We start from the raw sequence: 50,750 nt of genomic DNA, 5'->3' as shown, positions 1-50,750 counted from the left end.
TACCACGCGTCACATTATGTCCCACACATCACTTCATCCACATGAGACACGCTCTAATGGCCGAGGATCTTGATCCCGACCACGAGAACGCCCACACCGACCAATCCTGTTACGGTGAACAGCTGTTGCCACCAACGTAATTGGGCCATTCGCACGGCGAGTAGAGCAATTACGCCAAGTTCGACGACGAGGATCCACATCGCGATCCACATCGCTGTGGATGTGCTCAGTAGTCCGACGGCGGCTGCGACCAATGCCAGCAGGGGCAAGACCGCGGCCTCCACGATCTGGCCGGAAGCCTGGAGCATCCGCAGCGCTGCCCGTCCGCGCGGAGCACGGTGGTACGCGCCGAGGTGTGCTACCCAGTCGGCCAGCAGGCTCGCTGCCCAGAGCCCGCCGGTTGCCACCGCGACATCGAGGACCCGCGCCCATGGGCTCGTCTCGGGAGCCGTATAGCGGACGAGGACGGCGAGCGTCGCCAAACACGTCATCGCGCCGTACACACGCTCCCGCAGGAGCGCGACGACATGCGCCACGGGAATCTCTTCCCGATTCGTCTCGCTGGCCCCGCCAGTCACTTCAGTCACCACGCGAATCGGTTGGAATCTGTCTTGTCCGAGCAATCGTTGCACCGATCCCATTCCAGCCATTCGTATCCCGTCGACAAACCGTCTGCCCGTAGCGGTCGAGGGCCTCCTCCACTACCGCGTGAAAGAGCTCCTCCTCGGCCCGGAAGTGGTTCGCGCCGTGCGCGGTTCCAGGCGCTTCGGTGGCTCGGGGACCTGCTCGATCATGCCTGCGCGCTCATCTCCTGATCCGCCTGACCTCGCCCCACCCTAGCGCCCGTCATCAATATTGACGAATTCCTCAAATACTCTTGACTGACGATATGGTCGTAAGTGACGATATCGTCATAAATCGAAGGGAGTGGTCAATGAGTGTCCACCATGACCCGCATACCGGTCTGCACAGTGAGCAGGGCGCCCTGGCGGGCGAACACCGGGGGCGGGCCGCCGAGCCGATCATCAAGGTGCATGACCTCGCGTGGCTGGAGTTCGAGAAGCCCGACCTCGAGCGGGCGGAGGCGTTCGCCCATGCCTTCGGTTTTACGACGGCGCTCCGCACCGCACACGAACTGCAGTTGCGCGGTACAGACCCCGGCTCGCCCTGCGTGCTCATCCGCCGAGGCCCGCGGTCGCGGTTCGTCGGTCCAGCCTTCCGGGCAGCCGACTCGACCGACGTGCTGCGATTGGCGGACGCGGTCGGAGGTGCGGTCGTGCCCCTCCCCGAGAGCCTGGGCGGGATCACGGTCGATCTCACAGATCCCAGCGCTTTGGGAGTCCGCGTCGTGTCCGACACGTTCGAGTTGCCGGCGCTGTCCGATCAGGCCCCGCTCCCACTGAATTTCGGACACGACCGCGAGCGGGTGAACGCCCCTCAGCGGCCACCCCGCACGCCGGCCGCCGTGCAACGGCTCGGTCACGTCGTGCTCCAGACGACGACGTACCTCGAAACACTCAACTGGTACCTCGAGCACCTCGGACTGATCGTCAGCGACTTCCTGTACTACCCCGGTCAACGGGCCCGGGGCCCGATCATGAGCTTCATCCGCTGCGACCGGGGCGCCACGCCCACCGACCATCACACGCTCGCGATGGTTCTCGGCCCGGCCAACCGCTATGTGCATTCGGCATATCAGGTCGCCGACCTCGACTGCCTCGCCGCTGGTGGCGAATACCTGCTCGACCGGGGCTACCGCCGGTCCTGGGGCATCGGCCGGCACATTCAGGGCAGCCAAATCTTCGACTACTGGCGAGACCCTGACGGATTCATGGTCGAGCACTTCAGCGACGGCGATCTTTTCGACAGCACACTCGACGCGGGCTGGGCACCGATGACCGCGTCCGGACTGGCCCAGTGGGGGCCGCCCGCCACCAAAGACTTCCTCGGATTGAACCCCGGTCGGGAATCACTCCAGGAATTGCGCGCCATTGTCAACGCGCTGCGCGCCGACAACGAATTCGACCTCCACCGCCTCCGCGGCCTTCTGAAAGTTGCCAGCTCATGACCATCTCCGTCCTCCGCACCGTCGACGCCTGGTGGGTCGTCACACCCACGGGTGCCGCACGGGTAGACACCGAGGCCACCACCACCGCCCAACTGCTCGCCGACCGGCCGGCCGTCGAGGCAGCGGCGTCCAGCGAGGGCACCGTGGCCGTCGAGACTCTCTCGTTGCTCTCCCCGGTCACCGCCCCCTGCCGGGTGGTCGCACAGATGACGAACTTCGCATCGCACGTCGAGGACGCCGGGATGAACCCCGACACCATTCCGTTGACCTTCTTTCGAAAGTCCTCCGGGTCGATCAGCGGCCCCAATGACGACGTGATCCGTCCTGCCCATGTCCGACTGCTGGACTACGAGGTGGAGATCGGGCTCGTCCTCGCCCGCGACATCCCGGTCGGGACGGCGATCACGGCAGACACTCTCGCCGATTACGTTGCCGGGCTGGTCGTCACCAACGACATCTCCGCGCGCGACATTCAGCTTCCGAAAACGCAGTTCTACGAAGGCAAGTCATACCCGACGTTCACCCCGGTCGGCCCCGCCCTCGTCCTGCTGGACGGCGACGAGCTGAAGCGGTTCACCGACCTGCGCCTGCGGCTCTGGGTCAACGGTGAGCCGCGCCAGAACATGACTGTTGCCGATATGATCTACCAGCCGACCGAGACTCTGCAGGCGCTGACCCGGTTCCAACGCCTCGATGCCGGGGACTTACTGCTGACCGGAACACCGGTCGGGACGGCACTGAGCGCGCCACCGAAGCCGATCGCAATCCTCTCCTCCCTGCTGCCGCCGGCAGTCAAATGGAAGCTCTTCTTCGCGGGCCAGGCCAAGAACTCGAACTATTTGCAGGACGGCGACCTCATCGAAGCCACCGTCTTCACGGACGACGGGACCATCGACTTGGGGCGCCAGCGCACGGTGGTGAGGTACGCGCGATGACCACCGACCTGCTGTGGCCGCGTTACGCGGTTCCCACAGATCTGACGACGATCGAGGCCGTGCCGCTGCGCGATCGGGGGCTTCCGGAGTCCACCTATGCGTTGCTCACCCGAGCGGCCCGCATGTGGCCGGATCGCCTCGCGCTCACCGTCCTACCGGACGGTGCACGGTGGCGGGAGCCGGTGCAGCGTAGTTTCTCCGAACTACTCGACGATGTTCATCGTTACGCGAACCTGCTCCATCGTCTGGGCGTACGGCGCCGGGACGCGGTCGCCGTGATGGCGCCCAACTGCGCCGAGTTGATCCCCGCGACTCTCGCCGCACAGCTTGCCGGCATCGCTGCTCCCATCAACGCCGCGCAGTCGCAGCAGCACATCGCTGAATTGCTGCGCCGCTCAGGTGCCCGGGTACTCGTCGCGGCAGGACCGGAACTCGCGCCCGAGACATGGGAGGCCGCGCACCGGATTGCCGTGAGCGGGACGGTGGACGCCGTGCTGGTCTTGCGGCCCACCGGCGCAGCCGGCGCTCCTGCGGACCTGCCCGAGGTCGACGGAGTGCGGATCGGCTATCTCAGTGCGCTGGCGGCCGATATCGATTCCTCCGACTTCGTCGGTGATCCCCCCCGTGGGTTCGACGTGGCCGCACTGTTTCACACCGGTGGTACCACCGGTGTTCCGAAGCTGGCCGCCCACACCCACGACAACGAGGTCGCCGATGCCTGGATGCTGGCCGCGAACTCGTCGTGGGACTCGGACTCCGTCGTTTTCGCCGCCCTGCCGCTGTTCCATGTCAATGCCTTGATGGTCACGCTGCTGGCGCCGCTGTTCAAGGGCCAGGGTGTGGTGTGGGCCGGCCCGCTCGGCTATCGCGACCCGGACTTGTCCAGCGAATTCTGGAAGATCGTCGAGCACTACCGCATCGCGTCGATGAGCGCGGTGCCCACCGTATACGCGGCCCTCGCGCAGCGCCCGGTCGATGCCGACATCAGTAGTCTGCGATTCGCCATGGTGGGAGCATCGCCTCTACCGACCGCGCTCATCGAAAAGTTCCAGGACCACACGAGTGTGCCCCTCCTCGAAGGCTACGGACTGACGGAGGCAACCTGCGCGACTGCACGCAGCTTCACCGACGCGCCACGTCCTGGCTCGGTCGGGGTACGGATGCCCTATCAGCAGGTCAAAGTGGTACGCGTCCGCGAAGACGGCACCTGGGAAGACCTGCCCACCGGAGCGACCGGAGTGCTGGCGATCAGCGGTCCGACGGTGTTCGCCGGTTATGTTTCCGGCCACGACGAACACGGACCCGTTCTCGACGGCATGGGCAAACTGGTCGACGGCTGGCTCGACACCGGCGACCTGGCGCGCGTCGACAGCGACGGTTTCATCTACCTGGTCGGACGCGCGAAGGACGTTATCATCCGGGGCGGGCACAACATCGATCCAGCGGTCATCGAAGACGCTCTTCTGACCCATCCGCAGGTCACCGCAGTCAGCGCGGTGGGACGCCCCGATGCCCATGCCGGCGAAGTGCCCGTTGCCTACGTCACCGTTGTCGCTGACGCCGGTATCACCGCTCACGAGCTACAAGCCTGGGCGGGCGAGCGCGTCCCCGAACGGGCCGCGGCACCCAAGGCGGTCACCATCCTCCCCGCGTTGCCCGTCACGGCGGTAGGCAAGCTCTACAAGCTCGCACTGCGCGCCGACGCGACACGGCGCGAACTCGAGCATGCCCTCGCCGCCGTCGCAGGCATCGACAGCATCCATGCGTCCGTCGAGGACGGTTCGATTCTCGCCACTGTCGAGATCGATGGATCTGTCGGCGAACCGACGGTCAAGGCGATCCTGGACCGATACGCGATCAATTGGAAGGTCACGGTGCGCACATGACCACCGCATCACTAGTTCTGGCACTCTGCCTCGCAGTCTTCTACCTCCTGCTCGGCGTCGGCAAGATAGCGGCGACCTCGCCGATGCGGGAACGAGCAGCCCACGTCGGTATGCCCGTCAGCACGTATCGGGGTATCGGTGCGCTCGAGGTCGCCGGTGCCGTCGGTCTCGTGATCGGCGGACTCGTGCCGGCGCTCGGCGCCGCAGCCGGCATCGGGCTGCTGCTCCTGATGGTGGGCGCCGTCGTCACACACGTACGGAACGGTGACGGATTGCGAGAGATGGCGCCCGCCATCGTCGTCGGCGTAGCTATCGTGGCCTACCTCGTAGTCCTGTTCGGATCGATCCGATGAGCGAACGGGTCGTCCCGGTCGTCATCGTCGGTGCCGGGCCTACCGGACTGACCGCCGCCACGCTGCTGGCCCAGTACGGTGTCGAGTGCCTGATACTCGAGCGCTGGGAGGGCGTCTATGCGCAGCCGCGGGCGGTCCACCTCGACGGTGAGATCCACCGGATCGTGGCGCACCTCGGGATCGCCGAAGAGTTCGCGACGATCTCCCGGCCGTGCCTCGGGTTGCGGCTTCTCGACCGGAACATGCGCGTTCTCACCGAGTTTCACCGAGACCCTGGCCCGGGCGTACACGGCTACCCCGAGGCCAATATGTTCGACCAGCCGCAGTTCGAGGAGATCCTGCGCGCCAACCTGAAACGGCACCCGAAGGCCTCCCTGCGCGGCAACGTAGCGGTCACCGGGCTGACCGACGACACGCCCGGCACCATTCGCGTCGACTTCACCGACCGAAGCACCGGTATGCAGGAATCGGTGCAGGCCAGATATGTCCTCGGCTGCGACGGCGCCAACAGTCTGGTCAGAGACCAGATTCAGGCAACGATGCGGGACCTGAAGTTCGACCAACGCTGGCTGGTTGTCGACGTCGCGACCACCGCCGACCTCAGCGAGTGGGAGGGCGCCCACCAGGTGTGCGACCCCGTGCGCGCGGCAACATACATGCGGATCGGACACACGCGCTACCGCTGGGAGTTCCGGCTCGAACCCGGCGAGACCGCCGACGACTATCGCGACATGGCTCGACTGCAACCCCTCATCTCGCCGTGGACACGGAAAACACCGGTCGACGACCTGACGCTTGTCCGCGTGGCCGAGTACACCTTTCGAGCCCAAATCGCGGACCGATGGCGCGACCGGCGCGTGTTCCTTCTCGGCGACGCCGCCCATCTCACACCGCCGTTCATCGGACAGGGGATGGGGGCTGGGATCCGCGACGCGATGAACCTCGCATGGAAACTTGCCGGCGTCCTCACCGGGGATCTGCCGGACAGCGCACTCGACACCTACGAGATCGAACGCAAACCCCACGCGCTCGCACTGATCCGGCGCGCCAAGCTCGTCGGGATGGCCATGACCGAAGGCGGCGAACTCGGTAACCTCATCCGTCGCATCGTCCTACCGCTGCTGCACCGTATCCCGGGCCTCGGCGACAAGATCATGGACGGCGAGACCCCGGCCCTTCACCGCTCCACGCTGATAGAACGACCTCGACTACGCAGAAGCCGAGCGGGCCGCCTGATCCCGAATCCGGACCTCGGCCAGGGTCGCCGATTCGCCGAGGTCGTCGCAGGCCGGTTCGCGGTTGTCACCTCCCTCTCCCCGACCCCGACACAACGCACCGACATCGAACAACGCGGCGGCACAGTCCTGCTGGCTCGACCCGGCACCGATCTGCACCACTGGCTACACCGCGCCCGCGCCCGCGCCGCCGTCATCCGGCCCGACGGCACCGTCCTGAGTAGCGGCAACGACCTGTCTGCCGTCTGCACCACCCTCCCCCGCTTCCCCACCGACCACGTGCCGACGTTCCTCACCCAGTGACCCGCCCCGGCGGGCGCGAGCACGCGATATTCGCTCGTCCGGCGCACCATTCGACATCGAAAATCGCTGCGTACCAGTCGAAGTGATTCGCGTCATAAAATACCCGCCCGTAACCTACGGGACCGTAACTTACGGTACCGTAGGTGCATGGCGATATCGGACATCAAGGAGTACGCGCACCTGACGGACGCCGACGTCGAGGCCATCGGCCGCGACCTGGATGCGATCCGACGGGACATCGAGGAATCCCGCGGGGCACGCGACGCCCTGTACCTCCGCAACACCATCCGGCTGCAACGCGGACTGGAACTCGGCGGCCGGGCGGTGCTCTTCGGCTCCCGCAAGCGTTCGCTGTGGGTGCTGGGCACCGGGATGCTCTCGTTGTCGAAGATCATCGAGAACATGGAGCTCGGGCACAACGTGATGCACGGGCAGTGGGACTGGATGAACGACCCCGAAGTGCACTCCGTGAACTGGGAATGGGACAACGCCGATCCGTCGGCGCACTGGAAGATCACCCACAACTACGCGCACCACAAATACACCAACGTCCTCGGGATGGACGACGACGTGGGATTCGGCCTGCTCCGCGTCACCCGTGACCAGCGCTGGAAGCCGTTCTACCTCGGCAACCTCGCCTACAATGCGATCCTCGCGGCGCTGTTCCAGTACGGCCTCGCCATCCAACTGCTCGAGCTCGGCAAAGTGACCCGGGGCCGGGACGACCGTGAACTCACCAGGAAGCGCGGCAAGGAAGTGCTCGCCAAGCTCGGCAGGCAGACCCTCAAGGACTACGTCGTATACCCGGCACTGACGGGCAAGGCATGGAAGTCCACGGCCAAGGCGAACGCGACCGCCAACCTCGTCCGCAACCTGTGGACCAACGCCGTGATCTTCTGCGGTCACTTCCCGGACGGCGCCGAGAAATTCACCAAGACGGACGTCGACAACGAGACGCACGCCCAGTGGTACCTGCGGCAGATGCTCGGCTCCGCGAACATCTCGGGCGGCCCCGTCATGGACTTCATGACCGGCAACTTGAGCTATCAGATCGAGCACCACGTCTTCCCGGACCTGCCGTCCAACCGCTACCACGAGATCTCGATCCGCGTGAAGCAGCTGTGCGAGAAGTACGACCTGCCGTACACGACCGGCCCGCTCGCAGTGCAGTACTGGAAGTCGTGGCGCACCATCGCGAAGCTCTCGCTTCCCGACAAGTACCTCACGGACACCCGCGACGCAGCACCCGAAACCGCGTCCGAAGCCGGGTTCGGCGGTCCCCCCGCCACCGATCCACTCACCGGCCGCCGGATCGGCCTGGCGACGACGATCGAGAAGAAGCGCAAACGCGGTGTCGTCCGCCGAATCCTCGGAATGCGCTGACCAACTCCGGGGGCAATGTGCTGCATCCCGACTCATCGAACACCTGCCACTGAGTACTGACATAGAACACGTGTCAGATCTATCCCCCGCGACACCTCCCGCTGTAGCATTCGGGGATGAGTCGAGTAGGTAGCTACAGTGACGATGACGTGGCCGGTTGGCTGTCGATCTCACCCGAGCTGGGTGGTGCACTCGGGGCATTCACGGACGCCGTGTACAACCGGAACCGGTTACCGTTACGGGTCCGGGAGATCGCGCGAATGGCCGTCGCGGAGGCGAACGAGTGTGCCGTGTGCCTCGGCACCCGCGACAGGAGTGGCGCCGATGCGGGGATCGACGAGCACTTCTACGATCACGTTCTCGAGTGGGAGTCGTGGCCGGGGTACAGCGCCGAGGAGCGGACGGCGGCCGAGTTCGCCCACCGGTTCGCCACCGATCACACCGCGCTCCGCGACGACGAGGACTTCTGGGCGCGGTGTCACGAGCATTTCTCCGACGAGATCCTGACCGACCTGGCGCTGTCGTGCGCGTTGTGGCTGGGGACGGGCCGGGTGCTGCGGGTGCTCGACATCGGTCAGACGTGCAAGCTCACGCTCTGAGCGCTCCGATTCTCATTCCCACTCCCGTTGTGGGAGGACGTCCTCCATGAACCTGCGCAGCGCGGGGTTCCGGTTGTCCGAACGCCAGGCGGCGTTCATCTGGACGGGCCGGTCGCGGACGGCGGAGACGGGGCGGAACACGACCCCTTCCGGGTGCATCGTCTGCGCGGATTCGGGGACGAGGGCCATGCCCAGCCCGGACCGGACGAGCACCAGCATGGTGTGCACCTGCGTGACGTACTGGACGTAGCGCGGGGAGGCACCGACGATCGTGAACGTGCTGATGAGCAGTTCGTGGAAGTACCGGGCATCGACGGGCGAATACATGACGACGGGCTGATCGTCGAAATCCTCCACCGCCAGCTGCTCGGCGTCGGCGAGGGGGTGACCGGCCGGCAGCGCGGCGACGAGCCGCTCGTGATGGATGGGGCGCGTGTCGATGCCGGGGCGGGTGAGGATGGGGCGGATCAGCCCGAGGTCCAGTTCACCACTGATCAACGATTCGATCTGCACGGAGGTGACCATCTCCCGCAGAACGACTTTCACATCCGGCAGTCGGTCGCGGGCCGCCTCGAGCAACCTCGGCAGCACCGCGTGCGCGGACGCGCCGGTGAACCCGACGACGACGGTGCCGAGGTCGCCGGCCGGCACGCGCCGCACCGTCAGGGCGGCACTCTCCGACAGACTCAGGATGCGCCGGGCGTCGGGCAGGAACGCCGTACCGGCGGCGGTGAGGGTGACGGATCGGCTGGTGCGGTCGATCAACTGCACGCCGAGTTCGCTTTCGAGCTGCTGGATCTGACGGCTCAGCGGCGGCTGCGTCATGTGCAGGCGCTCCGCGGCGCGACCGAAATGCAGTTCCTCCGCGACGGCGATGAAACACGACAGCCGCGCGAGGGAGAACATTCGATCCACTCCTTTGCCTCGGGGTGGACTCAATGTATCCCACCCGGAAGGCGCCGACCGAGACCGCGGTCGGCGCCTTTCGTGAGACAGCTACCAGCGAGGGCAGGTGTTCTCGAACGTCGGGTCCACCGACTTCATGTACCCGGTGTCGTCGCGGTCGCGCACCCCGCAGTCCAGGTACTGCTGGTGCAGGGCGGCGAGGGCGTCCTCGTCGATCTCGACACCGAGCCCCGGCGTCGTCGGCACCGGGACCGCGCCGTCGACGAACTTCAGCACACCGGGCTTGACCACGTCCTCGGTCTTCCACGGCCAGTGTGTGTCACACGCGTACGTGAGGTTCGGTGTGGCGCCGGCGAGATGCACCATCGCGGCCAGGCTGATGCCCAGGTGCGAGTTGGAGTGCATCGACAGGCCCCGGCCGAAGTTGTCGCAGATACCGGCGAGCAGCCGCGACCGCTGCAGGCCACCCCAGTAGTGGTGATCCGACAGCACCACCTGGACGGAATCCTTCCGCACGGCAGGCTCGAGCTGATCGAACGCGACGACGCACATGTTCGTGGCCAGCGGCATCTTCGCCTCACGTGCGACCTCGGCCATGCCGTCGAGGCCCGGCGTCGGGTCCTCGAGGTATTCGACGATGCCGTCGAGTTCCGACGCAACCCTGATCGCCGTGTCGACGGTCCACGCGGCGTTGGGGTCGAGACGCAGCGGCAGGTCGGGGAACGCGGCGCGCAGCGCCTTGATGCCGGCGATCTCCTCGTCCGGCGAGAACACGCCGCCCTTGACCTTGATGGCCTCGAAGCCGTACTCGCCGATCATCTTCTGCGCCTGACGGACCAGACCGTCGGGGTCGATCGCCTCGCCCCATTCGTCGGGTTGGGCGCCGGGGTGCCCGGCCCACTTGTAGAACAGGTAGGCGCTGAACGGGACGGCGTCGCGTACCTTGCCGCCGAGCAGATCGGAGACCAGCCGGCCGAGGGCCTTGCCCTGCACGTCGAGGCACGCCACCTCGAACGGGGAGAACACGCGGTCGGTGGTGCTGGCCGTGGTGATCATGCCCGCGACCCCGTCACCGCCCGTGACGGTCAGGGTGGCGATCTTCTCGTCGATCGCCGCGCGGATCGCGTTGAGCGCGAACACGTCCAGACCGACGATGGCTTCGGCGGCCGCCTCGAGCCGGATGAGGTGGGCGGTGTCGGCGTACGTTTCACCGAGGCCGACGAGCCCGCCGTCCGTGTCGAGCTGAATGATCGCACGCAGCGCATAGGGCTGGTGCACTCCGACGGTGTTGAGGAGCGGCGGGTCGACGAACGCGACGGGCGTGATCCGTGCGCCGGTGATCCGGATGGGTGCGGCAGTCATCAGACCGCCGCCTGCACGGCGAGTGCGTCGGCGAGAACGGCGCGCCCGGCTGCGGTGATCTGCGCGAGTTCCCGCAGGTGGGCCTCGCTCGTCGGGACGAGCGGCGGCCGCACCGACCCGGCGTCGATACCTTCCATCGCGACCCCCGACTTGATCAGCGACACCGCGTATCCGGGCACCTGGTCACGCAAGCGCACCAAGGGGTGGAAGAAGTCGCGGAGCAGCGCGTCGGTGAGTTCCTCGTTGCCGGATTCGAGCGCCTCGTAGAACCCGAGAGCGAGTTCGGGCGCGAACGCGAACGTCGCGGACGAGTACAGCGTGACACCGATCGCGCGGTACGCCTGCTGGGTGACCTCGGCGGTGGGCATGCCGTTGAAGAACAGGAACGGCTTGCCGGACGGGGCGAGCGCGTCCTTCACCGCACGGACGATGCGGCCCACCTTGTCGAGATCACCGGTGCCGTCCTTGAACCCGACCACGGTCGGGAACTGCGCCACCTCCACGGCGGCCGCCTCGTCGAACCGGGCGTTGCCGCGGTTGTAGACGACGAGCGGGAGGTCGGTGGTGTCGGCGACCGCGCGGGTGTACTCCACCAGCCCGGCCTGCGGCATCGTCACCAGGTACGGCGGGAGCAGCAGGATGCCGTCGGCTCCGTTGGCCTTCGCGCTGGCGGCGAACTCCTTGGCCTGCTGCACCGAGCCGCCGGCCCCGGCGAACACGGGGACGCGTCCGGCGACGACCTCGGTGGCCTTGGCGACGATCTTGCCGAACTCCTCCAGCCCGAGGGCGTGGAATTCGCCGGTGCCGCAGGCGATGAAGACACCTCCGGGGCCCGCGTCGACACCCTTGGCGACGTGCTCGGCGAGCCGGTCGTAGTCGACGTCGCCGGATGCGGTGAACGGGGTGACGGGGAAGAACAGGACGCCGTCGAGCATGGGGAACTCCTTCACGAAGGGAAAATCAGGCTTGGGTGAGTCGGCCGTCGATGCGACGCCACAACTGGTCGGGGTTGCCGTCGGCGATGGCGGCGGGGAGCAGCGAGCTCGGAACATCCTGGTAGGCAACGGGACGCAGGAACCGTTCGATCGCCAGCGAGCCGACGGACGTGGTGCGCGAGTCGGATGTCGCGGGGTGTGGGCCACCGTGCACCATCGCGTGGCCGACCTCGACCCCGGTGGGCCAGCCGTTGAACAGGATCCGGCCGGCCTTGAGCTCGAGGACGGGCAGCAGGCGTCCGGCCTCGTCGAGATCGGTGTCGTCGACGTGGACGGTCGCGGTCAGCTGGCCTTCCAGCTTCGCCGCCACGGCACGCACCTGCTCGGCGTCGCGGCACTTGACGATCAGGCTGGACGAGCCGAATACCTCCTGCTGCAACACCTCCGAGCTCAGGAAGGTGTCGGCGCCGGTGCTGAACAGCGCGGCACGGCACGAATTGGGTGCATCCGATTCGGTGCCGCGGGCCTCCACGGTGGCCTCGCCGGTGAGCGCGGTGACGCCGTCCGCGTAGCAGCCGGCGATGTTCGGGGTGAGCATCGGGGTGGGGGTGCTCCCGGCGACGGCGGCGCTCGCGGACTCGACGAACGAGGTGAGGCCGGGACCGTCGACGGCGATGACGAGTCCGGGGTTGGTGCAGAACTGTCCGGATCCGAGCGTCAGGGATGCGACGAACGCCCGACCGAGGTCGGCGCCGCGCGTGGTGAGCGCGTTCTCGAGCACGAACACCGGGTTGATCGAACTCATCTCCGCGTACACCGGGATGGGTTCCGGACGTGCGGCGGCAGCGGCGACCAGAGCGGTTCCACCGGAACGTGATCCGGTGAATCCGACGGCCTTGATGCGCGGGTCGGTGACGAGTGCGGTGCCGAGCCCGCGGCCCGAGCCGAACAGCAGGGAGAACGTGCCCGCGGGCATGCCGGTGCTCGCGACGGCGTCGGCGATGGCACGGCCGACGAGTTCGGAGGTGCCGGGGTGCGCGTCGTGGGCCTTCACGACGACGGAGCAGCCCGCCGCCAGCGCGGACGCGGTGTCGCCGCCGGCGACGGAGAAGGCGAGGGGGAAGTTGCTCGCGCCGAACACCGCGACGGGTCCGAGCGGCACCTTCCGCTGCCGGATGTCGGCACGGGGCAGGGGCGTCCGGTCGGGCATCGCGGGATCGATGCGGGCGCCGTTCCAGCCGCCGTCACGCAGGACGCCGGCGAACAGCCGCAGCTGTCCGGACGTGCGGCCCACCTCACCGGTGATGCGGCCCTGGGGAAGTCCGGATTCGGCGCACGCCCGGGCGATGAGCGTCTCGCCGAGGGCCTCGATGTTGTCGGCGATCGCCTCGAGGAACTGGGCGCGCTTCTCGCTGCTCGTGGCGCGGAACGGCGCGAACGCGTCGGCGGCGGCGGCGCAGGCGGCGTCGACGTCCCGTTCGTCACCGTGCGCGAAGCCGGGTTCCAGCCGGCCGTCGGTGGTGGGGTCGATGCCGTGGATCGTCGTGCCGGAACCCTGAACGGGCTTCCCTGCGATGATCATCTGTCCGGTCACGTCGGTCCGGTTCACCGTTGCTGTCATGATTCAAGTCCTCGAGTTCTCGTCTGCGTTTCGTATGTGCCGGGGAGAGGTCACTTGGCTGCCACGGTGGGCTCGTCGGAGCCCACCTCTGCCAGGTCGGCGACGTCGTCGATGTCTTCCTTGTCTCGCCGGAAGTAGGTCACCGCCGCGGCGGCGGCCAGGGCGAAGAGCGACAACACGACCAGGCCCATCGTCACCGTGCCGGTCTGCTCCTTGATCACTCCGAAGCCGAACGGGGCGACGAAGCCACCCAGGTTGCCCAGCGAGTTGATGATCGCGATCGCCGGCGCCAGCACCATCGGGTGGAGCGTGCGCTGCGGAATCGACCAGAAGAGCGGGCTCGCGCTCTTGAATCCCATCGTCGCGACGCACAGCAGCGGAAGCGCCAGCCAGGGCGTGACGAACGCGGCGGCCATCGTGCCGATACCGCCGATGAGCAGCGCGGCGACGAGGTAGGGCTTGTGCCGTCCGGTGCGGTCGGCGGAGCGGTTGGAGAAGTACATCGCGAAGATCGCGCAGATCCACGGCAGCGAGGAGAGCAGTCCGACGGTGACGTCGGTGGTGCCCGGGATGCGGCGGATGATCGACGGCAACCAGAACGTGTTGGCGTAGATCGCCATGGTGATCGCGAAGAAGATGCCGCAGCACACCAGGATCCGCGGCTGCAGGAGCAGCTTCCAGCGCGAGCCCGACTCGCCACGCTTCGCGGACGCCTCACTGCGCAGCACGTCTTCCTCGGCGATGACAGCCTGCAGGTCGTGCTTTTCCGCGCCGGTGAGCCACTTCGCGTCGTCGATCTTCGAGTCGAGCAGGCGGTAGGCGAAGCAACCGACGACCACCGACAGCAGTCCCTCCAGCGCGAACATCCACTGCCAGCCGTGATGCCCGCCGAGTCCGTCGAGGGACAGCAGCGGTCCGGACAGCGGTCCCGAGATGGCGGCCGCGATGGAGGACCCGGCGATGAACAGTGCCGTGGCGCGGCTGCGGTGGTTGTTCGGCAGCCAGCGGGTGAAGTAGAAGATGATGGCCGGGAAGAAGCCGGCCTCCGCGACACCGAGGAGGAACCGCAGGGCGTAGAACATCTCCGGGCCGTTGACGAACGCCATCGCCGCGGACACCAGGCCCCACGAGATCATGATGCGGGTGAGCCACACCTTGGCGCCGAACTTCTCCATGAGCACGTTCGACGGGAGTTCGAAGATCGCGTAGGCGATGAAGAAGACACCCGCACCGAATCCATACGCCGCAGCGCCGATGCCCACGTCCGCCTCGAGATGCGTCTGCGCGTAACCGATGTTGGACCTGTTGAGCTGGTTGCAGATGAGCATGACGATGAACAGCGGGACGACGCGACGGAAGATCTTGGAGACCGCGCTGTCGACTGCCGGGGAAACGGCGAGGGGGAGGGTCATCGGTGACTCCTCTCTGTGCTGGCGCTGGTGGTGCGGGGAACGTTGGAGGACTCCGATCACGCCCGGCTACCAGGCGTGACCTGAGTCATAGGAATCACGCTAGAGGCATGTTCGATACATGTCCAAGTCAAAGATTCTCGTTATCGATGCCGAAGTTGAATCGACGTGGTTCCTGCTAGTTTCCTACCGTGAGCGCCGACGCAGTCACCTTCGAGTTCGTCCGCACGACCCGCGAATTCTTCCCTCAACTGCAACGATGGCTCCGCGAACCACACGTCGCGCGGTTCTGGAACCACGACACCGCAGACGCCGACATCGAGCGCGACTTCGGCGGCAGCATCGACGGCACCGAGCCCTGCGAGGACTTCCTCGTCCTGCGAGACGGCCTGCCGTTCGGGTTCATCCAGCGGTACCGGATCGCCGACTATCCCGAGGACCTCGCGCTCCTCGCCGCCCTCGTCGAGATCCCACCGGGAAGCATCTCCATCGACTACTACGTCGGCGACCCGCAGCACACCGGCCAGGGGCTGGGAACCGCGATGATCAGCGCGTTCGTCACCAAGTGCCGGGCCGACCTACCCGACGCCACCGCGATCGTCGTCCCCGTCGTCGTCCCCAACCGGGCGTCGTGGCGCGCGCTCGAGAAAGCCGGCTTCCGCCGCGTCGGCGAGGGCTACCTCCCACCGGACAACCCGATCGACGACGGCGCCCACTACATCAGCAGGCTCGATCTGGACGAGGGCCGGCCGATTCACCCGGTGTCGCCCGCACGCTGAGCGCGCCAGCGACTCGGGCTGCACCCGAACCGCCCACTGAACCAGCGGGAGAAGTTGCTCGGCGCCGAGAACGCCAGCACGTCCGCGATCTCGGTGAGACTCAGGCGGGGATTCGCGACCATCCGTTCGGCGAGTTCGACGCGGGTCGCGTCGAGGACGGTCGAGAACGTCTCCCCGCTCTCAGCGAGGCGGCGATGCACCGTTCGCCGGTCGACCCCCAGACTGCGAGCCACTTGCTCGACGGAACAGCGGCCCGTCGGCAACAGTAGTTCGATCAGTTCGCGGACCCGGCTCACGATCGTCACGTCGTCCGACGGCTCCCACGAGTCGAGGAGTTGCTGGGTGTAGCGACGGAGCAGTGGATCGGACATCTTGTTCGGCTCAGCCAGGTCGCCGGCGTCGATGACGATGCCCGCGAACTCGTGGTCGAAGTTCACCACCGGCCCGAACAGACGCCGGTGGGTAGCCGTGTCCGCGGGAGCCGGATGAGGGAAGCAGACGGCGAGCGGTTTCCAGCCGCCCCCGAGGAAGCCGCGCAGCAGCCGGTGCAGCACTCCGACCGCCAGTTCCACCGACTGCCGCGTCTCGGTTGCCTCTCCCACGTCCAGTTCGACGCGCAAGGTCGCGAGACCGTTCGACTCGGACATCCGCGTCTGCAACGCCTCGTTGTACGTGTGCGTGTACCGCGTGAGCACGCGCAGGGCGCTGCGGACGTCGGGTTCCTCGCGCACGACGAGGCTGAGAGGGCCGAGGTTGGAGAACTGCCGGCGCTCGGCGAGGCGCACCCCGAAGTCTTCGTGCCCGGACGCCTCCACCGACTGCTCGAGGAGGTGCGCGATCGCCGCGGCCGGGATCCATCGGTCCTGCAGTGCGAGGCCGGACGGATCGAGGCCGGCGGACCTCATCAACGGCACCGGATCGACACCGAGCGACCGGCACAGCTCGAGGTATCCGTTCAGCGACGCGTAGCGCGCAAGGGGTTTCATGCCACCTCCAATGCCCTGTCCCAAAATGATAGGCCGTCTGTCCCGTCAGGATAAGCAATCGACCGGATGCGCCCGTACTGTTAGGTGCATCACAGAAGCGGTCGGAGAGGTGATCCGCCACACCGGGTCACCCCCGCCCCGCCCGACCGCGACCGGTCCGGCGGCGGCACCGCACCGATCATCACATCGAAGAGGAGAAATACTGTGGCACAGGCTGTTCGGTTCTACGAGCACGGCGCTCCGGAAGTCATGAAGTGGGAGAACGTCGAGGTCGGGGAGCCCGGTCCCCACGGGGTCCGGATCCGGCACGAGGCCGTCGGACTGAACTTCGCCGACACCTACTTCCGCACCGGCCTGTACCCGGCCGAGTTGCCCGCGGGGATGGGAGTGGAGGCGGCCGGTGTCGTCGAGGAAGTCGGCTCCGGCGTGACCCACGTGCAGGTCGGTGACCGCGTCACCTACACGGGCAGCCCCCTCGGCGCCTACAGCACCGAACGCGTGATGCCGGCCGCACCGCTGATCCCGCTGCCCGAAGCGATCCGCTTCGACACCGCGGCCGCGATGACGATGCGCGGTCTGACCACGGCCTACCTGCTGCGGCGCATCCACCCGCTGAAGGCGGGCGACACCGTGCTCCTGCACGCGGCGGCCGGCGGCGTCGGCCTGATCTTCACGCAGTGGGCAAAGTTGCTGGGCATCAACGTGATCGGCACCGTATCCACCGACGGGAAGGCCGCGATCGCCCGCGCCCACGGGTGTGAGCACGTGATCGTCTACACCCGGGAGAACGTCGCCGAGCGGGTTCGGGAAATCACCGACGGTGCCGGCGTCCCCGTCGTGTACGACAGCATCGGCGAGTCCACCTTCCAGACCTCGCTCGACTGCCTCGCCCGGCGCGGACTGCTGGTGTGCTTCGGAACCGCCTCCGGACCGATTCCTCCGATCAACGCGATGCAGTTGGCCGTCAAGGGTTCGCTGTTCGTCACCCGACCCGCGCTCGCCGACTACATCGCCGACCCGGCGGAGCGCGCCGAACTCGCCGGTGAACTCTTCCGGCACGTCGAGGCCGGCCGGATCCGGATCGAGATCAACCAGAGCTACGGGCTCGAGGACGCCGTCCAGGCGCACCACGATCTCGAATCCGGCCGCAGCATCGGCTCCTCCGTGTTCCGACTCTGACAGCGCGCCACCACATTCACCCCGACGGAGACACCACCATGACCGACACCGCGCAACTGACCTACTCGCCCGAACCGCACACGATCCTCTCCCCTTCCGGATCCTTCCGATTCGCACCGCTCACCTGCTCGATCGGCGCCGAACTGGTCGACGTGAACCTCGGTGACGCCGCCCGCGACGACGCCCTGTTCGCCGAACTGCGGGAACTGCTGCTCGAGTACAAGGTTTTGTTCCTCCGCGACCAGGACATGTCCCGCGCCGAGCACGTGGCGCTGGCCGAACGGTTCGGCCCGCTCGAGGACCACCCCGCCGTGGGGAGCGACCCCGACCACCCGGGGCTGGTGCAAATCTACAAGGACCTCGACAGCCCGGCCGAGCACTACGAGAACGCCTTTCACTGCGACGCCACCTGGCGGGAGAACCCGCCCATGGGCTGCGTGCTCCGCTGCGTGGAGACGCCCCCGATCGGCGGAGACACCATCTGGGTGAACATGGCCCTGGCGTACGAGAAGCTTCCCGAGCAGGTCAAGAAGCAGATCGACGGACTCCGCGCCCGGCACAGCATCGAGGCGTCGTTCGGTGCCGCGCAGCCGCCGGAACAGCGGCAGGCGCTGCACGAGAGGTTCCCCGACGCCGAGCACCCCGTGGTGCGCACGCACCCCGAGACCGGCGAAAAGATCCTGTTCGTCAACGCTTTCGCGACCCACTTCGTCAACTACCACACCCCCGAGCACATCCGGTACGGCATCGACTACGCGCCCGGCAGCAGCAACCTGCTCAACTACCTGATCAGCCAGGCGTCGATTCCCGAGTACCAGGTGCGGTGGCGCTGGACGAAGAACAGCGTCGCGATCTGGGACAACCGTTCCACCCAGCACTACGCGGTCCAGGACTACTGGCCCGCCGTCCGCAAGATGGAGCGCGCCGGCATCATCGGCGACCGGCCCTTCTGAATTACTCACTGCCCCTTTTCATCAGATCCGATTTCGAACGGAGAACACCATGCACTTCCACGACGACGCCCTCTTCCCCGAGGCCCAGGAGAAGCTGGTCATCACCTGTGCCCCGTACGGTCCCGAGTGGGAGCCGGACGACTTCCGCGAAGACCTGCCGCTGACGATGGACGAGCACGTCCAGAAGGCAGTGGACTGCTACGAGGCCGGCGCCACCGTCCTGCACATCCACGTCCGTGAGCTCGACGGCAAGGGCTCCAAGCGGCTCTCGAAGTTCAACGAGTTGCTCGCCGGACTGCGCCAGGCGGTGCCGGACATGATCCTGCAGGTCGGCGGATCGATCTCCTTCGCACCCGAAGGCGAAGGGGCGGATGCGAAGTGGCTCTCGGACGACACCCGGCACATGCTGGCCGACCTCGATCCCGCACCCGACCAGGTGACGATCGCGATCAACACCTCGCAGATGAACATCATGGAACTCATGACCGCCGACGACATCGCCGGCACCTCGATGGAGCGGCCCGAGCTCGCCGAGGCGTACCGGGAGATGACGGTCCCGGCAGGCCCGGCGTGGGTCGAGGAGCATCTGCGTCGCCTGCAGGCGGCCGGAATTCAGCCGCACTTCCAGCTGTCGAGCATCCCCCAGCTCGAGACCGTCGAGCGGCTCATCCGGCGCGGGATCTACACCGGTCCGCTCAACCTGACCTGGGTCGGCATCGGCGGCGGCTTCGACGGCCCCAACCCGTACAACATCATGAACTTCATCCAGCGAGTCCCGGACGGTGCCTGCCTGACCCTCGAGACCCTGATGCGCAGCGTGCTGCCGGTCAACGCGATGGCGATCGCGATGGGCCTGCACCCCCGTTGCGGTAACGAAGACACCATCTGGGGACGCAAGGGTGAGAAGATGACCTCCGTCCAGCAGGTCGAGCAGTTGGTCCGCGTCGCAGGTGAATTGGGTCGCGAGGTGGCCACCGGCAAGGAGGCCCGCGACATCTACCGGATCGGCCAGACCTACGCCGATGCCGACGAGACCCTCGCCAAGCTCGGCTACGCGCCCAACCGCCGTCCCGGACAGGTCGGCTTCACCCACCACGCCTGATTTTCGGCGCCGGGGGACTTGCATCACGCCGGGGAGAGAGCCGGACAGACCGCCGCTCACACGAGCACGGCCGGCTCTCTCCCCACCCCTTTATCACTCCTGACGGCCATAGGAGGCCTCATGGGACTGCCTGCCACCACCGCCCTGAACACCACCACCCCGAATACCGCCACCGGGAGCACCGCTCCGGCCTCTCGGTCCCGGTTCTATCCGTGGATCGTCTTCGCACTCACCTTCGGTCTGCTGCTGTCGGACTACATGTCCCGGCAGGTACTCAGTGCGGTCTTCCCGCTCCTCAAAACCGAATGGACGCTGACAGATTCCCAGCTGGCGTCGCTCAGCAGCGTCGTCGCGCTGATGGTCGGACTGCTGACCCTCCCGCTGTCGCTGCTCGCCGACCGGTGGGGTCGCGTGAAGAGCCTCGTCCTGATGGCCGTGCTCTGGAGCATCGCCACCCTGCTCTGTGCCGTGGCGAGCAGCTACGAGCAGATGCTCGGGGCCCGCTTCCTGGTCGGCGTGGGTGAAGCCGCCTACGGCAGCGTCGGCATCGCGGTGGTTCTCAGCGTGTTCGCCCCGCGAGTGCACTCCACGCTCAGCGGCGCCTTCATGGGCGGCGGATCGTTCGGGTCCGTGATCGGCGTCGCCCTCGGCGGCGTGATCGCCGTCAACCTCGGCTGGCGCTGGTCGTTCGCCGCGATGGCCGTCTTCGGGCTCATGCTCGTCGCCCTGTTCCGGGCTCTGGTCTCCGAACGCAAACTTGCTCAGCATGCGGCCGACGACGACCCGGCCGACGCACCCGGCCCCGCCGGATTCCGGGCGCCGATCTCGAGCCTGTTCACCACCCCCGCCGTCGTGTTCGCCTACATCGGTGGTGGTCTCCAGATGTTCACCGCAGGTGTGCTTCTGGCGTGGCTGCCGAGCTTCTTCAACCGGTCTTACGGTCTCGCCCTCGACAAGGCCGGTGCGATGGCCTCGATCTTCGTCCTCCTCGTCGGCAGCGGCATGGTGGTGTGCGGCATCATCACAGACCGCGTGAGCCGCAACGATCCCGCTCGGAAATGGACCACCGCGGTGGTCTTCGGAGTGATCTCCCTCGTCTTCCTCGGCGCCGGGTTCCAGTTGCCGACCGGCGCGCCCCAACTGGTCCTGATCGGTATCGGAGCCTTCTTCTCCGCCGGCTCGTCCGGCCCCATCGCCGCGATGGTCGCGAACCTCACCCACTCGTCGGTGCGCGCCTCGGCCTTCGGCACGCTCACCCTGGCGAACAACCTCCTCGGACTGGCACTGGGACCCTTCGTCGTCGGGGTGCTGGCCGACCGCTTCGGCCTGGTCACTGCCTTGCAGATCGCTCCCCTGATCTACATCGTCGCGATCGTCGCCCTCGTCCTCGGCAAGCGCGCCTACCCGGCCGGACGCCGCAAGCTCGCCGCCCTCACCGCCGCACCCGCCTGATCCACCTCCGAAGAACTGGAGTCGACCGTGACCACCTCCACCTCCACCGCACCGACCGTGGTGATCGTGCCCGGACTGCGCGACCACGTCGCCGACCACTGGCAGACGTTGCTCGCCGAGAGACTCGACACCGTGCGGACGGTGCCGCCGCTCGAACGGGACAAGCTCAGCCTCGCGGCCCGGGTCGCCGCACTCGACGCCGTCGTCGCGGACATCGACGGCCCGGTCGTGCTGGTCGCTCACAGTGCGGGAGTGGCGATCACCGTTCACTGGGCCCAGCAGTCCACCCGCCCGGTCCAGGGCGCCCTGCTGGCCACCCCACCGGACCTCGAGGAACCACTACCCGCGGGGTATCCCACCCCCGGGGAACTCGAGCAGGGTGGCTGGGATCCCGTCCCCCGCCGCCGGCTGCCGTTCCCCAGCATCGTCGCCGCCAGCACGAATGATCCGATGGCCCGATTCCGCCGGGTCGCCGGGATGGCCGAGTCGTGGGGCAGCAAGCTCGTCAACCTGGGTGCCGTCGGACACCTCAATCCCGCCGCCGGTTACGGGTACTGGCCGTACGCCGAGGAACTGCTCCGGGAACTGATCGAGAGCACGGTCGTTCCCGGGCTGGCGAACGCTGGTGGACGATGACGCGCAAGGTCTTCGGTTCGGCAGCCGAAGCGGTCGCGGACATCCCGTCCGGTGCGTCGCTGGCGGTCGGCGGGTTCGGGTTGTGCGGAATCCCGGACGAGCTGATCGCCGCGATCGCCGCCGGTGACGCCACCGATCTGGAGGTGTTTTCCAACAACTGCGGCGTCGACGGTCACGGACTCGGCATCCTGCTCTCCCGCAGTCGGATTCGCCGCGTCACCGCGTCGTATGTCGGGGAGAACAAGGAATTCGCGCGCCAGTACCTGTCGGGTGAACTCGAGGTCGAACTGACGCCGCAGGGCACCCTGGCCGAGAAGCTGCGTGCCGGCGGTGCGGGGATCCCCGCGTTCTTCACCCCCGCCGGGGTCGGAACGCCCGTGTCCGACGGCGGGCTGCCGTGGCGGTACGCCGCCGACGGATCGGTGGCCGTCGCGTCTCCGCCGAAGGAGGTCCGCGAGTTCGCAGGCCGCCAGTACGTGCTCGAGGAGTCGATCACCGCCGACTTCGCACTCGTCCACGCCCGCATCGGCGACGCCGAAGGCAACCTCGTCTTCGCCAAGGCCGCAGGCAACTTCAACCCGCTCGCCGCGATGGCCGGCCGCATCTGTATCGCACAGGTCGAGCAGCTCGTCGAGCCCGGGGTCCTCGACCCGGCGCGGGTACACCTGCCGGGGATCTTCGTCGACCGGATCGTCCACACCGGGGCTCAGGACAAGCAGATCGAGAAGCGCACCGTCGCCGCGAGGAAGGACTGACATGACGACCATCGTCGAGACGATCGGCTGGACCCGCGAGGACATGGCAGCCCGTGCCGCCCGGGAACTGTCGCCGGGTGAGTACGTCAACCTCGGTATCGGGCTGCCCACACTGATCCCGAACTTCCTGCCCGCGGGGTTCGACGTGACGCTGCACAGCGAGAACGGCATCCTCGGCACCGGCCCGTATCCGGACGAGGACGCGGTGGATGCGGATCTGATCAACGCCGGCAAGGAAACGGTCACCGTCAACGCGGGCGCGTCGTTCTTCGATTCGGCGCTCAGCTTCGGGATGATCCGCGGCGCCCACATCGACACCGCCGTCCTCGGAGGAATGCAGGTCTCCGCGGCCGGCGACCTCGCGAACTGGATGGTTCCGGGAAAGATGGTCAAGGGCATGGGCGGTGCGATGGACCTCGTGCACGGCGCCCGCAAAGTCATCGTGGTCATGGAGCACTGCGACAAGTCCGGTGCCCCGAAGATCGTCGAACGCTGCACCCTGCCTCTCACCGGACGCACTGTCGTGCATCGGATCATCACCAACCTGGCCGTCGTCGACGTCACCGGCACCGGCCTGGTGTTGCGCGAGTGCGCGCCCGGGGTCACCGAAGACCTGGTGCGCGCCGCCACCGCAGCGGCGCTGTCGTAGCGCTCCTCCCACCCTCCCACCACGAGAAAGTCTCCCGTGCTCAACCTTTCCGTCCTTCTCCAAGACTCCGCCCGCCGATTCCCCGACCGTGACGCCTTGATTCTCGGCGACGCACGGATGACCTACGCCGACCTCGACACCCGGTCGAACCAGGTCGCGAACCTGCTGATGTCGTGCGGCATCGAACCCGGTGACAAGGTCGCGCTCTCCTGCCCCAACATCCCCCAGTTCCCCGTCGTCTACTACGGCATCCTCAAGGCCGGCGCCGTGGTCGTACCGCTCAACGTTCTCCTCAAGGACCGCGAGATCGCTTACCACCTCGCCGATTCCGACGCCAAGGCGTACTTGTGCTACGACGGCACCCCCGACCTGCCGATGGGCGAGTACGGGCGCTCCGCGTTCACGCAGAGTCCCGACTGCCGCACCATGTTCCGCATCACCGCCGACCCGGACGCTCCCGCCACGATCGACGGCATCGGAACACTCGCGGACGCCGTCGCGGATCGCGACACCGAGGTCGAGACCGTGGTCCGCGAACCCGGGGACACCGCCGTCATCCTCTACACGAGCGGGACCACCGGAAAACCCAAGGGCGCCGAGCTCACCCACGCCAACATGGTGCTCAACGCGCTGACCGCCAATCGTCTCTTCGACAGCACACCGGCCACCCACGACCGGTACCTGGTGACCCTGCCACTGTTCCACTCGTTCGGCCAGACCGTCACCCTCAACGCCGGAATCTCGGTCGGGGCGACCCTCGTGCTGCTGCCCCGGTTCGAGGCCGCCGCCGCACTCGATCTCATCGAACGGGAGAACATCACCGTATTCGCGGGGGTGCCCACCATGTACTGGGGTCTGCTCGGCGCCCTCGACGAACACCCCGCCGACATCGACCGCATCGCCGGCAACATGCGACTCGCGATCTCCGGCGGCGCCGCGCTGCCGGTGGAGATCCTCACCCGGTTCGCCGACCGCTTCGGTGTCCAGATTCTCGAGGGATACGGACTGTCCGAGACGTCGCCGCTCGCGACGTTCAGCGATCCCGGCGGCGATCCACGGCCCGGCTCGATCGGTGTCCCCGTGTGGGGAATCGAGGCCCGGCTCGTCGACAAGGACTGGAACACCGTCACCGGCGCCGGTGACATCGGCGAGATCGCGTTGCGCGGCCACAACATCATGAAGGGCTACTACAACCGCCCGGACGCCACGGCAGAAGTGCTGCGGGACGGCTGGTTCCGAACCGGCGACCTCGCCCGCGTCGACGGCGACGGCTTCTACTACATCGTCGACCGGGCCAAGGACCTGATCGTGCGCGGCGGCTTCAACGTGTACCCCCGTGAGATCGAAGAAGTCCTCCTCGGCCACGATGCCATTTCTCTCGCCGCCGTCGTCGGCGTCCCCGACGACAGCCACGGCGAGGAGATCAAGGCGTACGTCATCCTCGAGCCCGGCGCACAGGTCACCGCGGACGATGTGATCGCCTGGGCCAAGCAGCAGATGGCGAGCTACAAGTACCCCCGCACCGTCGAATTCGTCACCACCCTTCCCATGACCGCCACCGGCAAGATCCTCAAACGCGAACTCGGCCGCGCCGCGGCCGCACTCTGATACCGAAAGCACAAGCGTGAGCGACACTCCCCTCCCCACCATCCCCGACGAGCTCACCGCTCCCCTCGACCTTCTCCTCACCAGCGGAACCCGCGGCGTGGCCGCCCGCATGCTCCCCGACAGCTCGTGGACCCGTCTCGGGGTCGGCCTCGCCGGCCGGCCGGGTACCGTTGCCCGGCGCGGCGGCGCCCTCGTCCGCGAACTCGGCGCCATCGCCGTCGGCGCCTCGGATCGAACTCCCGCGAAGTCGGACAAACGCTTCGGCGACGCCGCGTGGCAGCAGAATCCGGCCCTGCGCCGGGCGATGCAGGCGTATCTCGCGACGTCGCACACCGCTGCGGCCCTGCTCGACGACGCCGAACTCGACTGGCGTGACCACGAACGGATGCGGTTCGTCCTCGACAACCTCGTCGAAGGCCTGTCCCCCACCAACAATCCACTCCTCAGCCCGCTGGGCTGGAAGGCAATGGTGGACACGGGCGGCCTCAGTGCGGCACGCGGAGTCCGCGCGCTCGTCCGCGACATGCTGTCGAAACCTCGCGTGCCTGCCATGGTCGAACCCGACGCGTTCGCCGTCGGGGAGGACGTGGCTGCGACGAAGGGTGCCGTGGTCCTGCAGACCCGCACGTTCGAACTGATCCACTACACGCCGCAGACCGAACAAGTCCACGCCACACCACTGTTGATCGTCCCGCCCGTCATCAACAAGTACTACATCCTCGACATCGCGCCGGGCCGCAGTCTGATCGAGTACCTCCTGCAGCAGGGTCAGCAGGTCTTCGCGATCTCCTGGCGCAACCCCCACGCCCGGCACCGGGACTGGGATGCCGACACCTACGGCGCGGCGATCGTGGAGGCGCTCGATGCGGTGCAGTGCATTGCCGGAACCGAAAGCGCCCACGTCCTGGGCACCTGCTCGGGTGGGATTCTCGCGGCGATGGTCGCGGCACATCTCGCCGAGATCGGCGAGGGCGACCGCATCGCCGGCCTCACCCTGGCCGTCACCGTTCTCGACCAGACCCAGGCCGGCACCGCGGCTGCCGTCATGAGCGAGCGCGCCGCTGCGGCCGCGATCCGAGCCTCGGCCGCCAAGGGCTATCTCGACGGCCGCACCCTCGCCGAGATGTTCGCCTGGCTGCGTCCGACCGACCTGGTCTGGCGGTACTGGGTGAACAACTACGTGCAGGGCCGGGCTCCCGCCGCCTTCGACGTGCTGTTCTGGAACTCCGACACCACCCGCATGGCGGCGGCACTGCACCGCGATCTCGTCCTGCTCGGACTGCGCAACGCGCTGACGACGCCGGGCGCGGCGACCATGCTCGGCACACCCGTCGACCTGGCCACCGTGACCGCCGACGCGTACGTCGTCGGCGGCTCCGCCGACCACCTCTGCCCGTGGCAGTCCACCTACCGGAGCGCTCGCCTCCTCGGCAGCAAGGACTCCCGATTCGTGCTCTCGTCGAACGGTCACATCGCCTCGCTCGTGAACCCCCCGGGCAATCCGCGAGCGTCCTTCCGATTCGGGCAGCCCGACCCGGAGACTCCGGACGAGTGGCTGGCCGCAGCGGAGACCGCACCGGACTCGTGGTGGCCCGACTACGCCCGGTGGCTCGCCGAGCGCAGCGGACCCGACATCGACGCCCCCGGCGGCCTCGGCGCCCGGCAGTTCCCCCCGCTCGGGCCCGCCCCGGGCACCTACGTCCACCACAGCTGACCCACTCGACACCACAGAGGGACATTCCTACCCATGCATCTCACACAGCCCACCGAACTCCTCGGGCTCGTCGGACAGACCATCGGAACCACCGGCACGCTCAAAATTGCGCAGGATCAGGTGAATCTGTTCGCCGACGCGACCGGGGACCACCAGTGGATCCACACGGATCCCGAGCGCGCGGCCCGTGGCCCCTTCGGCGGCACCATCGCGCACGGCTATCTCACGCTGTCGCTGGCCCCGAGCATCCTCGCCGAAGTTCTCACCGTCGACGGCGTGCACGCCGCCCTCAATTACGGCCTGAACAAGGTGCGGTTCCCGGCGCCCGTTCCCGTCGGTTCCGCGCTGCGTGTCACCGTGTCCGTGATCGCCGCTCAACGGAAACCGGCCGGCATCGAGGCAGTCTTCGGATTGACCTACGAGATCGACGGCGGAACGCGTCCGGTGTGCATCGCGGACGTCGTGGTGCTCTACACGTGAGCGTGACCGAATTGTTCGGTGGGCGCGACCGGTTCGACGACAGGGTCGTTCCGGTCGGCGGTCGGCGGATCCGGGTGCGGATCCGCCGCGGGACCGGTGTGCCCCTGGTCCTGTGCAACGGCATCGGAGCCGGCCTGGAAGTGCTGGACCCGCTTGTCGCCGCGATGGATCCGACAGCGACGGTCATCAGTTTCGACGTGCCCGGCACCGGGGGTTCGCCGGCATCCCCGGTCCCGTACGGGATTCCCGCCCTCGCGTGCGGCCTGAGCCGCCTCCTCACCGAGATCGGGGTCGATGTCGTCGACATCCTCGGCTTGTCCTGGGGCGGAGCGCTGGCCCAGCAGTTCGCCCTCCAGAACCCTCGGCGCTGCCGGCGCGTCGTCCTCGTCGCCACCGGGACCGGGGCCCTGATGATTCCGGGCCACCCGCGTGTGCTCGCGAAGATGCTGACTCCGAGGCGGTTCACCGACACCGGCTATGCGGCTGCCATCGCCGGCGACCTGTACGGTGGCACGGCGCGCCTCGGCGGTGAAGCCGTCGCGCGAGTCTTCAGAAAACAGACGCACACGGGCTCCCGCATCGGTTATCTCCATCAACTCCTCGCGGGAGCGATGTGGACGAGCCTGCCGGTACTTCCGCTCATCCGGCAGCCCACACTGATCGTCGCGGGCACCGACGACCCGATCATTCCCATCGCCAACGCCCACATCATGAACGCGCTTTTGCCACACGCGACCCTGCACCTGCACCTCGGCGGTCACCTCGACATCGTGACCAACGCAGCCGATCTCGCGCCCGCTGTCAGCTCCTTCCTCGCGGCGCCGTAGCCGTCGGCGCACGCGAGGAGGTCAGCCGTCCTCCCCCATCTCGGCGAGCGTCGTCCGCAGGCGATCGTTGTCTGCCGGGGTCCAGCCGTCGGGCGACAGGATTGCGCTCCACGCGTCGGCGATGTCGACGACGTACGTGTGTCCGTGCCCGTCGGGAACACCCGTCGACACCGCCATGTCGGCCGCCACCTGAAGAAAAGTCACGAACGGGAACCACTGCGTGCTGTCGAGGACGTCGTAGCCACGGTCCTCCTTCAGCCAGTCGGGCTCGCTCAGCAGGAGTTCCGGTGACCACCAGACAATCGGGTCCGATGGGTGTTGGAGATAGACCATCCGTGGCCGTCCCCACGGGGCGTCGGGGCGTGGCAGGTCCTCCGGTGCGCGTGCTCCGAAGCGGACGGTCCCGCCCTGCTCGTAGATCGGCAGCCATTCGGGCGAACCCGGATCGCGGTTCGTAGTGACGTCGGTCCATATCTCGTTCGCGTTCGGCGGCCCCGTGAACAGCACACCGTCGGTACGGGCCTCGACATCGTCGACACTGCCGAATGCACTTTCGCCCCCGAAGGATCCGAGACTCTCTCCCATGACGACGAGTTTCGGACGAGTTTCCGGTGGCAATACCTTCCACTTGTCGTACACCGCGTCGAACAACGCCTCCCCGGCCTGATGGGCACGCTCCTTGTCCACCAGGAAGGACAGCCAACTCGGCAGATAGGAGTACTGCAATCCGACCATCGCCGTGTCGCCGTTGTACATGTACTCCAGCGATGAGGCGAGACTCTCGTTGATCCACCCGGTACCGGTGGTAGTGGCCACGCCGACCACCGCACGATCGAACCCGCCGGCGCGTTCGAGTTCGTCCGCTGCCAGCTGGGCGTTCCCGCTGATCGAATCGCCGCCGCTGGCCAGCCCGGCGTAAGTCCGGATCGGCTCCACCGCGGGCCGCCCACCATTGAACGCGGACAATTCTTCGACGGTCGGGCCACGCGACATGAAGGAACGGCCCTGCCGCCCCAGCGAATCCCACGTCACGAGCGAGTCCGGTCCGCCCGAACGCAGCGACGACGTCGGTGGCTCGTCACCGGCCTTGGTCTCCTGGTTGACGGCGGCGAACGAATTGTTCAGCCCCGACATGATCACGCGCACCGCGGCGCCGTTGACGAGTGCGAACAGCAGCGCCACCACCAGTACGCCGATGACCGTCGCCGAGATCCGCCGCGGCACCACCCGGCTGATCTTGCGTTCGACCCACCACACCGCCCGCAGCAGCACCCGGGCCAGCGCCACCAACCCGACGTAGATCAGCACCGCGACGACCACCATGACGAGATAGCCGAACCACGGGAACGGTGCGGCGCTCATGATCGCCCGCAACTGCGACTGCCAATCCCAGAACCACACCAGTATCGCCGCGGTTCCGACGATTCCGATCACCGACGCGACCCGGCGCACCACCGTCTTCACACGGGTGGGCGCCTCCCGCTGCACGAGGTAGCGAACCAACTTGGAACCGAGGAATCCGATGGCGTAGCCGAACGCCGCCGATACGCCGGTGACCAATCCCTGGAAGAACGGACCGCGCGGCAGGAGTGTCGGCGTCAACGACAGCCACACGAACAGGACCGCGACCACCAGCCCCCCGAAGGCATAGCGATCCGGAAGCCAGCGGCGATACCCGGGTGGCCGGACGGGACCGGCTTCGCGCTCGGGTGCACCATCGATCACATCGTTCGGCACCTGGCAAGCGTAGCCGTCACCGAGTCGCTATCGACAGCAATCCGCAATCACATCACGTCCGGTGAACACCGAAGCCCACCTGGGATGTTCGCATTCGGACGAGTCTGCCCGGCCGACCGCCGGCGGACGCTACGCCAGTGTCTTCGTCTTGATCGCCTGGAACTCGGCGTCGGTGATCGCGCCGGAATCGAGCAGCGCCTTGGCATCCGTGATCTGCTGAGCCGGAGACTGTCCGGCGACGTCCCGGATATAGGTGTCCTGCGCTTGCCTGTGTTGCTCGGCGGCGGCCATCGACCTCTTCGCCATGCCGTCGCCCCGGGCGATCACGTACACCAGTGCCGACAGGAAGGGAACGACGAACAGCAAGAGGATCCAGATCGCCTTCACCCACCCCGACGTCTCGCGGTCCCGGAACAGGTCAGAGATGATCGCGAACAACACGGACAAGTAGGCCGCGAAGGCGAAACAGACGAAGATGAACCAGAAGAACTCCCAGAAGCCTTCCATTTTCGACGCTCCGTCCACTCGGTGTTCCGGTCAGGAGACCAGGACTCTGGCCTGGCACGATGTGCTCCTCGAAATCTCAACTAGTGGCGTCGAGCGTGTCGAGCGCGGCCAGAATGCCCTGGACGGGGATACGTCCCGAGGCCACGAGCTGCGCGCCTTCGCGCCGGAGGGCGGAGGCGAACGGTGCGGCCCAGGTGTTCTTGTAGACGAGAATGGCCCCGGAACAGCCCGGGGCGAGGACGGCAGCCGCATCCTCGAGGTCTGTTCGGTCGATCAGACCCGTCGTCGCCTCGGCGAACACCGTCACGTCCACACCGCCCTCGAACCCGAGGTCCTCGACGGCGATACCGGCGAGCGATCCGTCGGCTTCCTTGCGGACGAAGACCAGATCGAGCACCCGGATGATGTTTCGGTCGACCAGGTCGATGAGAAGCGGCAACGCCGATCCGTCGGGTCTCCGGTCGGCAGGGAACTCGACGACGAGATAGTCGATGGGTCCGAGTTCGTCGAAATCGGTGTCGTTCACTGCAGGACCTCTCTTCTGAAGACAGCAGCGACAGCCACACACGGCTTGCTGCCAGTATCACCCAGCCGGGGACGACGCCGCTAGAGAACGACGCCATCGGCGGCCGGCAACGTACTGTCGGCAAGGTCGCGTCGGGCCGCCTTCTCCACCAGGAGCGGGACGAAGTCCCGGATCCTGCAATCCGCGAAGCGCTTGTGAACGGTGCGCACGGCGTGCTCGATGTCCACGGGTGAGACGGACGGGTACCGAGTCATCAGGCGCTCGATGACCTGCTCGACCTGAAGCAACTCGTCGTCACCGATCATCGACTCATCGTCGTCCCGCTGCGAAACCGCCGTCAAGACACGAAATGGCCTCTCGAGCAACTCGGTTCGGTGTCAAGACCGTGAATATTCACGACTCTGGGATCACTCCAGTTTCCGGAGTACTGCCCGGAAATACGGTTTCACGACTACTACCACGCGGAGACGGCGGACAATGGGTGGTACCGGGCCGCCCGGCTCGCGGTAGGGAAGGGGACGGTCATGCCCGAGACAACGTCGGTCAAGCAGGGCGTCGCGGCAGGCACTTCGATCGGGGCGGCCATCATCATGGTGACCGTGGGCATCATCCAGTTCTGCCAGGGAATCGCCGCGGTCGCCGAGAACGAAGTATTCGTGTCGGGGGTGAACTACGTCTACAAGTTCGACCTGACCACGTGGGGCTGGATTCACATCGTGCTGGGTGTGCTCGTTGCGGCGGTCGGCCTCGCGCTGCTCACCGGCGCGGGATGGGCGCGGGTGTCCGCGATCGTGATCGCGGCAGTCTCCATATTCGCCAACTTCCTGTGGCTGCCGTATTACCCGTGGTGGTCGGTGCTCATCATCGCGCTCGACGTCGTGGTGATCTGGGCCGTGTCGACCTGGCAGCCGGCTCGGGTCTGAGCAGTCGGCGGCCGGGGTAGAAACCGTGGGAAAGAAGACGAAGCACGAGAAGTCCGGGCTCGACCTGCCCCGGCCAGGCGGTGCCGAGCCCGCCGCACCGATGAAGAACAAGGAGTACAGCCGCCTGCTCCGCCCACTTCACGGCGAACTCGTCGCATTACAGGAGTGGGTGAAATCGTCGGGCGCGAGAATCTGCATCGTGTTCGAGGGTCGCGACACCGCCGGGAAAGGCGGCGTCATCAAGGCGATCACCGAGCGGGTCAGTCCACGCGTGTTCCGTGTCGTCGCCCTACCCGCCCCGACGGATCGCGAGAAGTCGCAGATGTACGTGCAGCGGTACCTGCCCTATCTCCCGGCCGGCGGGGAGATCGTCATCTTCGACCGCAGTTGGTACAACCGCGCGGGCGTCGAACGGGTGATGGGCTTCTGCACCGAGGAGGAAGCTCAGCAGTTCCTCCAACTCGTCCCGACGGTCGAACGCGCGATCGTCGACTCGGGCGTCATCCTGCTGAAGTACTGGCTGGAGGTGAGCGAGGACCAGCAGACGCTGCGCCTGCAGAGCCGGATCGACGATCCGCGGAAGATCTGGAAGCTGTCGGACCTGGACCTGAAGTCGTACACCCACTGGTACGACTACTCGCGGGCACGGGACGAGATGTTCCACTTCACCGACACCGGCTGGGCGCCCTGGTACGTCGCGGTCAACGACGACAAGAAGCGCGGCCGGCTCAACATCATCAGCCATCTGCTGAGCCAGATCCCCTACGAACCCCTCGAACGCCCCGACATCACCTTGCCGGAGCGGCGGGGCCCGCACGGCTACGAGGCGCCGAGGCAACCACTGCACTGGATTCCCACCCCCTACTGAGGATCCGAGCCGAAAGGACGAGCGGTCATGGTCTCGACGGAACCCACGCAAGCGCAGACGGCCTGGCATGCCCAGGACGCCGACGCCGTCGTGTCCGCACTGGCCTCCGATCGGCAGGCGGGGCTGACGACCGGCGAAGTAGACGAACGTCGCCGACGGCACGGTCCGAACGAGATCGCCTCCGAGCCGCCGCCTTCGACGTGGTCGATCGCGTTGCTGCAGTTGAAGGACCCCATGAACCTGATGCTGGTCGCGGTGGCCGTGGTCAGCATCGTCATCGGCGAAATCCCGACGGCGATCGTGGTCGCGGTTCTCGTCGGGCTCAACATCGTGCTGGGCACACGGCAGGAAGTGAAGGCGCGCGCCAGCGTCGACGCACTGGCGAAGATGCAGACACCGCAGGCGCGGGTGGTCCGCGACGGCGCTCTGACCCAGCTCGACGCCACCGAGCTCGTGCCGGGCGACGTCGTGCAGCTCGAGGCGGGCGACATCGTCCCCGCGGACGGCCGCCTTCTCACGACGGCCACCTTGGAGACCCAGGAGGCGGCACTGACGGGTGAGAGTGCACCCGTCGCGAAGGACCCCCAGACGCTCGGCACCATCGACGTTTCTCTCGGCGACCGCAGCAACATGGGCTTCCAGAACACCTCGGTCACCCGCGGCACCGCCACCATGGTGGTCACGGAGACCGGCATGCACACCCAGATGGGTCAGATCGCGTCGATGCTCTCTGCGGTCGCGCCCAGCAAGTCTCCGCTGCAGCGCGAACTGGACTCGCTCACGAAAGTGCTCGGCGTCATCGCGTGGACTTCGGTGGCGATCATCGTGATCATCGGGGTGATTCGCGGACAGGACGTGACGACGCTGCTGCTGCTCGGCATTTCCATGGGGGTCTCCGCGATCCCGACCGGTCTGCCGACGTTCGTCCAGGCGATGCTGGCCTACGGCGCACGGCAGCTGGCCGACGCCAAAGCCATCGTGAAGAACCTCACGGACGTCGAGACGCTCGGCGCGACCAGCGTAATCAACTCGGACAAGACCGGCACGCTGACGATGAACCAGATGACCGTGCGGTCGCTGTACTTCCACTGCCGGTGGTACACCGTCGACGGTGAGGGCTACGCCAAGTCGGGGAAGATCACCCACGTCGCGGGCGAGGCGGTCCCGGATTTCACGCTGCTCGCGTACGGGTTGTGCCTCGACAGCGACGCCACGGTCTCCGGCACCGGAGAGGTCGTCGGCGACCCGACGGAGGCCGCGCTGGTGGTGCTCGCGGCGAAGATCGGTGTCGACGCCCCACTGACCCGGCGGACGTATCCGCGCGTCGCCGCCGTGCCGTTCGACTCCGCGTACAAGTTCATGGCGACGTTCCACCATCTCGAGGTCGATGGCAGAACCCAATTCGTGGAACTGGTCAAGGGCGGGCCCGACGTGGTCCTGGCGCGGTGCACGACCGCCTTCCGGCCGGGCAGGCAGGAGGTGCCGCTCGACGAGGTCCGGGAGGAACTGACGGCAGCGAACCGGACCATGTCCGAGAAGGGGCTTCGCGTGCTGGCCTTCGCGGTCCGCCGCCTCGACGGGCAGGAGGAGGCCGCGGTGGCCGACCCCATGTCCTACGTCGCGGACCTCACGTTCGTCGGCATGGTCGGGATCATCGACCCGCTTCGGCCGGAGGCGATCGAATCGGTGCGCACCGCCCACGAGGCGGGCATCGACGTCCGCATGATCACCGGCGACCACGCGATCACGGCATCCGCGATCGGCGCCGAACTCGGACTCGGACCAGGCGCGATCGGTGGTGCGGAACTGCAGGCCATGACCGATGAGGAACTGTCGGCCGCACTCCCGCATCTGCACGTGTTCGGCCGCGTCACCCCCCAGGACAAACTGCGCCTGGCCGACATCATGCAGAAGAACGGCGCCGTCGTGGCGATGACCGGGGACGCCGTCAACGACGCGGCCGCGCTGAAGAAGGCCGATATCGGCGTAGCCATGGGCTCGGGCAGCGAAGTCACCAAACAGGCGGGCAAGATGGTGCTCACCGACGATAATTTCGGGACCCTGATCACCGCGATCCGACTGGGCCGCAACATCTACGACAAGATCGTGTCCTACATCCGGTACCAGATGTCGAAACTGTTCTCGCTGGTGCTGCTATTTCTCGTCGCGAGCATTTTCGACATCAACGACGGGGTCGCGCTCACCCCGCTGATGGTGCTGTTCCAGCACTTCTTCATCACGCTGTTCCCGGTCGCCGTCATCATGCTCGACCCGCCTGCACCGGATCTGATGAACAAGCCGCCCCGCGACCCGCAGATGCCGATCGCCAACCGGAGGGCGTTCGTGCAGTGGCTGGCATACGGCGTCCTGCAGTTCGCCGTCACGCTCGCCGCGATGCTCCTCGCGCCGGGCGAGATGAGCACGACCGAGGCGAACGTTCCCATGACGACGGCGTTCGTGGTGCTGTCGTTCGGTTCCATCCTCGCCGGGCTCGTCATGCGACGCGACCCGGAATCCGGGCTCACCCCACCGATCCTCGGCGCACTGAAGATCCTCTCGATCCCGACCATCGTGACGGTGTTCGCGGTCGAGGCCGGGTTCCTCCAGGACCTCCTCATGACCACGTCGCTGACCGGCGGCCAGTGGCTCGCCTGCCTCGGGTGGTCACTGATCATCCCGATCGTCGTCGAAGCGGAGAAGGCGTTCCGGCGCCGGCGCCACCTCCACTCGGCGCCGCCCGCACCGATGACCGCCCCCGCCGCCGTCGACCCCCAGCGCGCACGCTGAGGCCGGGACCGTGTCCTGGACAGGCAGCCTCGCGCAGTTGCCGGGCATCGCGACGGCGCGGGCGTACCACCGCGAATGGCTGCGCCCCGACATCACCGCCGGGCTCGTCCTCACCGCCCTGCTCATCCCCGCCGGGATGGGGTACGCGGAAGCCGCCGGGTTGCCCGCCTACGCCGGCCTCTACGCCACGATCATCCCGCTCCTCGCGTATGCCGTGGTGGGGCCGTCGAAAATCCTCGTGCTCGGCCCGGACTCGTCGCTCGCGCCGCTCATCGCCGCGGCGGTACTGCCTCTCGCCGTGGCCGACGACCCGGAGAGCGCGCTCGCGCTCGCCGGAATCCTCGGCGTCCTCGTCGGCCTCATTCTCCTCGTCGGCGGATTCCTGCATCTCGGCTTCGTGACCGAACTGCTGTCGAAGCCCATCCGGCTCGGCTATCTCAATGCGATCGCGCTCATCGTCGTCGTCGGCCAACTGCCCAAGCTGCTCGGATTCTCCGTCGACGCGTCCGGCCTCATCGGAGAGATCGGGGAGATCGGAAAGTCCGTGGTACAGGGCAACATCGACCCCGTCGCCGCCGCAGTGGGCATCGGCTCCCTCGCCGTCATCATCGGGTTCCGCATCTGGGTGCCCCGCATCCCCGGCGTCCTCGTGGCCGTGGTCGGCGCGATCATCCTGTCCGCCGCACTCGGACTCACCGACGACATCGGGATGGTCGGCGCCCTGCCCGCCGGCCTGCCGCTGCCGTCGTTCGGCGGTGTCGACTGGGGGGACGTGGGGAACCTCGTCGGCCCCGCGGCCGGTATCGCCCTGATCGCGTTCGCCGACACAGGGGTGCTGTCCCGCACGTTCGCCGCCCGGCACGGTGAAGACGTGAACGGCAGCACGGAGATGAAGGCGGTCGGCGTGGCCAACATCGCCGGTGGACTGTTCGGCGGGTTCCCCATCTCCGCCAGCGGGTCGCGGACCCCGGTGGCCGAACAGAGCGGCGCCCGCACCCAACTCGCCTGCGTCGTCGGAGCACTCGCCGTCCTGGTCTTCGTTCTCGTCGCCCCCGGGGTCACCACGTACCTCCCCGACGCGACACTCGGGGCCGTGGTGATCGTCGCCGCCACGGCGCTGGTCGATGTGAGTGGAATGATCCGGATGTGGCGCATGAGCACCGTGGAGTTCGGCCTCGCCGTCGCGGCATTCCTCGGGGTCGCTTTGGTGGGTGTGCTGCAGGGAATCCTCGTCGCGATCGGGCTGTCCTTCGTCGCGGTGGTCGCGCAGGCCTGGCAGCCGTACCGCACGGAACTCGTCCGGACGACCGACCGCCCCGGCTTCCATGACGTCGAACGCCACCCCGGCGGCCTCCGCATCCCCGGGCTGGTGCTGGTGCGCTTCGACGCTCCCCTCTTCTTCGCCAACGGCGAGATCTTCGACGAATACGTGCGCTCGGTGGTGGCGACAGCGCCGAGCCCGGTCGAGTGGGTGATCGTGGCCGCCGAGCCGATCACCGGTCTCGACACCACCGCCGTCGACGAACTCGTCGACCTCGACACGTATCTCGAAGGGAAACAGATCCGGTTGGCGTTCGCGGAGATGAAGGGCCCGATCAAGGATCGGCTCATCCGGTTCGGGGTGGGCGACAGGTTCGACGCGACACACTTCTATCCCACCATCGACGCCGCCGTGGCCGCATTCCACAGTCGAGCCGATCACACCGCCGATCCGACCGACGACTGAACCGACCACAGGACGGGGCGCGGCGCATGGATTCCTTCTGGACGATCTTCTGGCTCGGTGCCATCGCCTTCGCGTTCCTGGCGTATCTCCTGCTGCTGTTCGCGATCAGCGCCGACCTGTTCCGCGACCACGGGACCTCGGGGTGGATGAAAGCGTTCTGGGTGTGTTTCCTGCTCCTCGTTCCGTTCGTGTCGGCACTGATCTACGTGATCCTGAAGAGCGACGGCATTGCCGAACGATCGAGAACCACCTCCCGAATTCAGTCTCGGGGCGCCGACCCGGACGGGGGGTGAGGTCGGAACGCCGTCCGCCACAGTCGAACCCAGTCGAACGCTGGTGCAGCGGGACGCACCCCGGGCCTCGTCCTGGGCACCCGCACCCGCAAGGCGTCCGGTTCGATGGTGCACCGCACCGGAGTGCGGAGCAGGAGGGATTCGCCGTCGACTCCCACGGGGATCTCCGGTGTGTCGGCGTCTACGACCACCTCCATCGACGTTTCCTGCGTCAGGCCGCGTACGTTGGTGCGGCGCAGCAGACCGACCGCCTGCCGGGTGTTCGCCACCGACAGGGTGACCGCGCCGAGGACGCCGCGATCGAGACGGTCCCGGCGGCTCAGACCCGCCAGATCACTGTTGCCGTACGGATTGTTGCTCACCAGGACCGCCTGCGGTCCCTCCACGGCAGTCTCACCGATCCGTGCGACCAATCGAGGCCCGGCGTGCCCGGTGAGCAGATCGGGGAGCAGCGTCAGCACTGTCGCGGCCTTGTCGTCGCGGTATGCGGGGCTGCGCACGATCTCGGCGTAGACCCCGAACGAGGCATTGTTGACGAAGGTTCGACCGTTGATGGTGCCGAGGTCGACGCGCAGCTCGACACCGTCCCGGAGTGCGTCCAGCGATCGGGTCGGATCGGCGCGGTCGAGTCCGAGATCCATCGCGAAGTGGTTGCGGGTTCCGGCACTGATCACGAGGAACGGCAGGTGGTGTTCGGCCGCGACCGCCGCTACGAGCGCCTGGGTCCCGTCTCCGCCCGCCACCCCCAGCAGATCGGCCCCTTTCGCGACCGCCTGCCGGGCCAGTGCGGTGACGTCGACGGTGGCCGGCCCTTCGAGCAGCACGACGTCGGCGCCCAACTCTTCGGCTCTGCGCTTCAGGTCGAATTTCGCGACCTTCCCGCCACCGGAATGCGGATTCATGATCAGGAACGGGTGCTGCGCGGGCGGGGCAGGGTATTCGGGCATGGTCATCTCCGCACGTCTGCCACGCAAAGCGGCGCGGGCGCAGACGACGGCCAGCAGAGCGAGCACATACGCGAGCAGCACCACCCACAGCAGGTGCGCGCGGATGAACAGCGTCAGCACGACGATCGGCGCGACGATCGCCACCCCCAGCGAGATCCACCTGAGCACCCCGCGCCGGGTGAGGAACCAGTACAACGCTGCCACCGTGACCACGACGCCACCGGCCCCCACGATGAGCAACGCCACGGTGCCCAGCAACCCGGCGAACAGCACGGGCACTGCCGCCGCACCGACGGCGAACACGAACGCCACACGGGCCCACCACCGCCGGCCACGGTCGCCGGTATCGGGGATGCCTGATCTGTTCACGTGACTACCCCCTCGACGGCGGCGCGTACTTCCTCACAACGGTCCGACTTCCCGTCGTAGTTCCATCTTCCGCCGTGCCCGGAGGCGATCGCAGCACATTGCACGTCTTGGGCTGCGGGTCTTCGCCAGCCGTCAAGGGCCGGTTCCCGATAGGTCGCGTGCGCGCGGTCCCGTCGAAAGATCCCGCCAGCCGACGAGCACCGTGTGCACGGCCTCGGCCCCGCGCAGCGGGTCGGGCGGTGCGGGCAGGTCGGCGGGGTAGATGAGAAACGGAGTACTCTGCGGTCCGCCCATTCCACCGTGCGACCCGACCTGCTCCTCGAACGCCGCGACCTCGTCGGTCTCGGGCCAGTACGCGCCACCGACCATGATGTCGGCAACGTTGTCGAAGGTGTCGGTGCGTCGCACCTTTGCCAGCGCGTCAGGGCCCATCACCGCGAGCGGGTTCTCGCCGGTGACCTCGCCGGTCGTCACGTCGACCTGGCCGTGGGGTCCGAAAACCACGGACCCGCCCGGGGCGGCAACGAGCAGGAAGCCGACCCCGGGATGCTCGCGCAGCCCGGTGAGCAGCCCGGGATGGGCAGCCTCGATGGCATTTACATCGGCGCGGCCGGGCAGGTGCGGGAAGTAGACCAGACCGAGATTGCCGGAGCCGAGCACGATCGGCTCGCCTGCAGAGGCGTGGGCCTCCTCGCCGGCAGTCGGCGAGTGCACGCTCGCTGCGGCGTAGCCGCGCCCCTCAGCCCCGGGCTGGTGGGAGACGCCGGATTCGCGCTCGTACCAGTGGCGCTTCACCGCCGCCGGTTCGCGCTGTGTGGCGAGCCGGATAACCAACTGCCCCAAAGTTTCCCCGTACCGTTGCAGGAAGGTCGCACCCTGACTCTGCCCGTGATCGGACAACACGACGACGCGGTAGGGCCGATCGGCCTGCTCCACCACGGCGAGCACCATCTCGACGACGTCGTCGAGTTTGGTCAGCACCGCAAGGGTCTCCGGCCGGGAAATGCCCGAGTGATGTGACACCTCGTCATAGCCGATCAGGTCGACGTAGACCACACTGCGTCCCTTGATCAGATCGCCGACCACCGCGGCGACGGCGACGTCGGTGGCGAGCACGGTCGCGAACGCCCGCACGAACGGATAGACCCCGCCCCGCGGCACCCGCGGCTGGATGTCCTTTCGCTTCTGCCGCAGTGACTGGCGTAGTTCCCGTTGCAGTTCCGCGAACATCCGGATGAACGTGCGCAGCGCGCTCGCCGGGTCGGCGAAATAGTCGCTGTAGCCGGCACCGCCGCCGAGGCGGGCGCCGCGCATGCGACTGACGACGAGCACGTTGTCGTGCGCGCCGCCGGTGAACAGGTTGCCGCGGCTCGCACCGTCGTGCGCCAGCAGGCCGGGAATGTCCGTTCGTTCGAGTTCGCGCTGCTCGTTGTCGGCCGGGTTGCTGAACACCGAAATACGCTCGGTCGTCTTGTCGTACCAGCGAAACGCCGGCACGTTGTGGTTGGAACCGTGCAGCACGCCCAGCTGGGTCGCACCCGTCTGACTGCTCCAGTCGGTGTGCCACGGCACCAGCCGGTGGGTCTCGCGCACCAACTTCGCCAGCCCGGGCGTCACGCCGTCGGCGATCGCACGACGCAGCACGTCGTAACCGAGGCCGTCGATCTGGATACACAAAAGCCCCGGGGTCGCGTCCACGAGGGCGGCGTTGCGACGCAACCGGAACCGCTGTCGGCGCACCTGCATCAGTCGGTACGCGGTATCGGAGCGGGACGCGATCGCGCCCGACACCACGGAGGTGAACAGCGAGAGCAGCGCCGCGAGGACGAATGCATCGCTCAGCTGGTCCACCGACGCGACCGGTACCAGGTACAGCGTCAACAGCATGATCAGTCCGCCGGCGAGGAATACCCCGACGAACAGCAGCACCGGGCCGATCCACGACATGAACCGCATGATCACCGGCCACAGCGCGGCGTTGAGCAGGCCGAACACCAACGCGAGCACCAGCGCGGCCGGGAGTGCCGGTAGCGGAGCGAAGCTCGACCGGTCCAGGGCGATGCCGCCGAGGATGCGGTCGAGCACGATGAGCGCGAGCGCCGACGACCCCCAGAGCACGAAGAACTCGACGAGCACCCGCACCACGCCGCCCACCGTGCGCATCGCACCGCCTTTCGTCATCTGGAATCGTAAGGGTGTGAGCGCAACGCCGTGGCCGGATGCCGCCGCAGCCGGTGTGCGCTGGCTCGGACATGCCAGCGCGCTGATCGTGGACCGCGGGACGGTCGTCCTGACCGATCCGGTGCTGACCGACCGCGTCGCGCACCTACGCCGCCGACGAGGCCCCGCGCCGACCGGACCGCACGTGCGTAACCCGGACGCCGTCCTGCTCTCGCACCTGCACGCCGACCATGCCCATCTGCCGTCGCTGCGGCTGCTCGATCCGGACGTCCCGATCGTGGCCCCGTGGCGGGCGGTCGACGGCCTGCCCGCGCTGCGCCAGTTCGCCGACCGCCTGGTGCTGCTGCGGCCCGGCGACGAGACGAGGATCGGCAAGGTCACCGTGCGCGCCGTGCCCGCCCGACACGACGGACGGCGCTGGCGGCGCGGCCCGGAGCTCGCGCCCGCGATCGGGTACGTCGTCGAGGGGGACCGGCGGTCCTATTTTGCCGGTGACACCGACCTGTACCCGGATCTCGCCGACCACGTCGGCCCCGTGGACCTCGCGCTGCTACCCGTCGGGGGCTGGGGTCCGACACTCGGCAAGGGTCACCTCGACCCGTCTCGGGCCGCGGTCGTCGCGCGTCTGGTGGAGGCGGGACTGGCGGTGCCGATCCACTACGGCACACTGTGGCCGGTCGGCCTCGACGCCGTGCGCCCCCGGTTGTTCTTCGGTCCGGGCGCCGAGTTCGTCCACCACGCCGAGCGGGCGGGTGTCGTTGCGGTGGAGTTGCACCCGGGTGACGAACTCGGCGTGTGAACTCGGTTGCCCTGGAACCCTGACGGTCGACGGGTCTTTGCGCTCCGGAGTACAAAGACGGCCAATGTGCTCTGGTCGGCTCCTCGATCGGCGAAACTGGAAGATGGCGACTTCAGTTCGAACCAATCGCCGAGAAGGTGGTGATCTGGGAGGTCTCGACCTGGGACCCCGAACGGATCCGAGCGCAGCCGACGACGAGAAACGGGCGGTGACGGTGGCCGAGGACGGCGTGCGAAGTCTCTCCCGACGTGCGCGGGTGCGTGTGCTGGTGCCGGCGGTGCTGCGCCCGGTGTGCGCCACGGTGGTGCTGGTGAGCGCATATTTCCTGCTGCCCTTCACCACGGTGGACAACCTGCGCACCGTGTCCATGGTGATCGGCGGTCTCGCTGTGGTCTGCGCGGTGTACGTCTGGCAGATCCGCAGGGTGCTGCGGGCCGAGTACCCGGTCGCGCAGGCAGTAGAGGCGTTGGCCGTCACCGTGGGGGTCTACCTCGTCGCCTACGCGACGACGTACTTTCTGCTCTCGTACTCGGGGCCGGACAACTTCGACGAAGCCCTGACCCGCCTCGACGCTCTCTATTTCACCTTGACGGTGTTCGCCACGGTCGGGTTCGGTGACATCGTGGCCACCACGGAGGCCGCGCGGGCGGTGGTGTCGGCACAGATCATCGGCAATCTGATCCTGATCTCGTTGGGCATCCGTGTGCTGACGGCCTCGGTTCGCTGGCGGCGGAACCCCGGGATCGCCCGTGACTCGTCGGCGCAGTGACAACGGAACGCGAGCCGGCACTCGACGGGTTGCGACCTAGAGCCGCTCCTCGTAGCCCGGCTTCCATGTCGCGACAGCCCAGATCACGAACACGTCCAGCACGATCATCACGACCGACCACCACGGGTAGTGGGGCAGCCACAGGAAATTGGCGAGGAGGGAGAGAGCACAGATCACCATGGCGCCGACACGGGCCCAGGTCGCCCCGGTGAACAACATGACACCGACGGCCGCAACGATCACACCGAGCACCAGGTGAATCCAGCCCCACGCGGTCGTGTCGAACTGGTAAATGTACTCGGGACCAGCGACGACGAGGTCGTCCTTCATGAGCGCCGAGACGCCCGAGAGCACATGGAGAATTCCGATAGTGAGCAAAACTATCGCAGCCACCATGGACGTCGCGGCCGCGACCCCCTGCTTGACCAACGACTCGTCGGACATCGCGATCCCCTTCCCGGACATACATTGGCCTGCAAATATTTTCCGTCGCCGCGTAGAGCGAGGTCAATACGCATACGTCCGGGCATCTTCCAGACAAAGGGTGAACCGACGGGGGATACTTACTTACGCCAGTTCATTTCGTACGGTGACGAAAGAGGAACGGTCATGTCCGATGAATCGCTGGTCAAGCAAGGTGTGGCAAAGGGAACGTCGATGGGCGGGGCGGTTCTTCTCGTCACCGTCGGCGTGCTCGAGTTCTTTCAGGGGATCTCCGCGATAGCCAAGGACGACGTGATCGTCGTCGGCATCGAGTACACCTACCAATTCGACGTCACTACCTGGGGATGGATTCATCTCGTGCTCGGCGTGATCGTTGCGGCCGTCGGTGTGGCACTGTTCACCGGGGCCACCTGGGCACGTGTCGGCGCGATGGTGCTGTGCGCCTTGTCGATCTTCGTCAACTTCCTGTGGCTGCCCTACTACCCCGTGTGGGCAATCACGATCATCGCGCTGAACGCCGTCGTGATCTGGGCGGTCGCCACCTGGAACCCCGAAGTGATCTGATCCGCAATGGAAGACGGCACGAGCACCGGCCCACTCGACAAGGACGAACGCACCGAACTCCTCCGGTTGCGCGACGAGGTGGCGACGCTGCGCGGACAGGCCGCGGGCGCCGCCGCCGGTGTTCCCACAGAACCGGTCGCCCGCCCACCCCGGAACGGATTGCGCTGGACGGCCGTCACGATTCTGCTGGTCCTGGTCGCCGTTCTCGCACTCGCGTCGGTCACCGCACGCTTCACGAGAAGTCAGATCCTCGACACCGACCGCTACGTGAGCACGGTCGCCCCCCTCGGTGCGAATCCGGCCCTCCAGGCGGACATCACGAACCAGATCACCGACGAGATCTTCACCCGAGTCGACGTCGAGGGGCTCACCAAGGACGCACTCGAGGCACTGACCGACGTCTCGAATCTCGCAGCGAACGCTCCCCGGCTGGACGCGGCCGTGGTCGGCCTCGCACCGGTGATCACCAGCCAGGCAAAGAACTTCGTCCACGACACCGTCAGCTCGCTCGTGCAGTCCCAACAGTTCGAGGACCTCTGGATCCAGGCGAACCGTTCGGCGCACAACGCGCTGGTGGCGGTGATGACCGGGAACTACGGTCTCAGCTCGGTGGAGGTCGACCAGAGCGGCACCGTCAGCATCTCTCTGGGCACCGTCATCGACAATGTGAAGGCCGCGCTGACCGAGCGAGGTTTCGCGTTCGCCGACAAGATCCCCGCGGTCGACAAACAATTCGTGCTGTTCCAGTCCCCCGAACTGGTGAAGGCGCAGCGCGCAGTCAATGCTCTCGACAAGGCGTCGGCCATCCTGCCGTGGCTGGGAATCGCCTGCGCCGCCGCCGCGGTCGCCGTCGCCCCCAGTGGCCGACGGCTGCGCGCGCTCTCCCTCGCCGGCCTGTCCATCGCCCTGGGAATGCTCGTCCTCGCGATCGGGATTCTCGTCGGACGCGCCATCTACCTCGACAGCGTCCCACCCGACATCCTGTCGCCCGACGCGGCGGCAGCGGTCATCGACACCGTCCTGGTACCGCTGCGGACAAGTCTGCGTGCGGTCGCGGTCCTCGGTCTGGTGATCGCGATCGGCGCCTTCCTCATCGGCGGCTCGTCGTCCGCGACCGCCGTGCGTCGCGGCTATGGGCAGGCACTGGACTTCGCCCGCAAGTCCGGCGCCGGCCGACCGCCGAACGAAGTGGAACGGTGGGCGTACCAACTCCGAATTCCGCTGCGCTGCGCCATCATCGGCGTCGCAGCTCTGCTGCTGATGTTCTGGCGCTACCCCACCGGACTGGTCGTGTTGTGGATCGTGTTCATTGCCCTCCTCGTGCTCGCGGCACTCGAACTGCTCATCCGCCCGGCCCGCACAACCACCGCGGAGGACAGCGGGACGAAGGAGGACTCGGGATCTACGCCGGTGCCGTCGTCTTGAGCGCCCGGACCCGAAACGTTCTGCGATACGCCGACGGTGGGACGCCGAGCACGGCGCCCATGTGCTGACGCAGTGACACCGCCGTCCCGAATCCGACCTCACGGGCGATGACGTCGACGGACAGGTCGGTGGTCTCGAGGAGTTGCCGCGCGCGGTCGACCCGGTGAGTGATCAGCCAGCGGTTCGGGGTGGTGCCGACCTCTTCACCGAACCGCCGTGTGAACGTGCGGACGCTCATGTTCGAGTGCGCGGCCATTCGGCTCAGCGTCAGTGACTCACCCAGCCGATCCAGCGCCCAGTCCCGGGTGGCCGCGGTGGACTCGGCCGTGGTCTCCGGGATCGGCCGCTCGATGTACTGCGCCTGCCCGCCGTCGCGCCACGGTGGGACGACGCATCGGCGCGCCACCTGATTGGCGACGCCGGAGCCGTGGTCGCGGCGCACGATGTGGAGGCAGAGGTCGAGTCCGGCCGCGACGCCTGCCGACGTGAGGATGTGCCCCTCGTCGACGAACAGCACGTCGGGATCGACGCGGACCTGCGGATAGGTGCGCTGGAAATGTTCGGCGTTGCGCCAGTGTGTGGTGGCACGCAGTCCGTCGAGGAGCCCCGCGGCGGCGAGGATGTAGGAGCCGGTGCAGATGGAGACGTAGCGCGTGCCGGGCCGGACGAAGGAGAGAGCCGCCTCCAGGTTCGGGGGCAGATGCCCGTCGTCGTAGGCCGGGCCGAGTTCGTAGGACGCGGGGATCACCACCGTGTCCGCCTCGGCCAGCAATTCGGGCCCGTGATCGACGGACACCGAGAAATCGGCGTCCGAACGCACAGGCCGTCCGTCCGCCGTGCAGGTCTGCACGTCGTACAGCGGATTTCCGTCGGCGTCGTGCGCTCGGCCGAAGACCCTCGACGGAATGCCGAGTTCGAACGGGATCACACCGTCCAGGGCGAGCACGACCACCCGATGACGTTCAGCCCTGGCCAGATTCTTTCGCATGTTGTCATTCTGGCAGCTTTCCCCGGGCGGGGCACACCCACCAGACTTGCCTGGTGACTTCCGAGATCGCGCCGCCCGGCCCGCCCGCGCCGCTCACCGACACGCGCCCGCCGCGCCTCCACTACGCCTGGCTGGTCGCCGCCGTCGCGTTCCTCGCCCTCGTGGGGGCCGCCAGTTTCAGGGCGGCGCCCTCGATCCTGATCGACCCCCTGCACGAGAACTTCGGCTGGTCGCGGGCAAGCATTTCCGCCGCAGTGTCGATCAACCTGGTGCTGTACGGGCTGACCTCGCCGTTCGCGGCGGCGCTCATGGAACGCTTCGGCATGCGGCGGGTGGTGACCGCGGCGCTGGTCCTGGTGTCCGCCGGCAGCGGACTGACCGTCTTCATGACCGCCACCTGGCAACTCGTGCTGCTGTGGGGCGTGCTCGTGGGGCTGGGTACCGGGTCGATGGCGCTCGCCTTCGTGGCCACCGTCGTCGACCGCTGGTTCGTCACCCGCCGCGGCCTCGTGACCGGCATCCTCACCGCGGGCAGCGCCGCCGGACAGTTGGTGTTCCTGCCGATTCTCGCAATGGTCGCCGAGCACTACAACTGGCAGACCGTGGCGCTGACGGTGTCGTTCGCGGCCCTCGCCGTCGTGCCGCTGGTCCTCGCATTCCTGCGCAACCGGCCGTCCGACGTCGGGACGGTGCCGTACGGCGCCGGACCCGACTACGTCGCGGCCCCACCCGCCCCGACCGGGCGCGGCGGCGCGGCGGGCCGGGCCGTGACGGTGCTGGTGTCGGCGGCGCGGACCCGGGTGTTCTGGCTGCTGGCCGGCACGTTCGCCATCTGCGGGGCGAGCACCAACGGACTCGTCGGAACCCACTTCGTCCCGGCCGCGCACGACCACGGCATGCCGGTGACGGCGGCGGCGAGCCTGCTGGCGGTGATCGGGATCTTCGACGTGATCGGCACCATCGCGTCGGGGTGGTTCACCGACCGGTTCGATTCACGCAAGCTCCTCGGCATCTACTACCTACTGCGCGGGATCTCGCTGATGCTGCTGCCGATCCTGTTCGCGAACACCGTGCACCCGCCGATGATCGCGTTCGTCATCTTCTACGGACTCGACTGGGTGGCGACCGTACCCCCGACGGTCGCACTGTGCCGCAGACATTTCGGCGGCGACGCACCCATCGTGTTCGGCTGGGTGCTGGCGTCGCACCAGATCGGCGCCGGCATCGTGGCGTTCCTCGCGGGACTGGTGCGCGACCAGTTCGGCGGCTACGACTCCGCGTTCTACGTCGCGGGCGGACTGTGCGCGATCGCCGCCGTCATGTCTCTGGCCATCGCCGCGAGACCCCGCACAATGGCGGCCGAGCACGGTTGACCTGCCCCGAAACCACTCCCCCGAGCGGTCCCGGTTCCTAAGATCGATACATGGCAGCTCAGCGCGCATCGGACGAGGTCATTGACCGCTCCAAAATCGAGAATCGGGCTCCGTCGGTAGCCGCATTGTTCGTGGATCGGGTGGCCCACTCACCCAACCGCGAAGCGTTCCGACACGTCGACGCGGCGGACCCGAAGAAGTGGTCCAGCGTCACCTGGTCCGAGGCGGGCGACCGTGTGCGCAACCTCGCGGCCGGACTCATCGTCCTCGGCGTGCAGGCCGAGCAGCGGGTGGCGCTGGCTTCCGCCACCCGCTACGAGTGGGTGCTCGCCGACCTGGCCGTCATGTGCGCCGGCGCGGCCACCACCACGGTGTATCCCACCACCACCGCAGGCGACGTCGCCTACATCGTCGCCAACTCCGGCAGCTGCATCGTTTTCGCCGAGGACCACGCGCAGCTCGCCAAACTGCGCGAGGAGCGCAGCGAACTCGGTGCCGTCGAGAAGGTCGTCCTGATCGACGGCGACCCCGGAGACGACGACTGGGTGATCACGTTCGACCAGTTACACGACCTCGGCGAAGAACTGCTCGCCGAGACACCCGACGCCGTGCACGACCGGATCGAGGCGATCGGCCCCGACGACCTCGCCACCCTGATCTACACGTCCGGCACCACCGGCAGGCCGAAAGGTGTGCGGCTGTCGCACTCCGCATGGACGTACGTGGCGGCCGCCATCGACGCCACCGGCATCCTCGACGCCGACGACCTGCAATACCTCTGGCTCCCGCTGTCCCACGTGTTCGGGAAGGTCTTGCTCACCCTGCCCCTGCAGATCGGCTTCGCGACGGCGGTCGACGGGCGCGTCGACAAGATCGTCGAGAACCTCGCGGTGGTCAAACCTACGTTCATGGGCGCGGCACCCCGCATCTTCGAGAAGGCGCACGCGCGGATCGTCTCCACGGTGCGCGAGGAAGGTGGGGTGAAGGAGAAGATCTTCGACTGGGCCATCGGCGTCGGGCTGAGGGTGTCGAAGGCCAAGCAGGCGGGCAAGAGTCCGTCGCTACTCGACTCGGTCCAGCACGCCGTCGCGGATCGGCTGGTGTACAGCACGATTCGCGAACGGTTCGGTGGACGCCTGAAGTTCTTCATCTCCGGTTCCGCAGCACTCAATCGTGATGTCGCGCAATGGTTCGACGCCGTCGGCATCGTCGTCCTCGAAGGGTACGGACTGTCCGAGACCAGTGCCGCATCGTTCGTCAACCGCCCGTCGGCCTACCGGTTCGGTACCGTCGGCTGGGCCATCCCGGGCACCGAGACCAGGATCGGCGACGACGGCGAAATCCTCATCAAGGGTCCCGGCGTCATGAGCGGATACCACGAGAACCCCGAAGCCACGGCCGAAGCGCTCACCGATGACGGCTGGTTCCGCACCGGCGACATCGGCGAAATGGACGAGGACGGCTACCTACGGATCACCGACCGCAAGAAGGACATGTTCAAGACGTCCAACGGCAAATACGTCGCACCCTCCGCCGTGGCGGCCACGTTCAAGGGCATCTGCCCCTACGTCGGTGAACTCATCGTCGACGGCGAAGGGAAGTCGTACTGCGTCGCCCTGATCTCCCTCGACGCGGAATCGATCGGCGAATGGGCAGAGAATCACGGGCTGGGCGGCAAATCGTTCGCCGAGATCGCGAACGCCCAGGAAACCCGCAACCTGATCGGCGGTTACGTCGAGGAACTCAACGCCGGACTGAACCGGTGGGAGCAGATCAAGAAGTTCCGCATCCTCGACCGGGAACTCACCGTCGAGAACGGCGAGATCACACCGAGCATGAAGCTCAAGCGCAAGGTCGTGATGACCAATTTCTCCGACGAACTCGAAGATCTCTACAACTGAGTTGACCCTCACGCGACGTAAGGCTGCACGGTAGAGGACGTGAGCGAGAAACACACGGTCGGCGTGGTCGCCAGGCTGGTCGGAGTGAGCGTACGCACTCTGCACCACTACGACGAGATCGGCCTGGTCGCACCGTCCGACCGCACAACCGGTGGGTACCGCAGCTATTCGGACGCCGACGTGGAACGTCTGCACCGCGTGCTGACGTACCGCGAACTGGGCTTCCCCCTCGAGGAGATCGCAGCCCTCCTCGACGACCCGGACGTCGATGCCCTCGCGCATCTACGGCGACAGCACGCGTTGCTGAGCGAACGGATCGATCGCTTACACGATATGGCTGCTGCCGTGGAGAAGATGATGGAGGCGAAAAGCATGGGCATTCAGCTCACCCCCGAAGAGCAGAACGAAATCTTCGGCGACAACTGGCCGGGCGAGGAGTACGCCGCCGAGGCCGAAGAGCGCTGGGGCGACACCGACGCGTGGAAGCAGTCCCAGCAGCGGTCCGCGAAGATGAGCAAGGAAGACTGGAAGCGAATCAAGGCCGAGGGAGACGCATTCGAGGCGTCGCTCGCGCAAGCGATGGCCGACGGTGTCGAACCCGGGTCCGATCGGGCCAACGCACTCGCCGAGGAACACCGCGCCGGCATCGAACGGTTCTACGACTGCGATCACGCAATGCAGGTGAACCTCGCCGAGATGTACCTCGCCGACGACCGCTTTCGCCGGCACTACGACGACGTCGCCCCCGGTCTGGCGCAGTACGTCCGGGACGTCATCGTCGCGAATGCGGAGCAGCAGTAGCGGGAACAGAGCGAACTCGACCACGCACCGTCGTCGAGTTCGCTCCGTTTGTCAGCACTATCCTGAAACCATGTCCGATGCGCAGCGTCCCAGCCCCAGTCAGTACGTCGGGTATCTCTTCGGTCGCACGCTGCCCGATTCGATGCAGGACTGGGTCCGCAACGACCTCGTCGGGCCGGGAGCCTCGGTGCGGTACGTCCTCCGTTTCATGCTTCCCGTCGTCGCGGTGCTGGCGTTGTTCCTCCTCATCCCTGGTCCGATCTGGATTCCGCTGGCGATGATGGCCCTCCTGCTGCTCCCGCTGCTCTACTTTGCGGTCGCGCTGATGAACATCTACCGTCGCCACCGTCTGCTCAGTCACGGCCTCGATCCGGACCTCCTGGGCGCGAAGGCGCAGCGTCGCGCCGACCGCACGCGCGAGGACTACGAGCGCCGCCACGGCCGCACCGAGGACCAGTAGCAGCAGCGTGATGCATCACACTCTCGCTTCGAGGGTGACGCAGCGCACGTGAACGATCGATAAGTAATGCGTTAAAGTGGCGGCGTCCGAGTGGGTAATCCCACGAACCGCGTACCCCACAGGGTGCAGCGCTGGTTCCGACAGCCTCGACGGGAAGAGCAGTCATAGATGACAGTCACAGATTCGGCGGTCACGCCCGATATTCACACGACGGCGGGAAAGCTCGCCGACCTGCGTAATCGTCAGG

The 50,750-nt window shown here is 67.2% G+C and carries 47 protein-coding genes; 32 read left to right on the top strand and 15 right to left on the bottom strand.

The annotated features are described in order from the left end of the window. Window positions 1–53: 53 nt before the first annotated feature. A complete protein-coding gene (locus QM806_RS38270; protein ID WP_065488444.1) occupies window positions 54–641 on the bottom strand; it encodes a hypothetical protein in 588 nt (195 codons plus the stop codon). Window positions 642–934: 293 nt separating this feature from the next. On the opposite strand from QM806_RS38270, the gene QM806_RS38265 reads away from it, so the two are divergent. From QM806_RS38265 to QM806_RS38235, 7 genes are all read left to right on the top strand, one after another. Beyond that, window positions 935–2,068 carry a VOC family protein gene (locus tag QM806_RS38265; RefSeq protein ID WP_120660010.1) on the top strand — a complete coding sequence of 378 codons (1,134 nt, stop codon included), beginning with the start codon at window positions 935–937 and terminating at the stop codon, window positions 2,066–2,068. After that, the gene (locus tag QM806_RS38260) at window positions 2,065–3,003 is read left to right on the top strand and encodes a fumarylacetoacetate hydrolase family protein (RefSeq protein ID WP_167116692.1); all 939 of its coding nucleotides are present in this window, start codon (window positions 2,065–2,067) and stop codon (window positions 3,001–3,003) included. The genes QM806_RS38265 and QM806_RS38260 overlap by 4 nt, the downstream gene beginning before the upstream one ends. Continuing rightward, window positions 3,000–4,889: an acyl-CoA synthetase gene (locus QM806_RS38255; protein ID WP_005567255.1), complete on the top strand. Its 1,890-nt coding sequence runs from the start codon at window positions 3,000–3,002 to the stop codon at window positions 4,887–4,889. Before QM806_RS38260 ends, QM806_RS38255 begins: the two co-directional genes overlap by 4 nt. After that, window positions 4,886–5,242: a DoxX family protein gene (locus QM806_RS38250; RefSeq protein ID WP_005567253.1), complete on the top strand. Its 357-nt coding sequence runs from the start codon at window positions 4,886–4,888 to the stop codon at window positions 5,240–5,242. Before QM806_RS38255 ends, QM806_RS38250 begins: the two co-directional genes overlap by 4 nt. Further along, window positions 5,239–6,780 carry a bifunctional 3-(3-hydroxy-phenyl)propionate/3-hydroxycinnamic acid hydroxylase MhpA gene (mhpA, locus tag QM806_RS38245; protein WP_167116695.1) on the top strand — a complete coding sequence of 514 codons (1,542 nt, stop codon included), beginning with the start codon at window positions 5,239–5,241 and terminating at the stop codon, window positions 6,778–6,780. Before QM806_RS38250 ends, mhpA begins: the two co-directional genes overlap by 4 nt. A 147-nt stretch (window positions 6,781–6,927) precedes the next feature. Beyond that, window positions 6,928–8,163 carry a fatty acid desaturase family protein gene (locus QM806_RS38240; RefSeq protein ID WP_167116698.1) on the top strand — a complete coding sequence of 412 codons (1,236 nt, stop codon included), beginning with the start codon at window positions 6,928–6,930 and terminating at the stop codon, window positions 8,161–8,163. Between the two features lie 116 nt (window positions 8,164–8,279). Next, window positions 8,280–8,762, top strand: coding sequence for a carboxymuconolactone decarboxylase family protein (locus QM806_RS38235; protein ID WP_005567250.1), 483 nt, complete (start codon window positions 8,280–8,282; stop codon window positions 8,760–8,762). A gap of 12 nt (window positions 8,763–8,774) precedes the next feature. On the opposite strand, the gene QM806_RS38230 is transcribed toward QM806_RS38235, so the two are convergent. From QM806_RS38230 to QM806_RS38210, 5 genes are all read right to left on the bottom strand, one after another. Next, window positions 8,775–9,668, bottom strand: a complete 894-nt coding sequence (locus QM806_RS38230; protein WP_005257699.1) for a LysR family transcriptional regulator — start codon at window positions 9,666–9,668, stop codon at window positions 8,775–8,777. 90 nt (window positions 9,669–9,758) lie between these two features. Beyond that, on the bottom strand, window positions 9,759–11,030 hold the full coding sequence (locus QM806_RS38225) for a glucarate dehydratase family protein (protein WP_283294864.1): 1,272 nt from the start codon (window positions 11,028–11,030) through the stop codon (window positions 9,759–9,761). Beyond that, window positions 11,030–11,965 (bottom strand): 5-dehydro-4-deoxyglucarate dehydratase, encoded by a 936-nt coding sequence (locus tag QM806_RS38220; protein ID WP_005567248.1) that lies wholly within the window; start codon window positions 11,963–11,965, stop codon window positions 11,030–11,032. The genes QM806_RS38225 and QM806_RS38220 overlap by 1 nt, the downstream gene beginning before the upstream one ends. A gap of 25 nt (window positions 11,966–11,990) precedes the next feature. Beyond that, window positions 11,991–13,586 carry an aldehyde dehydrogenase (NADP(+)) gene (locus QM806_RS38215; protein WP_283294863.1) on the bottom strand — a complete coding sequence of 532 codons (1,596 nt, stop codon included), beginning with the start codon at window positions 13,584–13,586 and terminating at the stop codon, window positions 11,991–11,993. A gap of 50 nt (window positions 13,587–13,636) precedes the next feature. Next, the gene (locus QM806_RS38210) at window positions 13,637–14,998 is read right to left on the bottom strand and encodes an MFS transporter (protein WP_005567246.1); all 1,362 of its coding nucleotides are present in this window, start codon (window positions 14,996–14,998) and stop codon (window positions 13,637–13,639) included. Window positions 14,999–15,186: 188 nt separating this feature from the next. Between QM806_RS38210 and QM806_RS38205 the strand changes: the two genes are divergently transcribed. Next, window positions 15,187–15,774 (top strand): GNAT family N-acetyltransferase, encoded by a 588-nt coding sequence (locus QM806_RS38205; protein WP_007296270.1) that lies wholly within the window; start codon window positions 15,187–15,189, stop codon window positions 15,772–15,774. Here QM806_RS38205 and QM806_RS38200 read toward each other — a convergent pair. Continuing rightward, on the bottom strand, window positions 15,750–16,760 hold the full coding sequence (locus QM806_RS38200) for an AraC family transcriptional regulator (protein WP_005567244.1): 1,011 nt from the start codon (window positions 16,758–16,760) through the stop codon (window positions 15,750–15,752). The genes QM806_RS38205 and QM806_RS38200 overlap by 25 nt on opposite strands. A 204-nt stretch (window positions 16,761–16,964) precedes the next feature. Here QM806_RS38200 and QM806_RS38195 point away from each other — a divergent pair, with 204 nt between their 5' ends. From QM806_RS38195 to QM806_RS38145, 11 genes are all read left to right on the top strand, one after another. Then, the gene (locus QM806_RS38195) at window positions 16,965–17,939 is read left to right on the top strand and encodes a quinone oxidoreductase family protein (protein WP_283294862.1); all 975 of its coding nucleotides are present in this window, start codon (window positions 16,965–16,967) and stop codon (window positions 17,937–17,939) included. A gap of 38 nt (window positions 17,940–17,977) precedes the next feature. Further along, window positions 17,978–18,892: a TauD/TfdA dioxygenase family protein gene (locus tag QM806_RS38190; protein WP_283294861.1), complete on the top strand. Its 915-nt coding sequence runs from the start codon at window positions 17,978–17,980 to the stop codon at window positions 18,890–18,892. Between the two features lie 49 nt (window positions 18,893–18,941). Next, window positions 18,942–19,994: a beta-keto acid cleavage family enzyme gene (locus QM806_RS38185; RefSeq protein WP_005567239.1), complete on the top strand. Its 1,053-nt coding sequence runs from the start codon at window positions 18,942–18,944 to the stop codon at window positions 19,992–19,994. 120 nt (window positions 19,995–20,114) lie between these two features. Further along, window positions 20,115–21,446, top strand: coding sequence for an MFS transporter (locus QM806_RS38180; RefSeq protein ID WP_005567237.1), 1,332 nt, complete (start codon window positions 20,115–20,117; stop codon window positions 21,444–21,446). A 27-nt stretch (window positions 21,447–21,473) separates the two neighbouring features. Then, window positions 21,474–22,082, top strand: a complete 609-nt coding sequence (locus QM806_RS38175; protein ID WP_283294860.1) for an RBBP9/YdeN family alpha/beta hydrolase — start codon at window positions 21,474–21,476, stop codon at window positions 22,080–22,082. Further along, window positions 22,079–22,837, top strand: coding sequence for a CoA transferase subunit A (locus tag QM806_RS38170; protein ID WP_054246615.1), 759 nt, complete (start codon window positions 22,079–22,081; stop codon window positions 22,835–22,837). Before QM806_RS38175 ends, QM806_RS38170 begins: the two co-directional genes overlap by 4 nt. A 1-nt stretch (window position 22,838) precedes the next feature. Next, window positions 22,839–23,486 (top strand): CoA transferase subunit B, encoded by a 648-nt coding sequence (locus QM806_RS38165; RefSeq protein WP_005563141.1) that lies wholly within the window; start codon window positions 22,839–22,841, stop codon window positions 23,484–23,486. Window positions 23,487–23,522: 36 nt separating this feature from the next. Continuing rightward, the gene (locus QM806_RS38160) at window positions 23,523–25,094 is read left to right on the top strand and encodes a long-chain-fatty-acid--CoA ligase (protein WP_169693282.1); all 1,572 of its coding nucleotides are present in this window, start codon (window positions 23,523–23,525) and stop codon (window positions 25,092–25,094) included. Window positions 25,095–25,110: 16 nt separating this feature from the next. Then, window positions 25,111–26,808, top strand: coding sequence for a PHA/PHB synthase family protein (locus QM806_RS38155; RefSeq protein ID WP_169693281.1), 1,698 nt, complete (start codon window positions 25,111–25,113; stop codon window positions 26,806–26,808). A 33-nt stretch (window positions 26,809–26,841) separates the two neighbouring features. Beyond that, on the top strand, window positions 26,842–27,288 hold the full coding sequence (locus QM806_RS38150) for a MaoC family dehydratase (RefSeq protein ID WP_054246618.1): 447 nt from the start codon (window positions 26,842–26,844) through the stop codon (window positions 27,286–27,288). Continuing rightward, on the top strand, window positions 27,285–28,115 hold the full coding sequence (locus tag QM806_RS38145; RefSeq protein ID WP_054246619.1) for an alpha/beta fold hydrolase: 831 nt from the start codon (window positions 27,285–27,287) through the stop codon (window positions 28,113–28,115). Before QM806_RS38150 ends, QM806_RS38145 begins: the two co-directional genes overlap by 4 nt. Window positions 28,116–28,136: 21 nt before the next feature. On the opposite strand, the gene QM806_RS38140 is transcribed toward QM806_RS38145, so the two are convergent. From QM806_RS38140 to QM806_RS38125, 4 genes are all read right to left on the bottom strand, one after another. After that, window positions 28,137–29,852 (bottom strand): alpha/beta hydrolase, encoded by a 1,716-nt coding sequence (locus QM806_RS38140; protein ID WP_054246620.1) that lies wholly within the window; start codon window positions 29,850–29,852, stop codon window positions 28,137–28,139. Between the two features lie 129 nt (window positions 29,853–29,981). Further along, on the bottom strand, window positions 29,982–30,359 hold the full coding sequence (locus tag QM806_RS38135) for an SHOCT domain-containing protein (protein ID WP_054246621.1): 378 nt from the start codon (window positions 30,357–30,359) through the stop codon (window positions 29,982–29,984). Between the two features lie 76 nt (window positions 30,360–30,435). Next, entirely contained in the window at window positions 30,436–30,885 is a 450-nt protein-coding gene (locus QM806_RS38130; RefSeq protein WP_283294858.1) for a DUF6325 family protein, read from the bottom strand. Window positions 30,886–30,965: 80 nt separating this feature from the next. After that, complete coding sequence (locus tag QM806_RS38125) at window positions 30,966–31,190, bottom strand: three-helix bundle dimerization domain-containing protein (protein WP_054246627.1); 225 nt, start codon at window positions 31,188–31,190, stop codon at window positions 30,966–30,968. Window positions 31,191–31,409: 219 nt separating this feature from the next. Here QM806_RS38125 and QM806_RS38120 point away from each other — a divergent pair, with 219 nt between their 5' ends. The 5 genes from QM806_RS38120 to QM806_RS38100 are packed head-to-tail and all read left to right on the top strand — an operon-like array spanning window position 31,410 to window position 37,482. After that, window positions 31,410–31,808, top strand: coding sequence for a DUF7144 family membrane protein (locus tag QM806_RS38120; RefSeq protein WP_054246623.1), 399 nt, complete (start codon window positions 31,410–31,412; stop codon window positions 31,806–31,808). Between the two features lie 25 nt (window positions 31,809–31,833). After that, window positions 31,834–32,676, top strand: coding sequence for a polyphosphate kinase 2 (gene ppk2, locus QM806_RS38115; protein WP_054246624.1), 843 nt, complete (start codon window positions 31,834–31,836; stop codon window positions 32,674–32,676). A gap of 27 nt (window positions 32,677–32,703) precedes the next feature. Beyond that, complete coding sequence (locus QM806_RS38110; RefSeq protein ID WP_064080061.1) at window positions 32,704–35,463, top strand: cation-translocating P-type ATPase; 2,760 nt, start codon at window positions 32,704–32,706, stop codon at window positions 35,461–35,463. A 10-nt stretch (window positions 35,464–35,473) separates the two neighbouring features. Continuing rightward, window positions 35,474–37,189, top strand: a complete 1,716-nt coding sequence (locus QM806_RS38105; RefSeq protein WP_054248660.1) for a SulP family inorganic anion transporter — start codon at window positions 35,474–35,476, stop codon at window positions 37,187–37,189. Between the two features lie 26 nt (window positions 37,190–37,215). Further along, on the top strand, window positions 37,216–37,482 hold the full coding sequence (locus QM806_RS38100) for a hypothetical protein (protein ID WP_005257658.1): 267 nt from the start codon (window positions 37,216–37,218) through the stop codon (window positions 37,480–37,482). On the opposite strand, the gene QM806_RS38095 is transcribed toward QM806_RS38100, so the two are convergent. Both QM806_RS38095 and QM806_RS38090 read right to left on the bottom strand, forming a co-directional pair. After that, window positions 37,449–38,798 (bottom strand): diacylglycerol/lipid kinase family protein, encoded by a 1,350-nt coding sequence (locus QM806_RS38095; RefSeq protein WP_005566722.1) that lies wholly within the window; start codon window positions 38,796–38,798, stop codon window positions 37,449–37,451. The two genes, QM806_RS38100 and QM806_RS38095, sit on opposite strands and share 34 nt — an antisense overlap. A 132-nt stretch (window positions 38,799–38,930) precedes the next feature. Then, window positions 38,931–40,961 (bottom strand): phage holin family protein, encoded by a 2,031-nt coding sequence (locus QM806_RS38090; protein ID WP_269592368.1) that lies wholly within the window; start codon window positions 40,959–40,961, stop codon window positions 38,931–38,933. Between the two features lie 34 nt (window positions 40,962–40,995). Here QM806_RS38090 and QM806_RS38085 point away from each other — a divergent pair, with 34 nt between their 5' ends. Both QM806_RS38085 and QM806_RS38080 read left to right on the top strand, forming a co-directional pair. Next, window positions 40,996–41,778, top strand: a complete 783-nt coding sequence (locus tag QM806_RS38085; protein ID WP_283294856.1) for an MBL fold metallo-hydrolase — start codon at window positions 40,996–40,998, stop codon at window positions 41,776–41,778. 208 nt (window positions 41,779–41,986) lie between these two features. Further along, on the top strand, window positions 41,987–42,547 hold the full coding sequence (locus QM806_RS38080; RefSeq protein ID WP_283294854.1) for a potassium channel family protein: 561 nt from the start codon (window positions 41,987–41,989) through the stop codon (window positions 42,545–42,547). Window positions 42,548–42,583: 36 nt separating this feature from the next. Here the strand turns inward: QM806_RS38080 and QM806_RS38075 are convergent, their stop codons facing one another. Further along, complete coding sequence (locus QM806_RS38075) at window positions 42,584–42,991, bottom strand: DUF7144 family membrane protein (protein ID WP_005566719.1); 408 nt, start codon at window positions 42,989–42,991, stop codon at window positions 42,584–42,586. Between the two features lie 165 nt (window positions 42,992–43,156). On the opposite strand from QM806_RS38075, the gene QM806_RS38070 reads away from it, so the two are divergent. Together QM806_RS38070 and QM806_RS38065 are read left to right on the top strand one after the other, a co-directional pair. Beyond that, on the top strand, window positions 43,157–43,555 hold the full coding sequence (locus QM806_RS38070) for a DUF7144 family membrane protein (RefSeq protein WP_005257648.1): 399 nt from the start codon (window positions 43,157–43,159) through the stop codon (window positions 43,553–43,555). Between the two features lie 6 nt (window positions 43,556–43,561). Further along, on the top strand, window positions 43,562–44,980 hold the full coding sequence (locus QM806_RS38065) for a hypothetical protein (RefSeq protein ID WP_005566718.1): 1,419 nt from the start codon (window positions 43,562–43,564) through the stop codon (window positions 44,978–44,980). Here the strand turns inward: QM806_RS38065 and QM806_RS38060 are convergent. Then, on the bottom strand, window positions 44,958–45,968 hold the full coding sequence (locus QM806_RS38060) for a GlxA family transcriptional regulator (protein ID WP_054248659.1): 1,011 nt from the start codon (window positions 45,966–45,968) through the stop codon (window positions 44,958–44,960). The genes QM806_RS38065 and QM806_RS38060 overlap by 23 nt on opposite strands. Window positions 45,969–46,021: 53 nt before the next feature. Here QM806_RS38060 and QM806_RS38055 point away from each other — a divergent pair, with 53 nt between their 5' ends. The 4 genes from QM806_RS38055 to QM806_RS38040 all read left to right on the top strand — a co-directional run bounded on the left by QM806_RS38055 (window position 46,022) and on the right by QM806_RS38040 (window position 50,503). Further along, on the top strand, window positions 46,022–47,341 hold the full coding sequence (locus QM806_RS38055) for an MFS transporter (RefSeq protein WP_120660024.1): 1,320 nt from the start codon (window positions 46,022–46,024) through the stop codon (window positions 47,339–47,341). 50 nt (window positions 47,342–47,391) lie between these two features. Continuing rightward, window positions 47,392–49,242 (top strand): AMP-dependent synthetase/ligase, encoded by a 1,851-nt coding sequence (locus QM806_RS38050; protein WP_054248905.1) that lies wholly within the window; start codon window positions 47,392–47,394, stop codon window positions 49,240–49,242. A gap of 39 nt (window positions 49,243–49,281) precedes the next feature. Further along, entirely contained in the window at window positions 49,282–50,043 is a 762-nt protein-coding gene (locus QM806_RS38045) for a MerR family transcriptional regulator (RefSeq protein WP_005573056.1), read from the top strand. Between the two features lie 70 nt (window positions 50,044–50,113). Beyond that, the gene (locus QM806_RS38040) at window positions 50,114–50,503 is read left to right on the top strand and encodes a DUF5313 family protein (protein WP_005573055.1); all 390 of its coding nucleotides are present in this window, start codon (window positions 50,114–50,116) and stop codon (window positions 50,501–50,503) included. The last annotated feature ends 247 nt before the right edge of the window (window positions 50,504–50,750 follow it).

The sequence above is a fragment of the Rhodococcus sp. IEGM 1351 genome, from assembly GCF_030056875.1.
Classification (GTDB): Bacteria; Actinomycetota; Actinomycetes; order Mycobacteriales; family Mycobacteriaceae; genus Rhodococcus_F; species Rhodococcus_F opacus.
The sequence above is the reverse complement of the archived record's forward strand: the minus strand, read 5'-3'. Positions and strand labels throughout refer to the sequence as shown.

Excerpts from the sequence above, each read along its gene's own strand:
- QM806_RS38265 (WP_120660010.1), top strand. The coding sequence starts at position 935 with ATGAGTGTCCACCATGACCCGCATACCGGTCTGCACAGTGAGCAGGGC.
- QM806_RS38070 (WP_005257648.1), top strand. The coding sequence starts at position 43,157 with ATGTCCGATGAATCGCTGGTCAAGCAAGGTGTGGCAAAGGGAACGTCG.
- QM806_RS38090 (WP_269592368.1), bottom strand. The coding sequence starts at position 40,961 with ATGCGCACGGTGGGCGGCGTGGTGCGGGTGCTCGTCGAGTTCTTCGTG.
- QM806_RS38040 (WP_005573055.1), top strand. The coding sequence starts at position 50,114 with ATGTCCGATGCGCAGCGTCCCAGCCCCAGTCAGTACGTCGGGTATCTC.
- QM806_RS38200 (WP_005567244.1), bottom strand. The coding sequence starts at position 16,760 with ATGAAACCCCTTGCGCGCTACGCGTCGCTGAACGGATACCTCGAGCTG.
- QM806_RS38135 (WP_054246621.1), bottom strand. The coding sequence starts at position 30,359 with ATGGAAGGCTTCTGGGAGTTCTTCTGGTTCATCTTCGTCTGTTTCGCC.
- QM806_RS38180 (WP_005567237.1), top strand. The coding sequence starts at position 20,115 with ATGGGACTGCCTGCCACCACCGCCCTGAACACCACCACCCCGAATACC.
- QM806_RS38240 (WP_167116698.1), top strand. The coding sequence starts at position 6,928 with ATGGCGATATCGGACATCAAGGAGTACGCGCACCTGACGGACGCCGAC.
- QM806_RS38100 (WP_005257658.1), top strand. The coding sequence starts at position 37,216 with ATGGATTCCTTCTGGACGATCTTCTGGCTCGGTGCCATCGCCTTCGCG.
- QM806_RS38270 (WP_065488444.1), bottom strand. The coding sequence starts at position 641 with ATGGGATCGGTGCAACGATTGCTCGGACAAGACAGATTCCAACCGATT.
- QM806_RS38050 (WP_054248905.1), top strand. The coding sequence starts at position 47,392 with ATGGCAGCTCAGCGCGCATCGGACGAGGTCATTGACCGCTCCAAAATC.
- QM806_RS38060 (WP_054248659.1), bottom strand. The coding sequence starts at position 45,968 with ATGCGAAAGAATCTGGCCAGGGCTGAACGTCATCGGGTGGTCGTGCTC.
- QM806_RS38220 (WP_005567248.1), bottom strand. The coding sequence starts at position 11,965 with ATGCTCGACGGCGTCCTGTTCTTCCCCGTCACCCCGTTCACCGCATCC.
- QM806_RS38125 (WP_054246627.1), bottom strand. The coding sequence starts at position 31,190 with ATGATCGGTGACGACGAGTTGCTTCAGGTCGAGCAGGTCATCGAGCGC.
- QM806_RS38230 (WP_005257699.1), bottom strand. The coding sequence starts at position 9,668 with ATGTTCTCCCTCGCGCGGCTGTCGTGTTTCATCGCCGTCGCGGAGGAA.
- mhpA (WP_167116695.1), top strand. The coding sequence starts at position 5,239 with ATGAGCGAACGGGTCGTCCCGGTCGTCATCGTCGGTGCCGGGCCTACC.
- QM806_RS38150 (WP_054246618.1), top strand. The coding sequence starts at position 26,842 with ATGCATCTCACACAGCCCACCGAACTCCTCGGGCTCGTCGGACAGACC.
- QM806_RS38250 (WP_005567253.1), top strand. The coding sequence starts at position 4,886 with ATGACCACCGCATCACTAGTTCTGGCACTCTGCCTCGCAGTCTTCTAC.
- QM806_RS38065 (WP_005566718.1), top strand. The coding sequence starts at position 43,562 with ATGGAAGACGGCACGAGCACCGGCCCACTCGACAAGGACGAACGCACC.
- QM806_RS38190 (WP_283294861.1), top strand. The coding sequence starts at position 17,978 with ATGACCGACACCGCGCAACTGACCTACTCGCCCGAACCGCACACGATC.
- QM806_RS38170 (WP_054246615.1), top strand. The coding sequence starts at position 22,079 with ATGACGCGCAAGGTCTTCGGTTCGGCAGCCGAAGCGGTCGCGGACATC.
- QM806_RS38255 (WP_005567255.1), top strand. The coding sequence starts at position 3,000 with ATGACCACCGACCTGCTGTGGCCGCGTTACGCGGTTCCCACAGATCTG.
- QM806_RS38165 (WP_005563141.1), top strand. The coding sequence starts at position 22,839 with ATGACGACCATCGTCGAGACGATCGGCTGGACCCGCGAGGACATGGCA.
- QM806_RS38110 (WP_064080061.1), top strand. The coding sequence starts at position 32,704 with ATGGTCTCGACGGAACCCACGCAAGCGCAGACGGCCTGGCATGCCCAG.
- QM806_RS38235 (WP_005567250.1), top strand. The coding sequence starts at position 8,280 with ATGAGTCGAGTAGGTAGCTACAGTGACGATGACGTGGCCGGTTGGCTG.
- QM806_RS38260 (WP_167116692.1), top strand. The coding sequence starts at position 2,065 with ATGACCATCTCCGTCCTCCGCACCGTCGACGCCTGGTGGGTCGTCACA.
- QM806_RS38075 (WP_005566719.1), bottom strand. The coding sequence starts at position 42,991 with ATGTCCGACGAGTCGTTGGTCAAGCAGGGGGTCGCGGCCGCGACGTCC.
- QM806_RS38215 (WP_283294863.1), bottom strand. The coding sequence starts at position 13,586 with ATGACAGCAACGGTGAACCGGACCGACGTGACCGGACAGATGATCATC.
- QM806_RS38225 (WP_283294864.1), bottom strand. The coding sequence starts at position 11,030 with ATGACTGCCGCACCCATCCGGATCACCGGCGCACGGATCACGCCCGTC.
- QM806_RS38185 (WP_005567239.1), top strand. The coding sequence starts at position 18,942 with ATGCACTTCCACGACGACGCCCTCTTCCCCGAGGCCCAGGAGAAGCTG.
- QM806_RS38120 (WP_054246623.1), top strand. The coding sequence starts at position 31,410 with ATGCCCGAGACAACGTCGGTCAAGCAGGGCGTCGCGGCAGGCACTTCG.
- QM806_RS38210 (WP_005567246.1), bottom strand. The coding sequence starts at position 14,998 with ATGACCCTCCCCCTCGCCGTTTCCCCGGCAGTCGACAGCGCGGTCTCC.